The organism is Pseudomonas sp. NY15181 (genome assembly GCF_048068055.1).
Taxonomy (GTDB): Bacteria; Pseudomonadota; Gammaproteobacteria; order Pseudomonadales; family Pseudomonadaceae; genus Pseudomonas.
Window position 1 is genome coordinate 491700 of record NZ_JBLUPT010000003.1, and the last position, 55686, is coordinate 547385.

Annotated in this window: 58 protein-coding genes (2 of these 58 running past the window's edge); 38 read left to right on the forward strand and 20 right to left on the reverse strand. The window is 64.2% G+C overall.

Annotation, left to right across the window (positions count from 1 at the left end):
* The 3 genes from ACNFBT_RS10995 to ACNFBT_RS11005 all read right to left on the reverse strand — a co-directional run.
* On the reverse strand, window positions 1-103 hold the 5' end (the start) of the coding sequence (locus ACNFBT_RS10995) for a hypothetical protein (RefSeq protein WP_416749170.1). 158 nt of this gene lie to the left of the window's left edge; 103 of the gene's 261 nt are visible here — the first part of the coding sequence; it begins with the start codon at window positions 101-103; the stop codon falls past the left edge of the window.
* Window positions 104-118: 15 nt separating this feature from the next.
* Entirely contained in the window at window positions 119-298 is a 180-nt protein-coding gene (locus ACNFBT_RS11000) for a hypothetical protein (RefSeq protein WP_416749172.1), read from the reverse strand.
* Window positions 299-1057: 759 nt separating this feature from the next.
* Complete coding sequence (locus tag ACNFBT_RS11005; protein WP_416749174.1) at window positions 1058-1321, reverse strand: HGGxSTG domain-containing protein; 264 nt, start codon at window positions 1319-1321, stop codon at window positions 1058-1060.
* Window positions 1322-1484: 163 nt separating this feature from the next.
* Here ACNFBT_RS11005 and ACNFBT_RS11010 point away from each other — a divergent pair, with 163 nt between their 5' ends.
* Complete coding sequence (locus tag ACNFBT_RS11010) at window positions 1485-1937, forward strand: hypothetical protein (protein WP_416749176.1); 453 nt, start codon at window positions 1485-1487, stop codon at window positions 1935-1937.
* Window positions 1938-1950: 13 nt separating this feature from the next.
* On the opposite strand, the gene ACNFBT_RS11015 is transcribed toward ACNFBT_RS11010, so the two are convergent.
* The 7 genes from ACNFBT_RS11015 to ACNFBT_RS11045 all read right to left on the reverse strand — a co-directional run bounded on the left by ACNFBT_RS11015 (window position 1951) and on the right by ACNFBT_RS11045 (window position 4289).
* Window positions 1951-2211, reverse strand: coding sequence for a hypothetical protein (locus ACNFBT_RS11015; protein ID WP_416749178.1), 261 nt, complete (start codon window positions 2209-2211; stop codon window positions 1951-1953).
* Window positions 2212-2571: 360 nt separating this feature from the next.
* The gene (locus tag ACNFBT_RS11020) at window positions 2572-2964 is read right to left on the reverse strand and encodes a hypothetical protein (RefSeq protein WP_416749180.1); all 393 of its coding nucleotides are present in this window, start codon (window positions 2962-2964) and stop codon (window positions 2572-2574) included.
* A gap of 53 nt (window positions 2965-3017) precedes the next feature.
* Window positions 3018-3218 (reverse strand): helix-turn-helix domain-containing protein, encoded by a 201-nt coding sequence (locus ACNFBT_RS11025; protein WP_416749181.1) that lies wholly within the window; start codon window positions 3216-3218, stop codon window positions 3018-3020.
* A 126-nt stretch (window positions 3219-3344) separates the two neighbouring features.
* Window positions 3345-3650 carry a hypothetical protein gene (locus ACNFBT_RS11030; protein ID WP_416749183.1) on the reverse strand — a complete coding sequence of 102 codons (306 nt, stop codon included), beginning with the start codon at window positions 3648-3650 and terminating at the stop codon, window positions 3345-3347.
* Window positions 3647-3952: a hypothetical protein gene (locus ACNFBT_RS11035; RefSeq protein WP_416749185.1), complete on the reverse strand. Its 306-nt coding sequence runs from the start codon at window positions 3950-3952 to the stop codon at window positions 3647-3649. Before ACNFBT_RS11035 ends, ACNFBT_RS11030 begins: the two co-directional genes overlap by 4 nt.
* Window positions 3949-4092, reverse strand: a complete 144-nt coding sequence (locus ACNFBT_RS11040; RefSeq protein ID WP_416749187.1) for a hypothetical protein — start codon at window positions 4090-4092, stop codon at window positions 3949-3951. The genes ACNFBT_RS11035 and ACNFBT_RS11040 overlap by 4 nt, the downstream gene beginning before the upstream one ends.
* Window positions 4089-4289, reverse strand: coding sequence for a helix-turn-helix domain-containing protein (locus ACNFBT_RS11045; RefSeq protein WP_416749189.1), 201 nt, complete (start codon window positions 4287-4289; stop codon window positions 4089-4091). Before ACNFBT_RS11045 ends, ACNFBT_RS11040 begins: the two co-directional genes overlap by 4 nt.
* 128 nt (window positions 4290-4417) lie before the next feature.
* Between ACNFBT_RS11045 and ACNFBT_RS11050 the strand changes: the two genes are divergently transcribed.
* On the forward strand, window positions 4418-4945 hold the full coding sequence (locus ACNFBT_RS11050) for a hypothetical protein (protein WP_416749191.1): 528 nt from the start codon (window positions 4418-4420) through the stop codon (window positions 4943-4945).
* Here the strand turns inward: ACNFBT_RS11050 and ACNFBT_RS11055 are convergent.
* Window positions 4938-6149 carry a tyrosine-type recombinase/integrase gene (locus tag ACNFBT_RS11055; RefSeq protein ID WP_416749193.1) on the reverse strand — a complete coding sequence of 404 codons (1212 nt, stop codon included), beginning with the start codon at window positions 6147-6149 and terminating at the stop codon, window positions 4938-4940. The genes ACNFBT_RS11050 and ACNFBT_RS11055 overlap by 8 nt on opposite strands.
* Before the next feature lie 333 nt (window positions 6150-6482).
* On the opposite strand from ACNFBT_RS11055, the gene ACNFBT_RS11060 reads away from it, so the two are divergent.
* Window positions 6483-6704, forward strand: coding sequence for a YceK/YidQ family lipoprotein (locus tag ACNFBT_RS11060; RefSeq protein WP_416749195.1), 222 nt, complete (start codon window positions 6483-6485; stop codon window positions 6702-6704).
* A 67-nt stretch (window positions 6705-6771) separates the two neighbouring features.
* On the opposite strand, the gene ACNFBT_RS11065 is transcribed toward ACNFBT_RS11060, so the two are convergent.
* On the reverse strand, window positions 6772-7839 hold the full coding sequence (locus ACNFBT_RS11065) for a diguanylate cyclase (RefSeq protein WP_416749197.1): 1068 nt from the start codon (window positions 7837-7839) through the stop codon (window positions 6772-6774).
* A 381-nt stretch (window positions 7840-8220) separates the two neighbouring features.
* Here ACNFBT_RS11065 and ACNFBT_RS11070 point away from each other — a divergent pair, with 381 nt between their 5' ends.
* From ACNFBT_RS11070 to ACNFBT_RS11105, 8 genes are all read left to right on the forward strand, one after another.
* The gene (locus ACNFBT_RS11070) at window positions 8221-9072 is read left to right on the forward strand and encodes a LysR family transcriptional regulator (protein WP_416749199.1); all 852 of its coding nucleotides are present in this window, start codon (window positions 8221-8223) and stop codon (window positions 9070-9072) included.
* 709 nt (window positions 9073-9781) lie between these two features.
* On the forward strand, window positions 9782-10837 hold the full coding sequence (locus ACNFBT_RS11075) for a putative 2-aminoethylphosphonate ABC transporter ATP-binding protein (RefSeq protein ID WP_416749201.1): 1056 nt from the start codon (window positions 9782-9784) through the stop codon (window positions 10835-10837).
* Between the two features lies 1 nt (window position 10838).
* Window positions 10839-12542 carry a putative 2-aminoethylphosphonate ABC transporter permease subunit gene (locus tag ACNFBT_RS11080; RefSeq protein WP_416749203.1) on the forward strand — a complete coding sequence of 568 codons (1704 nt, stop codon included), beginning with the start codon at window positions 10839-10841 and terminating at the stop codon, window positions 12540-12542.
* A 123-nt stretch (window positions 12543-12665) separates the two neighbouring features.
* Window positions 12666-13691 carry a putative 2-aminoethylphosphonate ABC transporter substrate-binding protein gene (locus tag ACNFBT_RS11085; RefSeq protein WP_024764395.1) on the forward strand — a complete coding sequence of 342 codons (1026 nt, stop codon included), beginning with the start codon at window positions 12666-12668 and terminating at the stop codon, window positions 13689-13691.
* Window positions 13692-13812: 121 nt separating this feature from the next.
* Window positions 13813-14943, forward strand: a complete 1131-nt coding sequence (locus ACNFBT_RS11090) for a TIGR03364 family FAD-dependent oxidoreductase (protein ID WP_416749205.1) — start codon at window positions 13813-13815, stop codon at window positions 14941-14943.
* Between the two features lie 168 nt (window positions 14944-15111).
* On the forward strand, window positions 15112-16134 hold the full coding sequence (locus tag ACNFBT_RS11095; RefSeq protein ID WP_416749207.1) for a transporter: 1023 nt from the start codon (window positions 15112-15114) through the stop codon (window positions 16132-16134).
* 519 nt (window positions 16135-16653) lie between these two features.
* Window positions 16654-17892, forward strand: coding sequence for a glutamine synthetase family protein (locus ACNFBT_RS11100; protein WP_416749462.1), 1239 nt, complete (start codon window positions 16654-16656; stop codon window positions 17890-17892).
* Window positions 17893-18144: 252 nt separating this feature from the next.
* Window positions 18145-19479 carry an MFS transporter gene (locus ACNFBT_RS11105; protein WP_416749209.1) on the forward strand — a complete coding sequence of 445 codons (1335 nt, stop codon included), beginning with the start codon at window positions 18145-18147 and terminating at the stop codon, window positions 19477-19479.
* 42 nt (window positions 19480-19521) lie between these two features.
* Here the strand turns inward: ACNFBT_RS11105 and ACNFBT_RS11110 are convergent, their stop codons facing one another.
* The 4 genes from ACNFBT_RS11110 to flgA form a co-directional block, all read right to left on the reverse strand.
* On the reverse strand, window positions 19522-20271 hold the full coding sequence (locus ACNFBT_RS11110) for a flagellar brake protein (protein WP_416749211.1): 750 nt from the start codon (window positions 20269-20271) through the stop codon (window positions 19522-19524).
* 98 nt (window positions 20272-20369) lie between these two features.
* Entirely contained in the window at window positions 20370-20831 is a 462-nt protein-coding gene (locus tag ACNFBT_RS11115) for a flagella synthesis protein FlgN (protein WP_416749213.1), read from the reverse strand.
* A 57-nt stretch (window positions 20832-20888) separates the two neighbouring features.
* Complete coding sequence (gene flgM / locus ACNFBT_RS11120; protein WP_416749215.1) at window positions 20889-21203, reverse strand: flagellar biosynthesis anti-sigma factor FlgM; 315 nt, start codon at window positions 21201-21203, stop codon at window positions 20889-20891.
* Between the two features lie 132 nt (window positions 21204-21335).
* Window positions 21336-22043 carry a flagellar basal body P-ring formation chaperone FlgA gene (flgA, locus tag ACNFBT_RS11125; RefSeq protein WP_416749217.1) on the reverse strand — a complete coding sequence of 236 codons (708 nt, stop codon included), beginning with the start codon at window positions 22041-22043 and terminating at the stop codon, window positions 21336-21338.
* 117 nt (window positions 22044-22160) lie between these two features.
* Here flgA and ACNFBT_RS11130 point away from each other — a divergent pair, with 117 nt between their 5' ends.
* The 6 genes from ACNFBT_RS11130 to flgE all read left to right on the forward strand — a co-directional run bounded on the left by ACNFBT_RS11130 (window position 22161) and on the right by flgE (window position 27759).
* On the forward strand, window positions 22161-23099 hold the full coding sequence (locus tag ACNFBT_RS11130) for a chemotaxis protein CheV (RefSeq protein ID WP_416749219.1): 939 nt from the start codon (window positions 22161-22163) through the stop codon (window positions 23097-23099).
* A gap of 128 nt (window positions 23100-23227) precedes the next feature.
* Window positions 23228-24049: a protein-glutamate O-methyltransferase CheR gene (cheR, locus tag ACNFBT_RS11135; RefSeq protein WP_416749221.1), complete on the forward strand. Its 822-nt coding sequence runs from the start codon at window positions 23228-23230 to the stop codon at window positions 24047-24049.
* A gap of 564 nt (window positions 24050-24613) precedes the next feature.
* Window positions 24614-25021 (forward strand): flagellar basal body rod protein FlgB, encoded by a 408-nt coding sequence (gene flgB, locus ACNFBT_RS11140; protein WP_416749223.1) that lies wholly within the window; start codon window positions 24614-24616, stop codon window positions 25019-25021.
* A 5-nt stretch (window positions 25022-25026) separates the two neighbouring features.
* Window positions 25027-25470: a flagellar basal body rod protein FlgC gene (gene flgC, locus ACNFBT_RS11145; RefSeq protein WP_416749225.1), complete on the forward strand. Its 444-nt coding sequence runs from the start codon at window positions 25027-25029 to the stop codon at window positions 25468-25470.
* 16 nt (window positions 25471-25486) lie between these two features.
* Window positions 25487-26185 (forward strand): flagellar hook assembly protein FlgD, encoded by a 699-nt coding sequence (flgD, locus tag ACNFBT_RS11150; protein ID WP_416749227.1) that lies wholly within the window; start codon window positions 25487-25489, stop codon window positions 26183-26185.
* A gap of 68 nt (window positions 26186-26253) precedes the next feature.
* On the forward strand, window positions 26254-27759 hold the full coding sequence (gene flgE, locus ACNFBT_RS11155) for a flagellar hook protein FlgE (RefSeq protein ID WP_416749229.1): 1506 nt from the start codon (window positions 26254-26256) through the stop codon (window positions 27757-27759).
* Between the two features lie 64 nt (window positions 27760-27823).
* Here flgE and ACNFBT_RS11160 read toward each other — a convergent pair whose 3' ends face one another.
* The 4 genes from ACNFBT_RS11160 to ACNFBT_RS11175 all read right to left on the reverse strand — a co-directional run bounded on the left by ACNFBT_RS11160 (window position 27824) and on the right by ACNFBT_RS11175 (window position 32239).
* A complete protein-coding gene (locus ACNFBT_RS11160; protein WP_416749231.1) occupies window positions 27824-29542 on the reverse strand; it encodes a thiamine pyrophosphate-dependent enzyme in 1719 nt (572 codons plus the stop codon).
* A 99-nt stretch (window positions 29543-29641) separates the two neighbouring features.
* Window positions 29642-30151, reverse strand: a complete 510-nt coding sequence (locus ACNFBT_RS11165; RefSeq protein ID WP_416749233.1) for a RidA family protein — start codon at window positions 30149-30151, stop codon at window positions 29642-29644.
* A gap of 40 nt (window positions 30152-30191) precedes the next feature.
* Entirely contained in the window at window positions 30192-30632 is a 441-nt protein-coding gene (locus ACNFBT_RS11170; RefSeq protein WP_416749235.1) for a c-type cytochrome, read from the reverse strand.
* A 20-nt stretch (window positions 30633-30652) separates the two neighbouring features.
* Window positions 30653-32239 (reverse strand): flavin monoamine oxidase family protein, encoded by a 1587-nt coding sequence (locus tag ACNFBT_RS11175; protein WP_416749237.1) that lies wholly within the window; start codon window positions 32237-32239, stop codon window positions 30653-30655.
* 416 nt (window positions 32240-32655) lie between these two features.
* On the opposite strand from ACNFBT_RS11175, the gene ACNFBT_RS11180 reads away from it, so the two are divergent.
* From ACNFBT_RS11180 to fliI, 21 genes are all read left to right on the forward strand, one after another.
* Window positions 32656-33405: a flagellar basal body rod protein FlgF gene (locus ACNFBT_RS11180; RefSeq protein ID WP_416749239.1), complete on the forward strand. Its 750-nt coding sequence runs from the start codon at window positions 32656-32658 to the stop codon at window positions 33403-33405.
* Between the two features lie 46 nt (window positions 33406-33451).
* A complete protein-coding gene (flgG, locus tag ACNFBT_RS11185) occupies window positions 33452-34237 on the forward strand; it encodes a flagellar basal-body rod protein FlgG (RefSeq protein WP_416749241.1) in 786 nt (261 codons plus the stop codon).
* 63 nt (window positions 34238-34300) lie between these two features.
* Complete coding sequence (gene flgH, locus ACNFBT_RS11190; protein WP_416749243.1) at window positions 34301-34993, forward strand: flagellar basal body L-ring protein FlgH; 693 nt, start codon at window positions 34301-34303, stop codon at window positions 34991-34993.
* A 110-nt stretch (window positions 34994-35103) separates the two neighbouring features.
* A complete protein-coding gene (locus ACNFBT_RS11195; protein ID WP_416749464.1) occupies window positions 35104-36192 on the forward strand; it encodes a flagellar basal body P-ring protein FlgI in 1089 nt (362 codons plus the stop codon).
* A 10-nt stretch (window positions 36193-36202) separates the two neighbouring features.
* Window positions 36203-37402, forward strand: a complete 1200-nt coding sequence (gene flgJ, locus ACNFBT_RS11200; protein ID WP_416749245.1) for a flagellar assembly peptidoglycan hydrolase FlgJ — start codon at window positions 36203-36205, stop codon at window positions 37400-37402.
* A 12-nt stretch (window positions 37403-37414) separates the two neighbouring features.
* Window positions 37415-39442, forward strand: a complete 2028-nt coding sequence (gene flgK / locus ACNFBT_RS11205; protein ID WP_416749247.1) for a flagellar hook-associated protein FlgK — start codon at window positions 37415-37417, stop codon at window positions 39440-39442.
* A gap of 15 nt (window positions 39443-39457) precedes the next feature.
* Window positions 39458-40729, forward strand: a complete 1272-nt coding sequence (gene flgL, locus ACNFBT_RS11210) for a flagellar hook-associated protein FlgL (protein WP_416749250.1) — start codon at window positions 39458-39460, stop codon at window positions 40727-40729.
* Window positions 40730-41122: 393 nt separating this feature from the next.
* Window positions 41123-42604, forward strand: coding sequence for a flagellin (locus ACNFBT_RS11215; protein WP_416749252.1), 1482 nt, complete (start codon window positions 41123-41125; stop codon window positions 42602-42604).
* Between the two features lie 78 nt (window positions 42605-42682).
* Window positions 42683-43024, forward strand: a complete 342-nt coding sequence (locus ACNFBT_RS11220) for a flagellar protein FlaG (protein WP_416749254.1) — start codon at window positions 42683-42685, stop codon at window positions 43022-43024.
* Window positions 43025-43109: 85 nt separating this feature from the next.
* Window positions 43110-44561, forward strand: coding sequence for a flagellar filament capping protein FliD (gene fliD, locus ACNFBT_RS11225; RefSeq protein WP_416749256.1), 1452 nt, complete (start codon window positions 43110-43112; stop codon window positions 44559-44561).
* 127 nt (window positions 44562-44688) lie between these two features.
* The gene (fliS, locus tag ACNFBT_RS11230) at window positions 44689-45069 is read left to right on the forward strand and encodes a flagellar export chaperone FliS (RefSeq protein ID WP_416749258.1); all 381 of its coding nucleotides are present in this window, start codon (window positions 44689-44691) and stop codon (window positions 45067-45069) included.
* A 14-nt stretch (window positions 45070-45083) separates the two neighbouring features.
* Window positions 45084-45380: a flagellar protein FliT gene (locus tag ACNFBT_RS11235; RefSeq protein ID WP_416749260.1), complete on the forward strand. Its 297-nt coding sequence runs from the start codon at window positions 45084-45086 to the stop codon at window positions 45378-45380.
* Between the two features lie 257 nt (window positions 45381-45637).
* The gene (locus ACNFBT_RS11240) at window positions 45638-47113 is read left to right on the forward strand and encodes a sigma-54 dependent transcriptional regulator (protein ID WP_416749262.1); all 1476 of its coding nucleotides are present in this window, start codon (window positions 45638-45640) and stop codon (window positions 47111-47113) included.
* A 120-nt stretch (window positions 47114-47233) separates the two neighbouring features.
* Window positions 47234-48478: a sensor histidine kinase gene (locus ACNFBT_RS11245; protein ID WP_416749264.1), complete on the forward strand. Its 1245-nt coding sequence runs from the start codon at window positions 47234-47236 to the stop codon at window positions 48476-48478.
* 5 nt (window positions 48479-48483) lie between these two features.
* Window positions 48484-49899 (forward strand): sigma-54-dependent response regulator transcription factor FleR, encoded by a 1416-nt coding sequence (fleR, locus tag ACNFBT_RS11250; protein ID WP_416749266.1) that lies wholly within the window; start codon window positions 48484-48486, stop codon window positions 49897-49899.
* A gap of 152 nt (window positions 49900-50051) precedes the next feature.
* A complete protein-coding gene (locus ACNFBT_RS11255) occupies window positions 50052-50390 on the forward strand; it encodes an endonuclease domain-containing protein (RefSeq protein ID WP_416749268.1) in 339 nt (112 codons plus the stop codon).
* A 413-nt stretch (window positions 50391-50803) separates the two neighbouring features.
* Window positions 50804-51136 (forward strand): flagellar hook-basal body complex protein FliE, encoded by a 333-nt coding sequence (gene fliE, locus ACNFBT_RS11260; RefSeq protein ID WP_331317235.1) that lies wholly within the window; start codon window positions 50804-50806, stop codon window positions 51134-51136.
* A gap of 11 nt (window positions 51137-51147) precedes the next feature.
* A complete protein-coding gene (gene fliF, locus ACNFBT_RS11265; RefSeq protein WP_416749271.1) occupies window positions 51148-52938 on the forward strand; it encodes a flagellar basal-body MS-ring/collar protein FliF in 1791 nt (596 codons plus the stop codon).
* A gap of 6 nt (window positions 52939-52944) precedes the next feature.
* Window positions 52945-53961 (forward strand): flagellar motor switch protein FliG, encoded by a 1017-nt coding sequence (gene fliG / locus ACNFBT_RS11270; protein ID WP_416749273.1) that lies wholly within the window; start codon window positions 52945-52947, stop codon window positions 53959-53961.
* Window positions 53962-54744 (forward strand): flagellar assembly protein FliH, encoded by a 783-nt coding sequence (gene fliH / locus ACNFBT_RS11275; RefSeq protein WP_416749275.1) that lies wholly within the window; start codon window positions 53962-53964, stop codon window positions 54742-54744.
* Window positions 54734-55686, forward strand: the 5' portion of a protein-coding gene (fliI, locus tag ACNFBT_RS11280) for a flagellar protein export ATPase FliI (protein ID WP_416749277.1). Its footprint extends 403 nt past the window's final position; the window shows 953 of its 1356 coding nt (coding positions 1-953); the start codon lies at window positions 54734-54736; its stop codon lies beyond the right edge, outside the window. The genes fliH and fliI overlap by 11 nt, the downstream gene beginning before the upstream one ends.

Genomic DNA, 55686 nt, shown 5'->3' on the forward strand with positions numbered 1-55686 from the left:
TGCCAGTGATTTGCCCAATGCCGTGGCGGGCAGTCTCGACCTGTTGGCCACTGAGCAGCTTTACGACGGTGCCGGAGTCGCTGCGTTCGATTTCAAAGCTCATGCTGGCCTCTCTGGTTTACCGGCTTGCGCCAAGCGCTTCAGGAAGCTGGAGAAAGGGTTTGTTCTCGGTCAGCGCTACCAGGAGGGCGGCTGCCTGTAGGTCGCCAGTGTCGGCGGCGGAGCGGATGCGCTCCCATGCTGTAGTGACTTCTGCCTTGGTGGGTCGGACCTGATGACCTCGGGTCTTGGTGTTCATCGTGATTCCCCTCTGAGTTATGAGATAGCGTCACACCTCAAGGGCAAATTAGACCTAATCTGGCTGTATATCCAGTTGTTTTATGGTGTACCCCAGGTGATACACGGTATGGGACGGAATGGGACGCTGGAGCCCAGAAAAATCGGATGGAAGGTAAGCCGATTTGTTGCACAAATTGGGTGACGCTCATAGTGATACAGGGCGTGCGCGCTGCGTACCCGTCGCCCAAGTTGAATGCTTTGCTGAAGCAATCAAGGCTGTTTGCGGTAAACCAACAAGCCTGCTTGTGGAAAACCAGCAAACTGGAATGTGCAAAACCAGCAAGCTGCTGACTCAATGCCAGGTTTCCACAGGCCCTTCATGAGATTGTTCCGCGAATCAAGGGCACGGCCCTTTAGGGACTCAAGAAACCCCTCGCGTACGCGTGCGTACTTGTCTCAAAACCATCCACGCTCAGCCTGGTTACCACTTCGGAGTGGTCACCTTTCGTGGTCACCGATCTGGTCACTCCGCGCATTTGGGCTGCGTGAAGATCGTGCGTGAAAGTGCTGCGTGACATTGCGTGACGCCTGAGACGAGATCTCTTTAGGGACTAAAGAAACCCTCGCACGCGCGTGCGCGCGTACTGGTCGCAAAACCCCCTTTAGGGACTCCGAAAACTCGATTGCATGGGGTTTGTTTCGCAAATGAGGGGCGGGGCGGTTTCGTCCAGAACTGTCCAGAACGCGATAGCCTGGAAAGTGTAGTTTTCTTAACCTCTCATGGGGTTCGCGTTTTCCTAGGTCCAGTGGACAGGCCGCCATGGAGTTTGCAGCGGCCAGAGGCGTACAGATCGCGGCGCTTGCATGGAGTCCCGGCCCTGGTCTTCGCACCGCAGCAAAGGCCCCTCAGCTCTTCAGGAAAGGGCGGTCTCGGTGGAGGCTCGCCAGTATATCCCTGTGCCGCCCACGCCTCGCTCCAGCGCTCGGAGGCCTTGCAGTATCGTTTCCAGAGCTTGCGCAGCTCAGCCTGGTGGTCAGTCATGTGTTGGTACTCCAGGGAGTCCCGACTTGGTTCGCAGTTCGTGCGTTGAAGGGTGCGAACTTTTCGTGCGAACCAGCTGCGAACCTGTCACCCATGGTCGACACTGCTGGGACTGACAGGTATATCCGAGTCGGACCTAGTGATCTGTTTCCAAGGAGGGGATATGTCCTTGTTGAGCCGAATCCGATCGATCTTCGTCGGCACCAAGGCTGGCGAGAAGCAGCTACTGCCAATCACTGAGGTTCTCGGCATACAAGCGAAGGTTGGCGACACTCCCACGCACGAATTGGCCAGCAGCTCACACCAGGATCTGCAGGTGATGCTCAAGTGCTGTGAGGCAGAGGAGACTAACTATTGGAAGCAGCCGGCCGGGCGGCGCGCTTGCGCTGCTCCGTTCTACTTCGAGCGCGTGGCAATCCTCAGCCGCAAGGCCAAGGACTATGCCACTGAGGTGTCCATCTGCGAGCGCTGGAAGGCCATTGCTGACGACTATGCCGGGCAGTCCATTGTGCGGGATGGGATGGCGGCCTTGGTTCACCAGGGGCCGCGGTCGGTCGCCATTCTTGGCAGGATGGATAAGGCCAGGGATCTGCTGGCGCGTAGCCCGGGCAGGTAGGCGGTCCGACGGCTTATACGACCGTGTGCTCCCACTTGTAGCTTGAGTACAGGAATGGGCGCCCACCTTCCTTGTCAGTTTTGACCACTCTCAGCCGGACCTTGGTGCCCAAAGGGTACTCCCGGATTTTGCGTGCGCATTCGATCTTCATGTCTTGAGAGAAGAGCTCGCCAGCTACAGGCCTTACTCCATTCTTGCGTCGCTCGGGGTCGTAGAAGACTTCCGCGATGATCTCAACGTACTCATCTGGGTGATGCTGATAGTCCCAAGCCATGATCGTTCCCTCGTTCTGCCTGGTTAGACGGTGGCAGGTTATCGCGAGAGTGGCGTTTCCACCACGATGTGGCGTGCAGTGCCACGTCCAGCCGACGCTCAACTCGCTTCAGCGTCGGGCGGGCAAAAATCCGCGGTCGGAAACTTCGTGCCGTGGGGCCGCGCGCACTTCTGAGCCCATTTTCGAGCCCTGGAAGCAGGGGAGAAGAAGGGTAGGAGGTGGTTAAGTAGGAGTGGTCCATATTTGATACCTGTGGCCACTGAAAACAGGCTCCACAGGTACCAAAAATGACACCTGTGGAGCCTGAAAAACACCTCAATGGTCCATATTTGATACCTGTGGCCTGGGCTTGGGTATCGTTTATGGACCGGTAGAAATCGAAACTCGACGATCCTCCCAATCGTTTGTGGGCCCCCGGTTCCTCCAGCACGGGAGCCACGTCAGGCGCCAGGTCCTGGTCTTCGATTGCGTTCGACTGCAGAACAGGCTGTCGTCCACCAGCACAATGAAGCCGGCTTCTTCCAGCTCTTTGAATGCCCTCATCGCCAAGGTGCGCGAGCACGGGATTTCCTCCTCGGCCTGGCGTACGCCGAACCCGACAGGGCCGGCAGGACTCCAGTGGCGTTGCAGAAGGGTGAGCAGCACCTTCGCCTGGGCGGTGAGAGCCAAGTACTCTGGCGATGACAGCAAGCGGCGCTGTATCGCAACAACGCCGCCGCGCTTGTCAAAAGGAAGATTGCTCTTCTTAGCCATTCGTCAGCTCGCAGGCAGGAACCGGCGGGCCGAAGCCCGCCAGTCGAACACTATTAGGACGCTTCGCGCAGCAGGACATACTTGGCGACACGGTGGGGCGCGCGCCCGTCATTGGTGGCCTGGTAGGTCCAGTGCGTGATGATCTCGTGTCCTTTGTTGCGCAGGCGGCGGATCGTGTTCGGCGGGTGAACAATGTCCAATTCGTTCGCTGCTTCCAGGGTAGTAATGGGGCCTTTGCGCAGCGCCTCCATCATCTTGCGGTCTTGCTGAGTGGACGAGTGTGATGCCATAGTCTCAACCTCACTTGGTGCTAGCCAATGTGTACTGCCCGGACGGAGTTGCCGCTCCGTTCTGGGCAACCTCTCTAATGCCTTCCTGGTTCATTCGCTTCTCTCGCTTCCCTTACCTACAGTTTCGTGCCCGTGCTGGACGAGCTTCCTCACCATCTCGATTTCGCCTTGAACGGCCCATAGGACGCTGCTGATGACAGAGCTATGCAGCTCGCAGCTTTCCTCGTCCGTGAACTGGCAGCTCAGCATCAGCAGCATTGAGTCGGCGCGCATTAAGGCGCAGTTGATAGCGTCGACGTGATATCCAGGCCGCGCTTCAGGGTCGATTACGGCTGCTTCTTCCGGAGTGCACGCATAGAACTTGGTGGGGCTCGGCGGTTGCACAAAAGCGTTCATTTGGAATCCTCCTCCGGCTCGCTGATTTCCCACAGTTGGCAGCCAAACTCCTTCAGCAGCTCACCAATGGCATCCACTGCGCAGGCAGCGCCATACTTCAGGTCTGCGGTCATATGGTGCTCAGAGGCATCGGCGCCCAGCAGGTTTGCCAGAGCGCAAAGCCCGTTACCTGCTGCGTTGATGGTCTCGGACCGGCGATTGACCACCCGGCGCAGTGAGCTCAGTTCATGCAGGGCCGATTCGGCGAGTTGTGCGGCATTGACTGCTTCGTCCATGGCAGCTTTCGAAGTGCGAGCGTTCATACGATCACCTCCACCCGGGCAGCACCCAGGCTACGTAGTTGCTGAAGATCGACCACGCGGGCCGACGCCGGCAGGCTGAGCCAGCCAAATGCCAAACCGGAATGATCGATCAGCCTGATTTTGAGCTTTGCGGCGCTCAACGTGCGTTCTCCTTCGCCAAGCGGTTCAGCCAGGCCTCCAACTGCTTGATGAGGATCAGTCGGCGCTTTCCGGACTTGAAGCTCGGCAAGTCGCCGCTGGCTATGGCTTCGTAGATTGCGGAGCGGGTGTGGCCGCTGATCCGGCCGGCATCTTCGGGGCCGACGGCGAGCGGGACGATGGGGGCTGCCTGTGACATAGGGCTTTCCTCTATTGCTGAATCGGTATACTGGGACGATACTGGATTGCGTAAGCATCCTAAAGTGTAAGTAACACAATTTGCAAGCATTGAGTTTGTAAGCTCAGCGCTGTGAGGAAGGAGGGGAAGTGGCAAACCGTTCGAAGAAGGTGGTTCTGTCGGCCAGGGTGGAGCCGTATCTAAAGGCGGCTCTAGAGCTCTATGCGACCTCCACGAATGAGAAGATCGTGAAGGTTCTGGAGCGATTCATTGAAACCTGCCTGTCGGATGCGCAAATTGAGAACCCTTTAAATGGCTACAAAAAGGGCTATTTCATGACCATCTTCACGGCGATTTGGTCTGAGGATGAAGTCATTTTCAACCTGCGCGCAGGCCTGATGGGGTCGAAGTTCTCGAGCGACAGATTGTTCCACCTCGCCATGACCGTCGTGGGTGACCATAGATTCAAAGGTGACTTCGATCTGTTCGGCGACCTGAACGGAATGGCTGAGCGATTTGAGTTCGTTCAACCCTATGAGGCCAAAATTGATTTAGGGCTCGTGAGAAGTGAATGGGATGTGCTTGTCGCCTACGTCGATTTCCTAGAAAACAACAAGCCTTTCTGCCCGACTTATGATGACTACAAGAGGATGCGCGAGCAGTCAGAATCTAAATAAGCTCCACCGCCGCCGCCTTGCTGTCCGGTGCCAGGTGGGCATAGCGCAGCGTCATCTTGATGTCGGTGTGCCCCAGCAGATCCCGTACCGTATTGAGCGGCACTCCTGCCATCACCAAGCGTGAAGCGAAGTCGTGACGCATATCGTGCCAGCGGAAATCCGTCACGCTGGCATTCTTCAGCAGCTCCAGCCAGGCCGTTTTCACATCTGTCATGCGCTCGCCTTCTTGGCCGGGGAACACGTAGCAACCCGGTGGACATTGCTCCTTCCAGGACTTCAGGGTGCCCAAAGCCTCTGCGTTCAGAGGGATGTGGCGTGTCTCTTTGGTCTTGGTGCCTTCGCCGACGACAGTGATGGTCTTCGCCTGCAGGTTCACGTCAGGCCAGCGCAGATTGAACAGTTCGCCGCGGCGCAGGCCGGTATTCAGGGTGAGCAGCACCATAGGCTTCAGGTGATCGGTAAAGGTGACCGCGCGAAGGTCCACCAGCAGCTCTTGGTTACGCTCTGTGCGCCATTGGTTGGCACTGTCACGCTCAGCCCGGATTCGCTCCTGTCGCGCGTCTAGAGCCTCACGGAGGGCCTTGGATTCGTCTTTCGATAGATAGCGGATACGCCCCTTTGCGTCGACCTTCAGCGCCTTCACCTTGTCGAGTGGCGAGGATTCCAGGTAGCCCCAGTCCACAGCCCGACTGAAGACGCCGCTGATGGAGCCCATCTTGCGGTTGGCGGTGGATGGCTTGTTGCCGCCGTTGAGCCAGGCAGTCCGGATCTGTTCTAGGTCACGGCCAGCGACCTCCACCAGGCGTAGGCTCATGATCGGCTCGAAGCAGGTGGACAGGGTGTGCTCGGTTTTCTCATGGCCGCGGTGGTGGGCCTTGAACCAGGGTAGGTAGGTATCGTCAATGAAGCTGCGCAGGGTAGGGGACGTGGCTGCGGTGCGGCCCTCGATTACTGCCAGTGGCTCGCCGTGCTCGTAGGCGTCTGCAAGGTAGCGGGCGGCCTCAGTTCGAGCCTGGGCCAGGGTAAGCTTTCCGACGCGGCCAAGGGACTTCTCACGGTTGCGTCCCCACGTCACCATATAGGCGACGTGCCCGGTCGGCTGGACGCGTAGGAACAGGCCTGGCTGTTCCGTATCGTGGATACGGTATGGTTTGTCTTGAGGGGTGAGGCTGCCAAGCAGCTTCTGAGTGATCTTGGTCTTCATCCTTTCCTACCAGCAGCGTACCAGCAGAAAAGACTATATAGTTTCGTCCGGCTACATTCAAAGGGCCGTAATATAGGGCTTGTGGAGTGGTCTTCGAGTGCTGTTAGGGGCTAAATGCCCCTCCTAAGGGGAAGGTTGGAGGTTCGACCCCTCTCCGGGACACCAGCATGCCAAGGCCCGCACTCGCGGGCCTTTTGTTTTTTCAGGGCCGACGGGAATGTCGGCCGTCATCGCAGTGCGACAGGGAGTTCGTCGATGCGCCACGGTTTCAAGGCTCTGCTGCTTTGCCTCGCCCTCGTTCCGCTAGCGGGATGCGGAACTCTGGTCGCGCGCATGGACGACAAGGTCCACTGGACTGACGACGACTACTTCAAGAGTACCCAGGGCAACGTCAAGCTGCTGACCGGCGAGGTGGACACCGGTTATTTTCCCGCCACCGCGTTCTGCTGGATGAGCATTGCCTGCCCGATCGTTTCCATCCTGACGCTGCCGGCGGACGCGGTCGTGGACGTGGTGGCGTTGCCCCACGATTACTACGCCGCCCAACGGCAGTGAGGCCTCTGGGCACGGCATTGCCGGGGGCGGCGGGGCGTAGGACACCCCCAGGCGTCGTCGGCCTCCCTCAGGGGCTGTAGGTCATCCGGTTGCGGCCATTGTGCTTGGCATCGTAGAGCGCTTGGTCGGCCTTGATCAGTGCCTGGCTCAGGCTGCCATCCAGGGTGAGGCGGGCGAGGCCGAGGCTGACGGTGACCGATGGGTTGCCGGGCTGCTCGGCGATGGCCTGGCGCAGCCGGTCCATGTGCCGGCCGGCTTCCTCGGCGCTGATACCCCAGAGATACAGGCCGAACTCCTCGCCGCCCAGGCGGGCGAACTCGAAGTCCTTCATTTCGCTCTTGATGGCCTGCGCCACGCGGGTCAGCACTTCGTCGCCGACGTCGTGACCATAGGTGTCGTTGACCCGCTTGAAGTGATCGATGTCGACCATCGCCAGGTAGCGCTGCTCGCCATCGTCCGCCAGCCGTTTGCCGACGCGGGCCATGAACGAGCGGCGGTTGGGGATGCTGGTCAGGGTGTCGAGGTAGGCCTGGTCGAGCAGCAGCCGGGCCATCGCATAGTTGTACAGCTTGGCCTGGCTCAGCCGGTTGAAGATGTAGATCGACAGTGCGCAGATGAACACTGGATAACAGATCAGCATGCTGCGGCGCTCGTCGAATTCGGGAACGTCGCCCAGGAAAGGGTTGAGCAGTGTCCAGCTCACCACCAATACGCCGAAGAAGGCCGGACGGTTCAATGGCATCGCGGTGGCGCTGTAGAGCACGGTGGATGCGGAGATCACGAGCCAGGTCTGACGGACGTCACTGGGGATACCCTCGATCACCATCCGCGCACCCAGCGCGAAGGTCAGGACGAACGCCAGGTTGAGCACGTAGAAGTGCGTCGCCTTGCGGGTCAGGGCGGCAAGTGCGGTGATGATGAAGAACACGGCCAGGAAGGCTACCGAGAGGAAACTGAAGCCCTGGTTTGCCTGGAAGCTGACGATCAGATCGAAGAGAAACCACATGCCGATGCTGACGCAGAACACCAGCAGGCAGAATCCATGGAGTCGTTCGAAATCGTGCTGGAAAAACTCGGCCCTGAGCTCGGGCGAAATGGCTTGCTTGAGTACTTCGGATTCGATGGTCTTGAACATGACGCGCCCTGTACGCGTGTGGAATCGCTCGCGCGAGCATAGTTGAACTCACGGCACCCCGCGCAGCATGAAAGGGCTCGCGAGCAAGGATGATTCCGGGCGGCTCAGGGGCGGGCGCAAAAGCGGCAAGTCGGCGACGAGGCTCTTGCGATTCATGTGGGGGCGCCTGTCCGCGGCACGCTGGCGAGCGCCGCAATGAAGAGGCGCGTGGCTGCTCCCCGGCCAGGGCGGGTGGTCGTTGTCGGGGACCGTTGTCTGTAGCGCCAGGTCTTCGTCGCCCTTCCGTTCGAAGGATTCCAGCACTTGCTGTAGCATCGCGCGGTGCTGGCCGGCAGCGCCTGAAAGATGTTGATGAATTTTACGAACGAGCGGGTCTAGCGGATGTTGAGTGCAGAACTGAAGGCGTTCTATCGGGTGGCGAAGCTGGGCAGCATCACCCAGGCGGCGAAGAAGCTCGGCCTGAGCCAGCCCACCGTCACCACCCAGATCCGCAACCTGGAAAGCCAGTACGCGGTGGAGCTGTTCTATCGCGGCGGCCGCCGCCTGACCCTGAGCGACGAGGGCGCGCGCCTGTTGCCGATGGTCGAGGCCCTGCTGCAGCAGGAAGCCGACATCGAGTTCTACCTGCGCAATTGCGGGCAGATGCAGGGCGCGCTGCGCATCGGCGCGACCTCTCCTTACTACGTGCTTGGCCTGATCAAGACCTTCCGCGAGCGTTATCCGCAGATCGAGGTGTCGGTGGAGATCGGCAACTCCCAGCAGGTGCTCGAAGCGCTGGTGGAATGCCGGGTCGACCTGGCGGCGTCCTCGCAGCAGGTGGACGATGCGCGCCTGACCCGTGTGGTGCTCGGCAGCGATCCGCTGGTGCTGGCGGTGCATCGCAGCCATCCATTGGCGATGCAGCCGTCGGTGGCGTTGGGCGATCTGCGCAGTCACTGTCTGCTGATGCGCGAGGCGGGTTCCACCACCCGCCAGCTCACCGAAGCGATGCTGGAGAGCGCCGGCGTGATGCCGGCCTCGATGCTGGAGATCGGCAGCCGCGAGTCGATCCGCGAAGCGGTGATCCGCAACCTGGGGGTGAGCATCATCGCCCGGCAGGAAGTGCCGGATAACCCGCAGTTGTGCGTGCTGGAGATCAACGGGGCGAGTCGGATCGACGAGTACCTGTATTGCCTGAAGGATCGGCGGCAGGCGCGGTTGCCGAGTGCGTTTCTGGGGTTGGCGCAGGGGTAAGGTCAAGGGCACGAGTTTTCGAAATCGGAGTTTCTGCGCCGCTTCGGTGTGCGCTGGGACTTCTTGTTTCGCCCCCTCGGGCGACCCACTTTGGCAAACGACCCAAAGTGGGCAAAGGTCTTGCCCCTGTCATCCGGTTTTTCGCTTAGGCGAAAAATTCCCTCGTTGAAGCGAAGTTTCAGGGGCACGCCACGACGGGCCATCCCTGGCCCATCGTGGCTCTCGCGACATCCATGTCGCTCAACCCCTGAAACTCCGATTCAACGAGGCCTCCTGAAAGGGGCCGTTCGGAGCGTTCGGATGTTGCTCTGGAAATCTCTAGAGCCAGAGCCAGAGCCAGAGCCAGAGCCAGAGCCAGAGCCAGAGCCAGAGCCAGAGCCAGAGCGCGGCGCTCTAGCCCCCGTAGGAGCGGACCTTGTCCGCGAGATGCATCGCGGATGAATCCGCACCTACCGGGAAATACCTTGGTCTTGCGCCTGCGCAGGAGCGGACTCCCTCCGCGATCCGCCTGCCAACGATGCCGCAGACCCAACCGCTCAACCCCACCCCTTCGCAAAATTTTTCATTCCCATACCAAAATTTGCCTATGGATCTATCGGTGCACTTTTCGTCATCGCAATAGAGCCGTCGCATTCGCTCCCTAGCATGAGCCTCGTCAAGTCACGTCGCTGCCCACGGCGGCGTGAGCCACAGAACACGAGGTACCGCCATGCACACGACTATCGCCGGCACGCCGCTCAGCGTGCGCCATATCCGTAAACGCTTCGGCCAGTTCGTCGCCCTCGACGGCGTGTCGCTGGACGTCAAGGCGGGCGAGTTAGTCTGTCTGCTCGGCCCCTCCGGTTGCGGCAAAACCACCCTGCTGCGCTGCATCGCAGGCCTTGAGCGCCACGACGACGGTACCCTGCACCTGGGCCAGCGTGACGTGTCGAACCTGCCGCCGCAGGCGCGCGACTACGGCATCCTGTTCCAGTCCTACGCGCTGTTTCCCAACCTGACCGTCGAGCAGAACATCGCCTACGGCCTGGCCAACGCCAGCAAGGAAGAAGCCCGCCGTCGTGTCGCCGAGATGCTCCAACTGGTCGGCCTTTCCGGCAGCGAGAAGAAGTACCCCGGCCAGCTCTCCGGCGGCCAGCAGCAGCGCGTGGCCATGGCCCGCGCGCTGGCGCCGAGCCCGTCGCTGCTGCTGCTCGACGAACCCATGTCGGCGCTGGACGCCCGCGTGCGCGAGCACCTGTGCGGCGAGCTGCGCCAACTGCAGAAGAGCCTGGGCATCACCACCGTGATGGTCACCCACAACCAGGACGAAGCCATGCTGATGGCCGACCGCATCGCGGTGATGAACCACGGGCGCATCGAGCAGTACGGCACCGCCCAGGAGATCTACAGCACCCCGGCCACGCCCTTCGTCGCCGAGTTCGTCGGCCAGGGCAACTGGCTGCCGTTCGAGCGCGGCAGCGACGGCCATGCCCGCGTGGGCAGCCTCAACCTGCGCCTGCAGAACCAGGCCGCGAGTGCCTCGGGCCGGCTGTTCTGCCGTCCGGAAGCGATCAGCGTGAACCCGGCCGTGCACCAGGAGAACCTGTTCCGCGCGCAGGTCCGCGAGATCACCTTCCTCGGCAACCGCTGCCGCATGAGTTTCGAGCTGGAGCAACTGCCGGGCCAGCCGCTGCTGGCCGAGCTTGCGCCGGAAGACATGCCGCGCCTGGGCACCCCGGATATCTGGGTGTCCCTGCCGCCCCGCAGCCTGCAGGTGTTCGCCTGAGATGGATGCCGTGGTGAATCGCCCCCCGGCGTTGTCCGCCGGCAAGCTCCGTGGCGATCTGGGTGATCGCCTGTTCGTGCGCGGCGGCAAGGTCCTGCTGCTGGCCCTGCTCACCGCCGCGGTCCTGCTGCCGCTGCTGGCCATCTTCTGGCGCGGCTTCAGCAGTGCGGCGGGGCAGGGCGGTGGTCTCGCCGCCATGGGCGAGCTGCTGCGCAGCGACAACTTCCACTGGCTGCTGGGCAACAGCCTGAAGGTCTCGCTGAGCGTCGCCGCCATCGTGGTGCCGCTGGCCTATGCGTTCGCCTATGCCCTGCAGCGCACGCTGATTCCGGCCAAGGGCCTGTGGAGGGGGATTTCCCTGCTGCCGCTGCTGGCGCCGTCGATGCTGCCGGGCATCGCGCTGATCTACCTGTTCGGCAACCAGGGCCTGCTGCGCGGCTGGGTGCCGGACAACATATACGGCTTCTGGGGCATCGTCCTGGGCGAGGCCATCTACACCTTCCCCCACGCGCTGATGATCCTGCTGTCCGCGCTGTCGATGGCCGATGCGCGCCTGTTCGACGCCGCCTCCAGCATGGGCGCGAGCCCCTGGAAAGCCTTCCGAAGCATCACTTGGCCGGCTTCGCGCCAGGGCGTGTTCGCCGCCTTCTGCCTGGTATTCACCCTGACCATCACCGACTTCGGCGTGCCGGTCGTGGTGGGCGGCGACTACCAGGTGTTGGCGCTGGAAGCCTACAAGGCGGTGGTTGGCCAGCAGCAGTTCGGCCGTGGCGCGCAGATCGGCATGATCCTGCTGTTACCGGCGCTGCTCAGCTTCGCCGTGGACACCTGGCTGCGTCTGCGCCAGCGCGAGGCCATGAGCGGCCGCGCGCAGGTCTACCATCCCAAGCCGTCGCGCCGCCGTGATGCCGCCTTCCTCGCCATCGTGCTGCTGATCTGCGCGGTGCTGCTGGGCGTGCTGGGCATGGCCGTGTACTCCTCGCTGGTGAAGTTCTGGCCGTACAACCTGTCGCTGTCGCTGCATCACTACGACTTCGACACTACCGCCGGCGGCGGCTGGCTGGCCTATCGCAACAGCCTGACCATGGCCGCCTGCACGGCCGTCATCGGCAGCGCGGTGATCTTCACTGGCGCCTACCTGATGGAGAAGACCCGCGAGCAGCAATGGCTGAACCAGCTGCTGCGCATGCTCTGTTTCGTGCCGATGGCCGTCCCCGGGCTGGTGCTGGGCCTGGGCTACGTCTTCTTCTTCAACCTGCCGAGCAACCCGCTGCACGTGTTCTACGGCAGCATGGCGCTGCTGGTGGTGTGCACCATCGCTCACTACCTGACCACCGCGCAGATGACCGCCACCGCCGCGCTGCGCCAGCTCGACGGCGAGTTCGAGGCCGCTGCGCTGTCGCTGAAGATGCCGCTGTGGCGCCATTACCTACGCGTCACCGTGCCGATCTGCCTGCCGGCGCTGCTGGACATCATCCGCTACCTGTTCGTCTCGGCGATGACCACGGTGTCGGCGGCGATCTTCCTCTACAACCCGGACACCATCCTCGCCGCCGTCGCCGTGCTGAACATGGACGACTCCGGCAACGTCGGCGGCGCCGCCGCTATGTCGACCCTGATCCTGATCACGTCCGCCGCCGTGTCGCTGCTGCTGGCTGGCGCCTCGCGCGGCCTGCTGCGCTGTTCCCAGGCCTGGAGAAAGTGATCGCCCAGCGGTTCCTACGTTGCACTTGAGAGCGCTTCACCTGCCGCACTGAACATCAACCGTCGCACTGATCGTCATCCCCGCGAACGCGGGGATCCAACAAACACTGCCAAGGAGCTCCCCATGTTCAAACGTCTTGCCCTCGCCGCCGCTGTGGTTGCCGGTTTCGCCGCACAGGTCCACGCCGCCGATACCGAGCTGACCGTCTACACCGCCCTGGAACCGGAACAGCTGACCGCCTATAAACAGGCCTTCGAAGCCGAGAACCCGGACATCAAGATCAAGTGGGTGCGTGATTCCACCGGCATCGTCACCGCCAAGCTGCTGGCTGAGAAGGACCGTCCGCAGGCCGACGCCGTGTGGGGCCTGGCCGCTTCCAGCCTGGCCATCCTCGATGCACAGGGCATGCTGGAGAAGTACGCGCCCAAGCACCTGGACGCCATCGGCAAGAACTACCGCGACCCGGCCAACCCGCCGGCGTGGGTCGGCATGGACGTCTGGGCCGCGACCATCTGTTTCAACACCGTCGAGGCCGAGAAGCTGGGCCTGGAGAAGCCGGTAAGCTGGCAGGATCTGACCAAGCCGGAATACAAGGGCAAGATCGTCATGCCGAACCCGGCGTCCTCCGGCACCGGCTTCCTCGACGTCTCCGCCTGGCTGCAGACCTTCGGCGAGAAGCAGGGCTGGGCCTACATGGACGCCCTGCACGAGAACATCGGCCAGTACGTCCACTCCGGTTCCAAGCCGTGCAAGCTGGCCGCCGCCGGCGAATTCCCGATCGGCATCTCCTTCGAATACCCGGCCGTGCAGCTCAAGCGCCAGGGCGCGCCGCTGGACATCGTCCTGCCGAAGGAAGGCCTGGGCTGGGAAATCGAAGCCACCGGTATCGTCAAAGGCACCCAGCACGAAGCCGCCGCGAAGAAACTCGCCGACTTCTCCGCCAGCCCCAAGGCCATGGAGCTGTACAAGGAAAACTTCGCTGTGCTGGCCCAGCCGGGCATCGCCAAGCCGCAGACCGAACTGCCGGCCGACTACGAGCAGCGCCTGATCAAGAACGACTTCGCCTGGGCCTCGAAGAACCGCGACGAGATCCTCGCCGAGTGGCGCAAGCGCTACGACGGCAAGTCCGAGAAGGTTGCGCAGAAGTAAGCGCGTGAGCCCTCTTTCCAGCGGGAAGAGGGCGCCGCCCCGCAGTCGGGGCGGCCACATCGTTCAACCCGCGCGCCGGCCGTGCCCGGCGCGAAGGGCATCTCGCAAGAAGGACTCCCCCATGACCCAGACCCACTGCGACGTCGCCATCGTCGGCGCCGGCATCCTCGGCCTTTCCCACGCCTACGCCGCCGCCCGCCGCGGACTGTCCGTACGCGTCTTCGAGCGGACCGCCACGCCCCTGGGCGCCTCGGTGCGCAACTTCGGCCAGGCCCTGGTCACCGGCCAGCCGCCGGGCGTGATGTCGGACCTGGCACGGGCCAGCCGGTCGATCTGGGCGGATTGGGCGCAGCAGGCCGGGTTCTCCCTGCGTCGCAATGGCTCGCTGCTGTTCGCCCGCACCGAGGCGGAAGAGGCACTGCTGGAAGCCTTCTGCGTCGGCCGCGCGAAGGAGCAGGAGTACAAGGTCGAGCTGCTGCGTGGCAGCGCGCTGAGCGACCTCTACGAAGGCCGCTTCGGCCATCACCGCGCGGCGCTGCATGGCCTCGACGACCAGCAGCTGTATTCGCGCGAGGCACTGCCGACGCTGATCGACTACCTGCACCGCGAGCTGCACGTGCAGTTCCATTTCTCCACCCTGGTCCGCGACGTCGACACCGGCGTACTTCGCACCACGGCGGGCACCTTCACCGCCGGACAGGTGATCGTCTGTTCCGGTCATGACTACCAGACCCTGCTGGCCGAGGCCATCGCCCCGCTGGAGCCGCAGGTGTGCCGCCTGCAGATGCTGCGGGCGCGTCCGCAGGTCAACTTCGGCCTCGGCCATGCCGTGCTCACGGGCCTGAGCTGCGTGCACTACGGCGCCTTCGCCGACCTGCCGGAAGCCGCGGCTATCCGGGCGCAGATCTACCGTGAGACGCCGGAACTGGAAGCCCAGGGCATCCACCTGCTGATCAGTCCGACGCCTTACGGCGAGCTGATCATCGGCGACTCGCACCACTACGGCAGCGATGCCGCGCCGTTCAACGCCGAGTTCGTCGACCGGCTGATGCTGGAGCTGGCCGAGGACACCCTGGGCATGCGTGTCGAGGTGATCGAGCGCTGGCAGGGCGTCTACGGCTCGCGCGGGCCGGGGCCGTTCTCGGTGCTGCAGGCGGCGGACGGCGTCACCGCCGTGCTGATGCATACCGGCGTGGGCATGAGCGTCGGCCCGGAACTGGGCGAGCGCACCGTCGCGGCCCTGTTCGGCTGACACGTAGCTGTCACCTGAGGTTCATGGGGCTCTGTTAACACCAGGGAGCGGGTGTGATTTGCTCTTCGTAGGAGCGAGCTTGCTCGCGAACAGTCCGTGCCGTGCGGGTTCGCGAGCAAGCTCGCTCCTACAGGGCCTGGGCCGCGCCAACGTCCGTAGCGGAACTCCATGAACCACAGCATCGTCCAGAGCCACCAGGATTCCGATCTGTTCGGCCTGCTCTATGGCTTCAGCTTCCGTCCCGGCCAGCCCGGCCTGGAAATCGACTCGTCCACCGCACTGCAGCGCCTGCGGGAGCCGCGCACGGAGGATGAGTTCCTCTGGCTGCACCTGAACCTCGCGCACGCGGCCTGCGAGCGCTGGATGAAGTCGCACCTGGAGTTGCCGGACTACTTCTTCGAGACCCTGCGCGAAGGCTCGCGCTCCACCCGCATCGAGCATGTCGACGGCGCGTTGCTGGCGGTGGTCAACGACGTGGTGTTCGACTTCGGCAGCCGCATGTCCTCGGACGTCTCCACTCTGTGGGTCTGTGCCCGTGGCCGGCTGCTGGTGACCGCCCGCGCTCAGCCGTTGCGCTCGGTCGATACCCTGCGCTCTTCGGTCAAGCACGGCGAGCGCTTCCGCTCGCCACTGGAGCTGCTGGTGCACCTGTTGCGCGACCAGGGCGACATTCTTACCCGCATCCTGCGCGAGACCAGCATCAGCGTGGACCGCATCGAGGACCAGCTGCTGTCCGCGCGCCTCGCCGATAACCGCGCCGACCTGGGCGCCATGCGCCGCGTGCTGGTGCGCCTGCAACGCCTGCTGGCGCTGGAACCGGGCTCGCTGATGCGCCTGCTCAACCGCCCGCCGGTGTGGCTGAAGGAGGACGACGTGCGCGTGCTGCGCGAGGCCACCGAGGAATTCTCCCTGGTGATCAACGACCTCACCGCCCTGGGCGAGCGCATCAAGCTGCTGCAGGAAGAGATCGCCGCCAAGCTCAACGAGCAGAGCAACCGCACCCTGTTCACCCTCACCGTGGTCACGGTGCTGGCGCTTCCGATCAACATCATCGCCGGTTTCTTCGGCATGAACGTCGGCGGCATTCCGTTCTCCAGCGATCCGGAAGGGTTCTGGATTCTTGTCGTGCTGGTGGCCAGCTTCACCGGGCTGGCCGGGCGCTGGGCGTTTCGCAAGCGGGATGATTACTGAGTGGTGGCTGCCCCACGGCGCGGTTGGCATGTCCTTCCCTGAAGGAGCAGCTGTCTTGCCCCCGGACAATTCCGTGTCTGCGTCTTCCCCCTCACCCCATCCCTCTCCCTCAGGGAGAGGGGGCAGATCGTGCCGGCTGACGCCAAGGTTTCCTTCTGCACCGAACGGTCCCCTCTCCCCCTGGGAGAGGGTTAGGGTGAGGGCCGATCCGAGCACAGAGCTGTGCGGTAGGAGCGGACCTTGTCCGCGATGCGCTTCTATCGATCTGTCAGCCTGATCGCGGACGCAGTCCGTTCCTACGGAAATTCCCTTCTCCGTACCGCTTGAAATATCGAACGCGTGGTGCGTATTTTGTACAGGCAGCGCACTCTGCGCGGCCTCCTGTGACAAAGACAAGAAGTACAAGGATAAGAAGTCATGAGTAGCGATCTACGCAGCCCGCTCGCCGAGCGTCTGGCTGGAGTCGAAGAGATCGAGTGTGTCACCCCCGACCTCAACGGGGTGCCGCGTGGCAAGGTGATGACCGGGGAAGGCTTCCTCACCGGCCGCCGCCTGCAGCTGGCGCGCGGCGTCCTGCTGCAGTGCATCATGGGTGGCTACCCGCCCGCGAGGTTCTACGGCAGCGACGACGGCGACCTCGCCCTGGTCGCCGAGCCGACCCAGATCCACCGCCTGCCCTGGAGCGACGAGCCCCGCGCCTTCGCCATCTGCGACGCGGTGGAGCTCGACGGCCAGCCCTCCGGCCTGTCCACCCGCGGACTGCTCAAGCGGGTGCTGGCGCGCTACGCCGAACGCGGCTGGAGCCCGGTGGTGGCCACCGAGCTTGAGTTCTTCGTCTTCGCTCCCAACCCCGACGCCAACGAACCCTTCCAGGCCCCGCTCGGCCCGGACGGTCGCCGCGAGATCGGCCACTCGGCCTTCAGCGTGTCCTCCAATAACGGCCTGCGTCCGTTCTTCCAGGACGTCTACCGCTGCATGGCGGCGGTGGGGCTGGAGCGCGACACCTTCATGCACGAGATGGGCACCAGCCAGTTCGAGATCAACTTCCTGCACGGCGACCCGGTGCTGCTGGCCGACCAGACCTTCCTGTTCAAGCACCTTCTCAAGGAAGTCGCGCTCAAGCACGGGCTGATCGTGGTATGCATGGCCAAGCCGCTGGCGAAGACGCCGGGTAGCTCGATGCACATCCACCAGAGCATCGTCGACGGCGAAGGCCGCAACATCTTCACTGACGCCAACGGCGACGCCACGCCGGCCTTCCGCCACTTCATCGGCGGCCAGCAGGCGTGCCTGGCGGACTTCACCCTGCTGTTCGCACCGAACGTGAACTCCTTCCAGCGCCTGTGCCACCCCTACGCCTCGCCGAACAACGCCTGCTGGTCCTACGACAACCGCGCCGCCGGCCTGCGCATTCCGGCCAGCGCGCCGGTGGCCCGTCGCGTGGAGAACCGCCTGCCGGGCGCCGACGCCAACCCGTACCTGGCGATCGCCGCGAGCCTGGCCGCCGGCCTGCACGGCATCGAGCGCGAGCTGGAGCCGACCGAGGCGATCCAGGGGGAGTTCGAGGTGCCCGAAGCGCTGCTGCTGCCGTGCACCATGTACGACGCGCTGCAGCGCCTCAAGCGCAGCCAGCTGGCGCGCGAGGTATTCGGCAACGAGTTCATTGATGGCTACACCGCGACCAAGTCGATGGAACTGAGCAGCTTCTTCGACGAAATCACCCCGTGGGAGCGCCGCGTGCTGGCCGCCCAGGCCTGATCGCTGCGCGGGCACGCCGAGACAGTCGCGCCGAAACACCGGCGCGGCTGCGATCGGCGGGCATTTCTCCGGCATCCTCGTTCATCCCGCCGTCATCCTTCAGGATGCCTGGCGGCACGCTCCGCGACCCGCTCTGTTCCAGGCCCGGCAGGCCTCTCGACGCGCCGTCTGGCAGGCTCTAAGGTGTCACGGCAAGTCCCGCTTTCCGTCGCCCGGGTGCCGTCCCGGGGTTGTCTTGGGCCAGGAGGTCCGATGCTCCGGATCGTCACCGCTTTTCGCGCTCTGTACTTCGCCGCTGTCATGCTCCTGACCGGTTCCGGTCTGCTCAGTACCTACCTCGCCCTGCGTCTGGGCGCGGAGAAGGTCGATGGGCTGTGGATCGGCGCCATGATGGCGGCCTACTACCTCGGCCTGGTGCTGGGCGGCAAGATCGGCCACCGGCTGATCGCCCGCGTCGGCCACATCCGCGCCTATGTCGCCTGCGGCGGCCTGGTGACGGCGGCGGTGCTGGGCATCGGCCTGTTGCCCTGGCTGGGCTTCTGGCTGGTGCTGCGTACCGCCATCGGCCTGGGCATGATGTGCCAGTACATGGTCATCGAGAGCTGGCTGAACGAGCAGGCCGATGCGCGCCAGCGCGGCCTGGTGTTCGCCGGCTACATGGTGTCGTCCTACCTTGGCCTGGTGCTCGGCCAACTGGTGCTGGTGGTGCATCCGGGGTTGGGGCCGGAACTGCCGATGATGATCGCGCTGTGTTTCGCCCTGTCGCTGATTCCGGTGGCGATCACCCACAAGGTCCACCCCGCGCCCTTGCGCCCGGCGCCGCTGGAGCCGCGCTTCTTCCTCCAGCGGGTGCCGCAGTCGCTGACCACCGTGCTGGTGTCGGGCCTGGTGATCGGCGCGTTCTACGGCCTGGCGCCGCTCTACGCCTCACAGCAAGGATTGACCACCGAGCAGATCGGCCTGTTCATGGGCGGCTGCATCTTCGCAGGCCTCCTGGTGCAGTGGCCGCTTGGTTGGCTGTCGGACCGCTACGACCGCGCCGTGCTGATCCGCAACGCGGCGATCCTGCTGCTGCTCTTCGCCTTGCCGCTGGCGCTGCTGCCGATGTTGCCGCTGCCGGATATGTCGCTGTCCCTGGTGTTGCTGTTGCCGGCGGGCTTCCTGGTCTGCCTGGTGCAGTTCACCCTCTATCCGCTGGCGGTGGCGTTCTCCAACGACCACGTCGAAGGTGACCGCCGCGTGTCGCTGACGGCGATGCTGCTGGTGACCTTCGGCGTCGGTGCCTGCATCGGGCCGCTGGCGGCCGGCGCGCTGATGAAGCTGTTCGGCCCGAACATGCTCTACGCCTTCGTCTGCGCCTGCTCGCTGATCCTGATCTGGCGCGTGCAGCCGGAGAAGGTCAGCGGCATGCACCGGGTCGACGAGGCGCCGGTCAAGCACGTGGCCACGCCTGACAGCCTGGCCTCGTCGCCGCTGTCGGCAGCGCTCGACCCGCGGGTCGATGACCGCGCGGTGGCGACGCAGATGAAGGGTACCGACAGCTCGGTGGCGGCGCCGGAAGCGGAAGAGGAAAGCCGGCCCGCATAAGGCCGCAAGGGAAGGGCGGCAAGCGCTTGCCGCCCGGACGGACTAGAACAGCTCGTCTTTCTCGAAGCGCCGGGCTTCACGCTGCAACTGGTAGACGAAGCGCTCGATGTTGCGCTGGACCAGGCCGGTGACCTGCTGGAAACGCAGGCCGGCGAAGCTGACGCCGACCTTTTCCTCGAAGTGCACGTGGCGCAGTTCGACTTCCAGCGTGATGGCGCCGAAGGGCAGGCGGGCGGTGAAGCGCTCGTAGACCTGGCCCGGTTGCAGGCGGTCGCTGACGTTGCCCTCCAGGCGAACCTTGCAGCCCGTGGCGGAGATATCGATCAGGCTACCCTTGAGCGGCGCCTTGAGCTTGTCGCCGGCGATTTCCACCGCCACCGGCTGGCTCTGGCTGACGCTGGCGCGGTAGGCGTTGCGGCGCTGGTGGTAGAGCACTTCGTCCGGCACCGGCAGCCAGTAGCAGCGGGCACCGTCGATCTCGGCGAAATAGGCGTTCTGCCTGGATTCCCAGGCGATGCGCACGCCCTCGTGGAAGGCCTCGATGCGCAGCGGCTCGCCGTTCTGCAGGAAGCGTTCGCCGTCGTTGGGGATCAGTTCGTCCAGGGCGATCAGGTTGCGCTCGCGGTTGACCTCGACGACGAAGCTCTGGAAGCGCTGGTTGCGGCCTTCGAAAGTGACTACCAGGGGATCGTGGCTGTCCATGAGCGTCCGCAGACTGGCATGGATCTCCACCGGAGCCTTGAGTACCTTCGGTGGTTGAGGGCCGTTTTCCTCGACAAACAGGTTGGCCACGGTCCGCGGATCTCCATCTAGATTGTGTTTGTTATGGGTATGGCACGGGGCAATGCGATGCTGGCATTGTGCCCAAAGGCGGGCCGTCAGGCCAGTGCTCAGGCCTGGCTGAGCGGACGCTGGCGGCTGCTCTGGGTCGAGCTGCCGCGGCGGTCATAGAGATTGGGGGTGTCCTGCCCGCGCAGGATATCGAGCAGGCGCCCGGTGCTGGCCTGGCCGGCGCGGATGATCCGGCCGTTGCGCTGGTTGGCGTCCTGGCACTGGTCGAGCAGTGCGCCCAGTTCGTCGCCGCGCACCAGCAGCTCGCCGTTGCCACTGCGTTGGGCGAATTGCTCAAGACCCTGGCGATCCACGCTGACACCTGCCTGCTGCAGTGCGGCGGCGCGCTCGCGGCCGTTGCGTTCGAGCTGCTGCATCAACGGTACCTTGTGCTCCAGCAGCTGTTGCAGCTGTGCCAGATCGCGCGCTTGCAGCGCCTGGTATTCGTCGTCGATCAGTTGCAGCAGCTGACGGGCTGCGTCGATGTCACCGTTGATCAGGGAAAGCAGGGCATCGGACATCTTGGGCTCGGCACTTTTGCTGGCAGGGGCTGGCGGTTCCCCGGCGCGACGCGTAGGTCAGCGCTGGGATTCGAAATCGAGCAGCTTGCTGGCGACTTTCTGACTGTCGACCTGATAGCTGCCGTCGGCGATCGCCTGCTTGATGCGGGCCACTTTTTCCTTGTCGACCACGGGCTGGTCCTTCAGTTGATCGCTGACTTTCTGCAACTGCTGGGCGGTATCGCTGAGCTGCACCGATTCGCCGCTCTTGGCCGGGGCGTTGGTGGTGGCAGACTCGGCCGGGGCTTCGCTGCGACCGTTCTGCGCAGCCCCGCTACGGCCAGTGGTAGCTGGCGTAGAGGCCGGGTTCAGCCGGTTGAAGTCGATAACCATGTTGAAAACCTCTGGAGGTATTTGGACGCTTGCCAAGCTTTTCGGCCGGCCGGCGGAAAACTTTAGGCCGATTTTTTGCGCACCCGAGCACAGTTTAGTGAAGGCTGCGCCCATCATGCCAGCTTCGGCGTTCTACAGGCTGACTTCGACGGCTCCGGGCTCCACCACACGTGCCTTGACGATACGCTGCGAACGCAGGTTGCGCACGCGGATCTGTTGTCCGGGCACGCCGTCGGACAGTGCCTCGCCGGGCATCACCACGTTGATGGCGCTGGTGCGCGCGCGGATCACCACCTGGTCGCCCTTGCGGATCGCTTCGGCCTGTTCGAGGAAGACCGGCGCGAGCACCTGATCGTTCACCGTGGCGCGCTTGAGCTTGAGGCCGATCACCCGCTGCGGGTCGGTCAGGTAGCCCTGGGTCAGCGGACCGACGTCGCGCTCCACCACCGAAATGTCGGCGGCGTCGATGACGTGGTCGCGCTTGAGCGGTTGGGTGGTGACGACGACCTGGCGGAACAGCTTTACCGTGGCCGGCACGAACACCGTCCAGGGCGAGCTGCCGTCGCAGCGCACCCGCACGGTGACGCGCCCGACCGGCTGCGCCGGGCTTTCCAGGGCCTGCGTCAAGTCCTTGTCGCACTGCACCAGGCGCAGGCGGGGATCGATGCGCGCCACTTCGATTTCATAGCGTGCTTCAATTCCGCTGCTCTGCAGATAATCTTCCACTTTGAACTCAAGAAAGCCCTGGGTGGAGCCGATAAGGATTTCAGGCGCGGTAAAGGCGTCGGCCCGCGTGGGGCCGGCGGCCAGCGCAGCGCACACACCGAGTAGGGCGGCCATGAGGTCGCGCGCGCTTCGGAGCTGTCGGAAAAATGTCGTTGCCTGTTTCATGCAACGGGTTAAGCAATGGTCGTGCCGCCTGACGGGTCAGGCGGCGTTGCGTGCAGGGGAGGCTCAATGGCCGGAGTCATGGATTCAGTCAACCAGCGTACGCAGCTGGTCGGTCAGAATCGTCTCGAGCTGCTGCTGTTCCGGCTGAACGGCAGCCAGTTGTACGGGATCAACGTGTTCAAGGTGAAAGAGGTACTGCAGTGCCCGCGCCTGACCGTGATGCCCAAGTCCAGCCAGGTGGTGCGCGGGGTGGCGAACATCCGCGGCGGCACCATCCCGATCCTCGATCTGGCGCTGGCCACGGGGCGTCACGCCCTGCGGGACATCAGCAACAGTTTCGTGATCATCACCGAGTACAACACCAAGGTGCAGGGCTTCCTGGTGCATTCGGTTGAGCGCATCGTGAACATGAACTGGGAGTCGATCCATCCGCCACCCAAGGGCACCGGCCGCGACCACTACCTGACGGCGGTCACCCGGGTCGACAAGCAGTTGGTGGAAATCATCGACGTGGAGAAGATCCTCGCCGAAGTGGCGCCGACTCCGGAGGACATCTCCGAGGGCGTGCTGGATGCCGAAACCCAGGCCCGCGCGGTGAGCAAGCGCGTGCTGGTGGTGGACGACTCCTCGGTGGCGCGCAAGCAGCTGGTGCGTTGCCTGGAAACCGTCGGCGTCGAGGTGCTGGCGCTGGGCGACGGCCGCCAGGCGCTGGACTACCTGCGGCAGATGGTGGAGGCGGGCGGGCATCCGGGCAGCGAGTTGCTGATGGTGATCTCGGACATCGAGATGCCGGAAATGGACGGCTACACCCTGACCGCGGAGATCCGTCATGACCCGCGCATGCAGGATGTGCACATTCTCCTGCATACTTCGCTGTCCGGGGTGTTCAACCAGGCCATGGTGAAGAAGGTCGGCGCTGACGACTTCCTCGCCAAATTCCGTCCCGATGACCTGGCCGCCCGCGTGGCGGATCGGATCAGGGCCGTGGATGGCACGGCGGCCTGAGTCCGCGAGGTAGATCGAGCGGCACCGGTGCCGCTCGGGGCCAAGTATTCGGCTATGGTTTTTTGAACACCGGTCAGGCGCCTGCCGCCGCGTCGGCGGCAAGCGTCCACGAGTAAAGAGGTCTATCTGTGACATCCACCAATACTGAATTCGAGCTGTTCCGGGATTTCCTGGAGAAGACCTGTGGCATCCTCCTGGGCGCCAACAAGCAGTACCTGGTCTCCAGCCGCTTGAACAAGTTGATGGAGCAGCAGGGCATCAAGTCCCTGGGCGAACTGGTACAGAAGATCCAGATGCGCAGCCAGCTGCGCGAACAGGTGGTCGACGCGATGACCACCAACGAAACCCTCTGGTTTCGCGATACCTATCCCTTCGAGGTGCTGAAGAACCGGGTGCTGCCGGAGATGATCAAGGCGTCGCCGGGCCAGCGCCTGCGCATCTGGTCGGCGGCCTGCTCCTCGGGGCAGGAGCCCTATTCGCTGTCGATGTCCATTGACGAGTTCGAGCGCACCAACCTCGGCCAGCTCAAGGCCGGTGTGCAGATCGTCGCCACGGATTTGTCCGGCTCCATGCTCACCGCATGCAAGGCCGGCGAGTACGACAGCCTGGCGATCGGCCGTGGCCTGTCGCAGGAGCGCCTGGTCCGCTACTTCGACCAGAAGACGCCGGGGCGCTGGACGGTCAAGCCGGCGGTGAAGAGCCGCGTGGAGTTCCGTGCGCTGAACCTGCTGGACAGCTACGCCACCCTCGGCAAGTTCGACATGGTGTTCTGTCGCAACGTGCTGATCTATTTCTCCGCCGAGGTGAAGCGCGACATTCTGATGCGCATCCATGCCACCTTGAAGCCGGGCGGCTATCTGTTCCTCGGCGCCTCCGAGGCGCTCAACGCACTGCCGGACCACTACCAGATGGTCCAGTGCAGTCCGGGGATCATCTACAAGGCCAAGTGATTGGCCGTTGCCCCGCCTGTTCGGGCGGGGTTCTTGTTGCTGGAATTCATGAGGTTGCGGGCATGGCCTGCACCGTTTGCCTGAGTCCTGCTCGGCTCTCGTAGGAGCGGAGCTTCTCCGCGATCCGCCTGCAAGGCCGGCCGGCGCCGGATGGCGGCACCGGTTGGTGCCTCTCCTGTGACACGAATTCCGCATGATGGATTTCGCGGACAAGGTCCGCTCCTACGGGAGTAGCGGTGCGGCCGGAACGTAGGACCGCAAATGCCGTTCTTCCTAGTAGGAGCGAGCTTGCTCGCGAACCGCTTGACTCCGTTGCCGCCGGCAAATCCCTTCGCGAGCAAGCTCGCTCCTACAAAAAGAGCCGCATGCGGCCAAGCGGAGGAGGGCGGCAAGCTTGCCGCTTTATCCCCGGCGGCAAGGGAAAGCGGTTGCCGCTTGCCGCTGTTTGCCGCCTATTGCCGCTCTCGAAATATGCTCAAGTCATTGATTTTAAATGATGTATAAATCTGGCACGCACCTTGCTGAAGTGTTGGCAAGCCCACACCGGCAAACAGGTTCGCGACCATGAGCATCAGCTTCGACAAAGCCCTAGGCATCCACCAGCAAGCACTGAGCTTCCGCTCCCAGCGCGCTGAAGTCCTGGCCAACAACCTGGCCAACGCCGATACGCCGAACTACAAGGCGCGCGACCTGGATTTCGCTTCGGTGCTGGCTGCCCAGTCCGACAAGATGAAAAGCGGCACCTTCAACGCGGCCCGTACCAACGAGCGCCACATCGCCGCCGAAGGCTTCGGCATGGGTGAGGACGCCCTCAAGTACCGCACGCCCTTCCAGCCCTCGATGGACCAGAACACCGTCGATGAGCAGATCGAGCAGTCCAACTACGCGGAGAACTCCGTGCAGTTCCAGGCCTCGTTCACCTTCCTCAACAACAAGTTCAAAGGGCTGATGAACGCCCTGCGCGGGGAGTAATCGCCATGTCGCTCGCCAGTGTCTTCAACATCGCCGGTACCGGCATGAGTGCCCAGACCACCCGTCTGAACACCACCGCCTCGAACATCGCCAACGCCGAGACCGTTTCCTCCAGCGTCGACCAGACCTACCGCGCCCGCCACCCAGTGTTCTCCACCATGTTCCAGCAGGCCCAGGGCGGCGACCAGGGTTCGCTGTTCGGCGACACCGACCAGGCCGGCTCCGGCGTGCAGGTGCTGGGTGTGATCGAGGACAAGAGCTCGCTGATCCCGCGTTACGAGCCCAACCACCCGGCCGCCGACAAGGATGGCTACGTGTACTACCCGAACGTCAACGTGGTGGAGGAGATGGCCGACATGATCTCCGCCAGCCGCGCGTTCCAGACCAACGCGGAAATGATGAACACCGCCAAGCAGATGATGCAGAAGGTCCTGACCCTGGGTCAGTAAGCGCTGAGGAAGCACGATGAGCATCGACAACAGCAGCATCAAGGGCTCCAGCTCGGTTCTGGACCAATATGCGATCAACAAGGACAGCAGCACCAGCGGCACGAACGGCAACAGCAAGCTCGGCAAGGACGAGTTCCTCAAGCTGCTGGTGGCGCAGATGAACAACCAGGACCCGATGTCGCCGCAGCAGAACGGCGAGTTCATCGCCCAGCTGGCGCAGTTCAGTACCGTGGAAGGCATCCAGTCGCTGAACACCAGCATGGACAGCATGCTCTCCAACTACCAGTCGTCCCAGGCCCTGCAGGCCTCCTCGCTGGTGGGGCGCAAGGTCATCGTGCCGACCGACAAGTCGATGGTCGATACCTCCGAGACCTTCAAGGGCACCTATACGATGCCGATCTCCACTGCCAACAGCTGGGTCAACGTCTACGACGACAAGGGCACCCTGGTGAACCGCGTCGAGATGGGCCAGCAGGCCGCCGGCAACGTCAGCTTCATGTGGGACGGCAAGGATTCCAGCGGCAATCTCGCGCCGCCGGGACGCTACAAGTTCGAGGCGCAGACCAACTACGAAGGCAAGACCTATGGCCTGACCACCTTCCTGCCGGCCAACGTCGACAGCGTGACCCTCGGGCAGAACGGCGGCGAGCTGACGCTGAACCTCGCCGGGCTGGGCAGCATCGGCCTGTCCAAAGTGCAGATCATCGGCCAGTAAGGCGCCGCTGGCGGGCTTGGGCCCGACTGAACAGATTCGAGTCGGCGAAACCGACAAGGAGATAAGAGATGTCTTTCAATATCGGGCTCAGCGGTATCAAGGCCGCCTCCAGTGACCTGAATACCACCGGCAACAACATCGCCAACGCCAGCACCGTCGGCTTCAAGCAGTCGCGCTCGGAGTTCTCCGATGTGTATGCCGCCTCGGTGCTGGGTTCCGGCAGCAACCCGGTCGGCAGCGGCGTGTTGCTGTCCAACGTCTCGCAGCTGTTCAACCAGGGCACCATCGATGCCACGCAGAACGCGCTGGACATGGCCATCAACGGCAACGGCTTCTTCGTCACCAGCAACAACGGTGCGGTCAGCTACACCCGCGCCGGCTATTTCGGCACCGACAAGAACGGCTACGTGGTCGACAACAACGGCTACCGCCTGCAGGGCTACGCGGTGAATGCCCAGGGCCAGCTGCAGAACGGCGTGGTCGGCGACCTGCACATCGAAACCGGCAACCAGGCGCCGAAGGCCACCAGCCAGATCGCCCAGACCTTCAACCTGAACTCCACCAACACCACGCCGACGGTCACCCCGTTCAACTCCAGCGACCCGACCACCTACAACTCCTCGACCTCGGTGAACATCTACGACAGCCAGGGCAACGCCCACGTGCTGACCCAGTACTTCACCAAGACCGGGCCCAACGACTGGACCATGAACGTGTTGGTCGACGGTCGCAACCCGGCCAATCCGACCGATGACGCCACGGCCATCGGTGCTGCGACCACCGCGGCCGGTACTGCCGGCGCCACCCCGGCGAGCGTTGCCGCCGCCGTTGCCGGTTCCGGCGCAACACCTGCCGCCATTGCCGCCGCCAACGCCGCCGCCGCGGCCAGCGGCGCGACCCCGGCCAGCGTACTGGCTGCCGTCAGTGGCATGGGCAACAGCCCGTACCAGGTCAACCTGACCTTCAGCCCGGCCGGCCAACTGCTGACCCAGACCCCGGTGAACAACGGTACCGGCAATGCCTTCTCGGTGAACCCCGCCGACGGCACCCTGGTCATGGGCGACTGGGTGCCGGCAATCTCCGACGGCAAGACCCCGCCGACCTGGAGCGCCAACGGTGCCACCCCGAACGCGAGCGGCATCACCGTGGACATCCGCAAGTCCACCCAGTACGCCACCGCCTTCGCGGTGAACAGCGTCAACCAGGACGGCTACACCACCGGCCAGCTCTCGGGCCTGGAAATCGACGACCAGGGCAACATCTTCGCCCGCTACACCAACGGACAGTCCAAGGTGCAGGGGCAGGTGGTGCTGGCGAACTTCGCCAACGTCCAGGGCCTGACCCCGATCGGCAAGACTTCCTGGGTGCAGTCCTCGGAGTCCGGCGAGCCGGTGATCGGCACCCCGCGCTCGGGCACCCTCGGCGCGCTGCAGTCCGGCTCGCTGGAGGCTTCCAACGTCGACCTGTCCAGCGAACTGGTGGACCTGATCGTCGCCCAGCGCAACTACCAGGCCAACGCCAAGACCATCCAGACCGAGGATGCGGTTACCCAGACCATCATCAACCTGCGGTAAGGCGTCGTCATGAGAAAGGCCCCATCGGCAGCGCCGTTGGGGCCTTTTCGCGTGTGCCCCGGCGTCAGCGGGCGAGGTGGTTCTCGATCATCTTCAGCACGTCATCGGCGTGCCCACTGATGACCGCCTTGGCGGCATACAGAGCCATCCCCTTGACTGCCTCCGGAGCGACCTTGGGCGGCATCACCAGCTCCTGGTTGACCACCACGTCGAGCAATGCCGGGCCGGGCTGCGCCAGCCATTCGACGATGGCGGCCTCCAGTTCCTCGCACTGCGTCACTTTACGCCCCCACAGTCCGATGGACTCCGCCACGCGGCCAAAGTCCGGGTTCTGCAGGTTGGTGAAGGCATCGAGCATGCCCTCCACCCGTTGCTCCAGTTCGACGAAGAACAGTGCGCTGTTGTTGAACACCACCAGCTTCAGCGGAATCTTCTCCTGGACCAGCGTCAGCAGGTCACCCAGCAGCATCGACAAGCCGCCATCGCCGCACAGTGCGATGACCTGGCGCTGCGGGAAGGCGACCTTCAGGCCCATGGCGTGGGGCATGGCGTTGGCCATGGTGCCGTGGACCAGGCTGCTCAGCGTGCGTCGTCCAGGCATTGCGGTGATGTAGCGCAGAATCCAGATCATCGGCGAGCCGCCATCGGCGGTGAACATCGCATCCGCCGGGGCATGGCGGTCGATCAGGCTGGTCAGGTATTGCGGACGGATCAACCCGCTGCGGGTCGGCTGGGCATGTTCGCGCAGGTCATCCAATGCCTTGCGGTGACGCTCCAGGCAGTGTTCGAGGAAACTGCGCTCCTGACGCGGCGTGATCAGGGGTAGCAGCGCTTCCACGGTGCTGCGCACATCGCCCACAGCACCTAGGCTGATCGGATGCCGGCGACCGAGGTGACTGGCGTCGAGGTCGATCTGGATGATGGTCGCGTGCGCCGGGTAGAACTGCCGCCAGGCGAAGCCCGAGCCGAGGATCAGCAGCGTATCGCACTGGCTGACGGCGTAGCAGCCGGACTCGTGCCCCATCATGCCGATCATACCGACGTTGTAGGGGTTATTCGGCTCGAGGAAGTCCTTGGCGCGAGAGCTGTGGGCGATGGGGGCCTGGAGAGCTTCGGCCAGTTTCTGCACCACCTCCTGTGCGCCAGCACAGCCGATGCCGCCGTAGATGGCGATGGATTTGCCGGCATTGAGCAGCGCGGCGATCTGCTGCAGTTCGTCGTCAGCCGGGTGCACCTTGGGTTGCGGTCTGATCGGTGGCAGCGCCTTGGCGTCGGTCGGCGCGGGCATGCTGGCAATGTTGGCTGGCAACACCAGTACCGCAACGCCGCGCTTGTTCAGGGCTTCCTGCACGGCCTGCTGGGTCTTGCGCACGGCCTGTTGCGGGCTGTGGATTTCCTCGCAGTAGACGCTGCAGCGGCTGTAGACCTGAAGGAAGTCGACCTCCTGGGGGAAATCGAATCCCTGTTCGTCGCTGAGGATCTGGCTGGCGATCAGCACCACCGGCGCACCGTTGCGGTGGGCGTCGAACAGGCCGTTGATGAAGTGCAGGCTGCCCGGTCCGCAACTGCCGGCGCACAGGGTCAGGGTGTCGCTGATCAGCGCCTCGGCGCCGGCGGCAAAGGCGCCAGCTTCTTCGTGACGCACATGCACCCAACGGATGCCACCCTGGCGACGCAGGGCATCGGTGAAGTGGTTGAGAGTGTCGCCGGGAATGCCCCAGCAGTGTCTGGCACCTGCGCCGTGCAGGATGTCGACCATGAGTTCTGCCACTGTCTGGCTCATAACAGGTTCCTTGAATCAACGGGAGAGGGGCGGGGTGCACCCGCGTGCGGATCATGTGAGGCCCGCGCCGCGGCGGGCACCGGCAGTGTGAGGGGGGATTCAGGGCTTCTTGCGAACGGCGGTGACTTCGATCTCCACCAGCCAGCCGGGGTCGAACAGCCCTGCGACCTGGATGGCGGAACGTGCGGGTACCTTGGGCTGGGCCGCGGTTCCGAAGAACTGGTTGTAGCCCTCCATGAAGCCGGCAAAGTCCATCCGGCCGTCCTTCTTCGGGTCGCCCACCAGGTAGGCCTGCATCTTCACCACGTCGCCCATCCCCAGGCTCATGGACTTGAGGGTGCTCTGGATGGATTCGAGGACGCTGATGGTCTGGGCCCTGGTGTCGCCGTACACCGCGGTCGCGCCAGTGAGGTCCTTCTGCGGCACGGCGCCGGGTGTCAGGCCGCTGATGTGGATTTCCGAGTAGCCTTCGGGCACTTCCACTGCCAGGGCGATGGGGAAATTGGAGTCCGGCAGCTTGTAGCGGATCACCTCGGCGGCGCTGGCGCACAGCGGTTCGGCCAGGATGGCGAGGGAGAGGGCCAGGGCGAAGGGGTTGAGTCGTTTCATCGGTCGGTCTTCTGCTGTGAATAGACGTTGGGCACGGGGATCAGCCTTCCTGGTAAACGATCGGCTTGGGCGGTCGCAGCTGCTTGACCTGTTGCTCGGTGAGGGTCTGGGTGCTCTTGTTGCCGAAGTGGGTGGTGACGTAGTTGGCGACGGCGGCGATCTGCGTGTCGTTCAGGTAGGCGCTGAAGCTGGGCATGCCGCGCAGGCCGTTGAGCATGATGGCGGCGGGGTAGTCGGGGGTGGTCAGGCGCGGGTTGTCGGCAAGCTTGGGGTACATCCCTGCGCCGCTATGGGCGCCCTGGCCCTCGGCCATGTGGCAGCCCTGGCAGATGGACTGGTAGAGCACCGCGCCGTCGGTGCTGGTGAAGTTGTTGTTGTCGTTCCGGAAGATCGCGTCGTCTCGGCGCATGGGGTCGGGGCCGGCCAGCGCGAGGGTCGAGGTCAGGGTCAGCAGGGCGATAAAAGGGATGTGTGATTGCATGGGGAGTGATCCTCTGATGGTCAGCCGACGATGCGCTGGTGCAGGCGCGTGACGGCGTCGCGCGCGGAGAGCGCAGCGCCTTCCTGCCAGCCGGGGATGTAGGAGGCGTGCTCGCCAGCCAGGAGGATGCGGCCGTCGATCTGGCACAGGTTGTCGTAGTGCTCCTTGCGCGTTTCCTCGGTCCACAGGCCATAGCAGCCGTTGGTCCAGGGCACTCGGTGCCAGGCGACGCTGATGCCGTTGTCGAATTCGCCGTGGTACTGCGGGTGAATCTGCGCGCCGTACTCGATGACTTTCTTCAGGCGCTCGTCGGGCGTCATCGCGCTGAACTTGAAGGAGTCGGCGCCGAAGGTGTACGCCGCCAACAGCACGCCCTTGCCCGGCTGGTTGATGCCGGCCATGGGGTAGCTGATACGGTTGATCGGCAGATTGGTGCGGGTGATGCCGCCGTAGATGCGCTCGTCCTCCTCCCAGAAGCGCCGCTTGAACTGGATGCCGGCCTTGAAGGCGGTGTCATAGGGTACCGAGGCAATGGCAGCCTTCATCTTGTCGCTGACGTCGATGTCGAGTTGGCTGAGGATCGATAGGGGAAGGGTGCAGATGCACCAGTCGGCGCTGGCGTGCTCGGTCTTGCCGGTCTTCAGGTCGGTGTAGGTGGCGGTGACGCCCTTGTCGGTCTGCTCGATCTTGCTGACCTTGGCGTTGAATTGCAGGGCGGACTTCAGCTCGCGCTCGAAGGCCCTGGGCAGCATGTCCATGCCGCCGGTGGGCTGGAACAGGGCGGTCTGGAATTCGTACAGCTGCCCCTGGGAGATCGCTTCCCACAGGCCGGACTTGAGCACGTCGCCCAATTGATTTGGCTCGGAATACTGCGCCACTGGCATCAGGCCGCCGCCGGGATCGATGTCGTAACCGCGCCTTGCGCTGGAAGCCAGGCTTTTGGTGTACCGGTAGTTGCTGTCCAGCGCGCCGAAGTCCTTGAGCGATTCCAGCAGCTTTTCCTGGTCTTCCTTGGTCAATGGCGAGTCCAGCTTGCCCTGGCCCACCATCTTCGCCAGCAGCTCGGAGACGCCGCCCTGATAGTCGCACTGCACGTGGCGCAGGCGTTGCGGTTTGCCGCCGAAGGCGTCGGAGGCATGGACATAGGCGTTGTAGTTGACCTGGAAGAACGGGTCGAGTCCGACGCCCAGCTCCTTGTAGTAATCGAGCATGGCGTAGTGGTTGTAGGGGATGCGCCAAGGGCCCGGGTTCATGTACTGCCCTTCATCGAACCGGCAGACCTGCTTGATGCCACTCAACTCGGTGAATTCGTCACCGCCACGAAGGGTCCAGGCGCGGCCGCCGGCCTTGGCGTTGTATTCGAGGACCTGCACCTTGTAGCCGGCCTTGCGCAGCTCGTAGGCCGCCACCAGGCCGGCAATGCCGGCGCCGAGGATCAGCACACTGGCGCCCTTCGGGTCGCCCTGTAGCTTCATCGGGCCCTTGTACGGCGGTACGGCGGCATAACCCAGGCTGGTCATGGCTTGGTACAGGACGGCGCCGCCGGCGGCCATGCCGATCATGGAGAGGAGATTGCGTCGTGTCAGGGAAGAGAGGGAGTCACTCATTGGCAAGTACTCGCTTTCGGGGTGGGTGTCGTGGGTCCTGAAGGGACTGAGCAGCTTTAACACCCTGTCTGGCAGTTGAAGACGAGTTAGGGGGAGCATCAGACGATTCATTGAGGATTTGCAGAACGGTCGGACGGCTGAGCTTCCGGTCTGGCGTACCTGGAGGTCGTAGAGGTCGGTGCGTGGGGGGGATGGGAAAAAGCTGGCGGAGCATCGGAAGGAGGGGCTTGGTGTCGGTGGGAGGCCTTGCCGCTAGCGGCAGAGCATCGCCGCTTTGGCACCGGAAACTGGTGGGTCTTTTATTTTTTTCCTTATAAATCATATAGATGGTTATATTTTGGGGGGTTGGCACGCCCCTTGCTGAATAGCCTCCAAGACACCCGTGACCGGCAATCGCCGCGGGCCTGGAGGATTCGATGGACAAGATGCTGTACGTCTCGATGAGCGGAGCGAGCCAGAACACCCTGGCGATGCGCGCTCACGCCAACAACCTGGCGAACATCTCCACCAACGGCTTCCGCCGTGATTTCGAGCAGGCGCGCTCGATGCAGGTGTTCGGCGACAGTTTCCCGGCGCGGGTCTACGCCATGAGCGAGCGTCCGGCCACCGACTTCACCGCCGGCAGCCTGCAGGAAACCGGCCGCGACCTCGACATCGCCGCCAAGGGCGATGCCTGGATTGCCGTGCAGGCGCCCGATGGCGGCGAAGCCTATGTCCGCACCGGCAGCCTGGAAATCGACGCCCTCGGCCAACTGCGCACCGGCGATGGTTTGCCGGTGATCGGCAATGGCGGGCCGATTGCCGTGCCGCCGCAGGAAAAGATCGACATCGGCGAAGACGGCACCATCAGCATCCGCGGCCTGGGCGACAACCCCAGCGTGGTGGCCGAGGTGGACCGCATCAAGCTGGTCACCCCGGACCCCAAGAAACTGGAGAAGGGCCTCGACGGCCTGGTGCGCATCAAGCAGGCGCCGGGACAGCCGGCACCGCAGGCCGATGCCAACGCCAAGGTCGAGTCGGGCTTCCTCGAAGCGAGCAACGTCAACGCGGTGGAGGAGATGACCTCGATCCTCTCGCTGTCCCGCCAGTTCGAGCTCCACGTAAAGATGATGCGCACCGCCGAGGACGATTCGGCGGCCATGGCGCGGGTTTTGCAATTCAGCTAATCACTTGATCGAGGCGCCATGAATCCGGCGCCCGAGGAGAACGACGATGCTTCCGGCACTGTGGGTCAGCAAGACGGGTCTTTCGGCCCAGGACATGAACCTGACCACCATTTCCAACAACCTGGCGAACGTTTCGACCACGGGCTTCAAGCGCGACCGCGCGGAGTTCCAGGATCTGCTGTACCAGATCAAACGTCAGCCCGGCGCCAACTCCACCCAGGACAGCCAGCTGCCCTCCGGCCTGCAGCTGGGCACCGGTGTGCGCATCGTCGGCACCCAGAAGAATTTCAGCGAAGGCAGCCTGCAGACCACCGACCAGCCGCTGGACATGGCGGTCAACGGTCGCGGCTTCTTCCAGGTACTGATGCCCGACGGCACCGTCGGCTACACCCGTGACGGCAGCTTCCACCTGAACTCCGACGGCCAGATCGTCACCTCCAACGGTTACGCGCTGGAACCGGCCGTGGTCGTGCCGAACGAGACCCAGACCTTCACCGTCGGCCAGGACGGCACCGTCTCGGTGACCACCCCGGGCAACCCGCAACCGCAGATCATCGGCAACATCCAGACCGCCGACTTCGTCAACCCGGCCGGCCTGCAGGCGATCGGCGGCAACCTGTTCCTGGAAACCGGCTCCAGCGGCGCGCCGCAAGTCGGCACGCCGGGCCTGAACGGCCTGGGCACCGTGCAGCAGAACACCCTGGAAAACTCCAACGTCAACGTGGTCGAGGAGCTGGTGAACATGATCACCACCCAGCGCGCCTACGAGATGAACTCCAAGGTCATCTCCACCGCCGACCAGATGCTGTCGTTCGTAACTCAGAATCTTTAGTGAATGACGGAGCCTCCGGGCTCTGGTGAAACCGTAGTCGCTCTCCCCGAGAGGTAGCTGTAAATGAACCGTTCCCACCTTCTTCCGCTGCTGGCCATCGCCGCGCTGGCCGGGTGCGTCGGTCCTGCGCCGAAGCCGGACGACCCCTATTACGCCCCGGTCATGCCGCGCACTCCGATGCCCGCCGCGCAGAACAACGGTTCGATCTACCAGAGCGGTTTCGACAACAACCTCTATGGCGACCGCAAGGCCTTCCGCGTGGGTGACATCATCACCATCACCCTCAACGAGAAGACCCAGGCCAGCAAGAAGGCCAACTCGGACATCTCCAAGGACAGCAAGACCAAGCTCGGCCTGACCTCGATGTTCGGCGGCGGCCTGACCACCGACAACCCCGTCGGCAGTGGCGACCTCAGCCTGAGCGCCGAGTATGGCGGCTCCCGCGAAGCCAAGGGCGACAGCCAGGCGGGGCAGAGCAACAGCCTGAGCGGTTCGGTGACCGTCACCGTGGCCGAGGTCATGCCCAACGGCATCCTCTCCGTGCGTGGCGAGAAGTGGATGACCCTCAATACCGGCAACGAGCTGGTGCGCATCGCCGGCCTGATCCGCGCTGACGACATCGCCACCGACAACACCGTGCCGTCCACCCGCGTGGCCGACGCGCGCATCACCTACTCGGGCACCGGTGCGTTCGCCGATGCGAGCCAGCCGGGCTGGTTCGATCGCTTCTTCCTCAGCCCGCTGTTCCCGTTCTGAGGGTGATGACGATGACTGCCCGTGCCGGTGTTGTTGTAGGAGCGGACCTTGTCCGCGAAGGCTCTCGTAGCGTCCTGGCCAGGATCGCGGACAAGGTCCGCTCCTGCGCCATGGTCGTGCTCTGCGCGCTGCTGGCCATGCCGGCCGCCCACGCCGAACGGCTGAAGGACATCGCCACCATCCAGGGCGTGCGCAGCAACCAGCTGATCGGCTACGGCCTGGTCGTGGGCCTCGACGGCAGCGGCGACCAGACCACCCAGACGCCTTTCACCCTGCAGACCTTCAACAACATGCTGGCGCAGTTCGGCATCAAGGTGCCGGCCAACGTCGGCAACGTGCAGCTCAAGAACGTCGCCGCGGTGTCCGTGCACGCCGACCTGCCGGCCTTCGCCAAGCCCGGCCAGACCATCGACATCACCGTGTCCTCCATCGGCAACGCCAAGAGCCTGCGCGGCGGCAGCCTGCTGATGACCCAGCTCAAGGGCATCGACGGCCAGACCTACGCCGTGGCCCAGGGCAACCTGGTGGTCGGCGGCTTCGACGCCGAAGGTCGTGATGGCTCGAAGATCACCGTCAACGTCCCGTCGGCCGGCCGCATCCCGGCGGGCGCCACCGTGGAGCGCGCGGTGCCGAGCGGTTTCGACCAGGGCAACAGCCTGACCCTGAACCTCAACCGCCCGGACTTCACCACCGCCAAGCACATCGTCGACCGCATCAACGAACTGCTCGGCCCGGGCGTCGCCCAGGCCATCGACGGCGGCTCGGTACGGGTCAGCGCGCCGCTGGACCCGAACCAGCGCGTGGACTACATGTCGGTGCTGGAAAACCTCGACGTACAGGCCGGCGAAGCCGTGGCCAAGGTCATCATCAACTCGCGCACCGGCACCATCGTGATCGGCCAGAACGTGCGCGTGTCGCCGGCCGCCGTGACCCACGGCAGCCTCACCGTGACCATCACCGAAGACCCGATCGTCAGCCAGCCCGGCCCGTTCTCCAACGGCCAGACCGCCGTGGTCCCGCGCTCGCGGGTGAACGCCGACCAGGAAGCCAAGCCGATGTTCAAGTTCGGCCCAGGCACCACGCTGGATGAAATCGTCCGCGCCGTTAACCAGGTGGGCGCCGCGCCCAGCGACCTGATGGCGATCCTCGAAGCCCTGAAACAGGCCGGCGCGCTGCAGGCCGACCTGATCGTGATCTGAGGACGCCGCCGTGGATGCCAAACTGCTTTCCGCCGGTGCGTCCGGTACCAACTCCGGGGCCTACACCGACCTCAACCGCCTGGCGCAGCTGAAGAACGGCGCCGGGCGCGACAGCGAAGGCAACATCCGCAAGGTTGCCCAGGAATTCGAATCGCTGTTCATGAACGAAATGCTCAAGTCGATGCGCTCGGCCAACGACGTGCTCGCCGAAGGCAACTTCATGAACACCGCGACCACCAAGCAGTACCAGGAAATGTACGACCAGCAATTGGCCGTCAGCCTGTCCACCAAGGGCCACGGTATCGGCCTGTCGGACGTGCTGACCCGCCAGCTGTCGCACATGAACAGCGGCAAGCGCACGGGCGCTGCGAACCCCTTCGCCAAGGTCGCCCAGGCCTCCGCCTGGCCGTCCAGCACGGGCGTCAACGCCAGCGGCAAGCCTTTGCCGCAACCTGCGGAAGGCCGTGACGACTCGAAGATGCTCAATGCCCGTCGCCTGTCCCTGCCGGGCAAGCTGGCCGACCGCGTGATGGCCGGCATCGTGCCGGGGGCCGCCACTTCGGAAGCGCAGGGCAAGCCGCTGGCCGGCAACGACTGGCAGACCGCCAAGTCCTACGCCAATGCCGTGGACGCCATCGACTCCGCTGCCGGCGCCCAGGACGTCAGCGGCCGCCGCTACGCCCAGCCGCCGCTGGCGCCGGGCAAGTCGGCCTTCGGCTCGGCGGACGAGTTCGTCGCCACCATGCTGCCCATGGCGCAGAAAGCGGCCCAGCGCATCGGCGTCGATCCGCGCTACCTGGTGGCCCAGGCCGCGCTGGAAACCGGCTGGGGCAAATCCATCATTCGCGACCAGGACGGCTCCAGCAGCCACAACCTGTTCGGCATCAAGTCCGGTTCCAGCTGGGACGGCGACTCCGCGCGGGCGGTGACCAGCGAATACGTGAACGGCACGAAAGTGAAGGAAGTCGCGGCGTTCCGCTCCTACGACTCCTTCGAGCAGAGCTTCAACGACTACGTGAGCTTCCTGCAGAACAACGACCGCTATTCGGATGCGCTGGATTCCACCGGACGCCCCGAACAGTTCATGAAGGAGCTGCAGCGCGCCGGCTATGCCACCGATCCGAACTACGCCCGCAAGGTCGCGCAGATCGCCAAGCAGATGCAGGTGTACCAGGCGGTTGCCGCGGCGGACACCCCGCCCCTGGGATAAGGAAAACAAGCAATGAGCGATCTACTGTCCATCGGCCTGTCTGGCCTGCGTTCGAGCCAGACCTCGTTGACGGTGACCGGCCACAACATCACCAACGTCAACACCCCCGGCTATTCCCGCCAGCAATCGGTGCAGCAGACCGGCATCCCGCAGTACAGCGGCGCCGGCTACATCGGTTCGGGCAGCCAGGTGGTCGACGTGCGCCGGCTGGCCAGCGACTTCCTGTATTCCCAGGTACGCAGCGCCACCAGCCAGACCAATGAACTGAGCGCCTTCCAGGGGCAGATCGAACAGCTCGACGCCTTGCTGTCGGACACCACCACCGGCATAAGCCCGGCGCTGCAGAAGTTCTTCGCCGCGCTGCAGACCGCCGCCGCCAACCCATCCGCCACCGAGGGCCGCGAGGCGCTGCTGGCGGAGGCGCAGGGCGTGTCAAAGTCCTTCAACACCCTGTACGACCAGCTCGACAAGCAGAACAGCCTGATCAACCAGCAGCTCGGTTCGCTGGCCAACCAGGTCAATTCCCTGGCGACCAGCGTCGCCAGCTACAACGACGCCATCGCCAAGGCCAAGGCCGCCGGCGGCCAGCCCAACGACCTGATCGACGCGCGCGAGGAGACCATCCGCAAGCTCTCCGAACTGATCGGCGTGCAGGCCGTGCCCCAGGACGACAGCAGCGTCAACCTGTTCATCGGCACCGGCCAGCCGCTGGTGGTGGGCACCACCACCTCGGCACTGCAGGTGGTGCCGGGCAAGGACGACCCGACTCGCTTCCAGGTGCAACTGGTCAGCGGCAGCGCCGTGCAGACCATTACCAACCAGGTTTCCGGCGGCCAGATGGGCGGCCTGCTGGCCTACCGCGATACCGCGCTGGATGCCTCGTACAACAAGCTCGGGCAGATCGCCGTCACCTTCGCTGATGCCGTCAACAAGCAGCTCGGCCAGGGCCTGGACCTGTCCGGCAATGCCGGCAGCCGGCTGTTCGGCGACATCAACGACCCGACCATCACCGCGCTGCGGGTCATCGCCCAGTCGGGCAACACCGGCACCGTCAGCCCCAGCCTGAACATCACCGACACCAGCAAGCTCGGCGCCAGCGACTACCGCCTGGAATACGACGGCAGCAACTTCACCGCGCGGCGTCTTTCCGACAACGCGCCGATCAACGTCACCGTGACCGGCGCCGGCCCCTACACCCTGAGCTTCGCCGACGGCAGCGGTGGCGACCAGGGCTTCCAGGTGACCATGAACAGCCTGCCGCCGGCCGGCGACGGCTTCACCCTGCAGCCCACCCGCCGTGGCGCCTCGGACATCGAGACGGTACTGACCAAGGCCGATCAGTTGGCCTTCGCCGGCACTGCGCGCAGCGGGGCCACCACCAACAACCGGGGCACCGGCGCCATCGGCCAGCCCAAGCTCACCAGCGGCCCCTCGCCAGTGGTGACCGGCGACCTGCAGAACCTGTTCGGCGCCAGTGGCCTGACCCTGAGCTTCGACGCCACCACCAATACCCTGACCGGCGCGCTGCCGCCGGGCGCCACGCTGAACTACGTATCGCCCTCGACCAGCGGCCTGACCTCCGGGCAGACCAACACCCTGCGCCTGGACTACACCGACCCGGGCACCGGCAATCAATACAGCTACGAGTTCACCCTGAGTGGCGTACCCCAGGCCGGCGACAGCTTCACCCTGGGCATGAACACCAAGGGCATCTCCGACAACAGCAACGCCCTGGCGCTCTCCGGCCTGCAGAGCAAACCCACGGTGGGCGGCACCGGCAGCACCGGCACCAGCTTCAACGACTCCTACGGCGGCCTGGTGGAACGCATCGGCACCCTGACCGCGCAGGTGCGCAACAATGCCGACGCCAGCGCCACCGTGCTCAAGCAGGCGCAGGACAACCGCGACTCGCTGTCGGGGGTGAACCTCGACGAAGAGGCGGCAAACCTCATCCAGTTCCAGCAGTACTACAGTGCCTCGGCCCAGGTGATCCAGGTTGCCCGTTCGCTGTTCGACACGTTGATCGGCGCGTTCCGCTGATAGAGGAAGTTGACCATGCGCATCTCCACCATCCAGGCATACAACAACTCGGTAGGCGGCCTGCAGAAGAACTACGGCAACGTCACCCGCACCCAGGAGCAGATCAGCACCGGCAAGCGCATCCTCACCCCGGCGGACGACCCGGTGGCCTCGGTGCGCCTGCTGCAGCTGAGCCAGGAGCAATCGCTCAACGACCAGCACAAGAGCAACATCACGGCGGCGAAGAACAGCCTGAACTCGGAAGAGTCAATCCTGCAGTCGGTGGGCAATGTTATCCAGCGCATTCGTGAGATTGCGGTGCAGGCTGGCGATGGCGCTCAGGACAGCAGTGACAAAGGGGCACTGGCCACCGAGCTCAAACAGCGCGAAGACGAACTGCTCAGTCTGCTCAACAGCAAGGATGCCAGCGGTAAATACCTGTTCTCCGGCAGTCAGGGCGACAAGCAACCCTTCGTGCGTAACCCTGACGGCACCTATACCTACCAGGGTGACGAAAGCCAGCGTCAGGTGCCGATTGCAAGCAGCACCCTGCTTAACATCAGCGACAGCGGCAAGGCTTTGTTCGACGATGTCATCAACAGCAATCGCGTGACCACCGCTGTGGCTGTTGCAAACACCGGCAGCGGGCGCGTTTCACTGGGTAGCGTTGTCGACAAGCTGGACTATGACGGAACTTTCCCATCGAGTACGCCGCCTTCGGCCAATGATGGTGTTGGCATCCGCTTTCTCGATGACGTCAACTACGAGATCTATGACCTCAACGATCCGGCTCTGCCTGGCGGCTACTCGGCGCTGGCGACAGGGGCCATAGATCGTGACGACAAGACTCAGGATAAGATCGTCTATGGCGGTGTCAGTGTAATCATTGACGGCCACCCGGCGGCGGGTGACGACTTCAGCATCAAGCGTGACCCTTCCAGTGAAAAGAAGGGCTTGCTGAATGTGGTATCCGATTTGCGCAAGGCGCTGGAAGGCGCGACCAATGACCAGGCCGGTAGCTATGCGATCCGTGACGCCACTGCGGTGGCCCTGACCAACCTGGATGCGGCCAGTGCCCAGGTACTCACAGGGCGCGGGCAGATCGGTGCGCGCCTGAATACCATCGAATCCACCGAAACCTTCATCGATGACGTGAAGCTGGTGAATACCGGCGTCATCTCCGACCTGCAGGACCTGGACTATGCCGAGGCGCTGTCGCGTCTATCGATGCAGTCCACCATCCTCCAGGCCGCGCAGCAGAGTTACGTGAAGATCAGCGGACTGAACCTGTTCAACTTCCTCAACTGATCCTGCCGAGAAAATGAAGAAAGCCCACACGCCTGAAGCCGTGGGCTTTTTTGTGTGTAGGGGCGAGCTTCCTGGCGTGGGCGGTTCGCGAGCAAGCTCGCTCCTACAGGGATGGGCTGTGGCGCTTTTCGTAGGAGCGGACCTTGTCCGCGAATCCACAACACGGCATCACGGCTGCGAGGACGCATCCGACTACAACGTTTCACTGATTTTTTGTTGGCAATAACCTGCAAGTGATTGATTCAAAAGCTGAAAAAATCTCTTGAATTTTTTCCTAAAGCTCACCGGATCAACGCCGATACATAAGTCGAATGCGAATTCTTGGTGTCCCTGAGCAAGCAGGCCGAGATATCGCACGCTCAGGAACGAACAGGACCTCTGAAGGAGACCATCATGGCCCTTACCGTCAATACCAACATTGCTTCCCTGAACACCCAGCGTAACCTGAACAGTTCTTCTGGCTCGCTGAGCACCTCGCTGCAGCGTCTGTCCACCGGCTTCCGCATCAACAGCGCCAAGGACGACGCCGCCGGCCTGCAGATCTCCAACCGCCTGTCCAGCCAGATCAGCGGCCTGAACGTTGCCGTACGCAATGCCAACGACGGCATCTCCCTGGCGCAGACCGCTGAAGGCGCCCTGCAGCAGTCCACCAACATCCTGCAGCGTATGCGTGACCTGTCCCTGCAGTCTGCCAACGGCAGCAACGACTCCACCGACCGCGCCGCCCTGCAGAAAGAAGTGGGTGCTCTGCAAAGCGAACTGAACCGTATCGCCGAAACCACCACCTTCGGTGGCCGTAAGTTGCTCGACGGTTCCTTCGGCTCCACCGCCTTCCAGGTCGGTGCCAATGCCAACGAGACTATCGATGTCGCCATCGGTGATGCCAGCGCCACCAAGATCGGTGCCTACACTTCCGACAAGGCCGGTTCCGCCATGGGTATTGCCAGCACTGCAGCAGCAGATGCCAACGGCACTCTGACCATCTCCGCCAACGGCAAGCAATACAAGCCCCAGGATATCCTGGCTACTGATACAGCTTCCGAAGCTGTCAAGAAGATCAATTCGGCAGGTTCGCCGGTCAAGGCTTCGGCCCGTACCGACGCTGTCCTCACCAAGACCGCTGCCGCCGTGAGCTTCGATCTGAAAATCGAAGTTTCCAAGTCTGACAACACTAAAGTCGACTCCACCATCGACCTGAAGGGCCTGAACTCATTCGAGCAGGTGGTGAGCGCTGTCAACTCCTCCGGTGCTGGCATCTCCGCGAAGGTGAATGGTGACGGTACTCTGGAGGTTAGTTCCGCTGACGGCTCCGCCATCAAGTTCACTGGTGCTGCCTACGACGTGGCTGGTGCAGCGGTAGCAACCGCCAACACCTTGTCGGTCAAGGCGCGTTCGGCAGAGGACTCCAACAATGACAACGCAGGCGATTTGAGCGCTGCTGCTGATATCACCGGTGCTTCAGCGTTCGCCAACGGTGCTATCAAGCTGAGCTCCTCGGCGGCCTATTCCTTGACTGGCACTGCCGCAACCAAGCTGACCGGCGAAGTCGCCGGTACTCTGGAGAAGGTAAGCGACGTTGACGTCAGCACTGCCTACGGCGCGCAGAACGCCGTTGACGTGATCGACGCGGCCATCGCCTACATCGACTCCCAGCGTTCCGACCTGGGTGCCGTGCAGAACCGCTTCGACAACACCATTTCCAACCTGCAGAGCATTGCCGAGAACGCCGACAACGCCCGCAGCCGCATCAAGGACACCGACTTCGCCGCCGAAACTGCGAACCTGTCCAAGAACCAAGTGCTGCAACAGGCTGGTACTGCGATCCTGGCCCAGGCCAACCAGCTGCCGCAGTCGGTACTCAGCCTGCTGCGTTGATCGACGGCAGCGAGTTGAGGTGAGCACAGGAGGAAGGGGCGACCCTTCCTCCTTTTCGGCTTTTACGAGGATCGGAAGATGGATGTGAGCAACGTGACTTCCATTGCCGGGATGGGGCCGGTGGAGCGAACATCAACTGTTCGTCCGCAAGGTAATGCGCCCACGACCGACCAGGCAGCGGCCGATCAGCAACAGGATTCGCAGACGCTGGACTCAGCGGTGTCCGACATTCAGTCGTTCGTGCAGGGCATCCGGCGCAACCTGAACTTCAGCATCGACGACGCCACCGGCGAAGTGGTGGTGAAAGTGATCGATGCCGAGTCCGGCAAGGTCGTGCGGCAAATGCCTTCCGAAGAAGTGCTGAAACTTGCCGCCCGGCTCGACGATATTCGCAGCCTGATGTTCGAAACCCGCGCCTGAGGCGAGGTGCGTAACACTGGCACGAAGCCTGCAAGTCTGCGCGGCGACCGGTGGAACCGGAGCAGGATTTTGACGGAGGTGTGAAATGGGGATGACCATCACGGGTACGGGCACTGGCCTGAACATCGATAATATCGTTCAGACCATGGTGGCTGCCGAAAAGGCACCCAAGCAGAACCAGCTCGATACCCTGGAAAAAACCACCACCACCAAGATCACCGGAATCGGCTCGCTCAAGAGTGCCTTGAGCACGTTCCAGACGGCGCTGGAAGCGCTGAACAAGACCGCCAATTTCCAGGCCCGCTCGGCCACTTCTTCCAAGAATGACCTGATCGGCGTCACCGCCACCGACAAGGCCGGCATCGGCAGCTATCAGATCGAAGTCAAGCAGTTGGCCACTGCCAGCAAGGTCGCGCTCGCCGCGATTCCTGCCAACGGTGACAAGGCTGCAACCTTTGGCCAGGGCACCTTGAGCATCAAGCTCGGCGACACCGCGCTGCCGGACATCAAGATCGACAGCAGCAACAACACCCTGGCGGGTGTGCGTGACGCCATCAATACCGCCGGCAAGGATGCGGGAGTCTCCGCCACCATCATCACCGACGAGCATGGCTCTCGCCTGGTGCTGAGCAGTTCCAAGACCGGCGCCGGCAAGGATATTTCCGTAGCGGTCAGCGGTGATGACGGTAGCGGCAGCGCCAAGCTGACCGACCTGGCCTTCACTCCGCCGGCGGTTCCCTCCGACCCGACCATCCAGGATCCGCCCGCCGTCAGCGATCCCTCCGGCGCGCGCATGCTGGTGCGCTCCAAGAGTGCCGAGCTGACCGTCGATGGCCTGAAGATCACCAGCGAATCCAACACCGTCACCGACGCCCTCGAAGGCGTGACCCTGAATCTCAAGGGCGTGACCGAAGCCAACACCCCAGCGACAGTGGGTGTGACCCTGGACCAGTCGGGAGTCAAGAAGAACATCCAGTCCTTCGTCGACGCTTACAACGCACTGGTCAGCACCATCAATTCGCAGACCAAGGTCACCAAGGTTGGCGACGACAAGGCGCCGGTGACAGGGGCGCTGGTCGGTGACGCGACGGCGCGCGCTATCTCCGCATCCCTCCATCAGGAGCTGGTGAATGTCCAGGGTGACGGCAAGATCCGTGCGTTGGCGGATCTTGGCATTACCACCCAGACCGACGGCACACTGGCCATCGACAGCACCAAGCTGGACAAGGCAGTGACCGGCAACTTCGATGAAATCACTGCGTTGTTCACGGGGGACAACGGCCTGGCTGCTCGCCTGACCGATCGGGTGAAGCCCTACACCATCACTAACGGCATCCTCGATCAGCGCAACAGTTCGTTGCAGGCTACGCTCAAGAGCGTGGACAAGCAGCAGGTGACGCTGGACGCTCGCATGACTGCCTTGCAGGAGCGCCTGTACAAGCAGTTCAACGCGATGGATGCTCTTGTCAGCCAACTCACCCAGACCACCAACAGCCTGACCAGCCAGCTGGCCAGCCTGCCATTCGCCAAGGGCTGATCCGGTAACTGCCATAGCGCGCCCGGCCTTGCGCCGGGCGTGACAAAAAAATCTCAAGAAGCCTTCAAGCTCCTGCTTCACTGGCCGATACCTTGGTCAGTAGATGAATTCCTAGCAGGAGCCTGCCATGTACGCCATGAGAGCCATGAAGCAATACCAGCAAGTCAGCCTGGAAGCGCGCGTCGCCGAAGCGTCGCCGCACAGTCTGATCCAGATGCTGATGCAGGGCGGCCTGGAGCGCATGGCGCAGGCCCGTGGCGCCATCGAGCGCGGCCAGTTGGCCGAGCGCGGTGAGCTGATCAGCAAGGCCATCGGTATCGTCGGCGGTCTGCGCGAGGCGCTGAACCTGGAGCAGGGCGGCGAGCTGGCAATCAACCTCGATAGTCTCTACGGTTACATGACCGAGCGCCTGCTGGAGGCGAACCGCAGTGGCAATGCCGCGATCCTCGACGAGGTTTCCGGGCTGCTGCGTGAAGTGAAATCGGGCTGGGACGCGATCGCCGCCTGAAGGAAGGACGAGTCATGAATCAGGCCATGCAACAACTCAACGAAACCCGCGCCGCGCTTTCCGCCGCGATGCACAGCAAGGACTGGGACGCCATCGGCGAACTGGACCGGATGTGCCGTGAGCAGGTGGACGTGGCCATGCAGGACGCCGAGCGCGACGAGCAGGCCCTGCGCGACACCATGGAGCAGTTGCTGGCGCTCTACGCGGAGCTGGTCAAGGTCTGCGCCGCCCAGCGCACAGCCATTGGTGAGGAACTGACCGCCGTGCGCCGTTCCAGCCAGGGCGCCAAGGTCTACCAGATGTTCGGCTGATCCGTCGGATCGGTCTTCCCCGGCGGCCCACGGGCCGCCGCCGCGTTTGTGCGAACTGGTCCCAGTTCGAATGCCATGATGCGGATCAATGCCCTTCGTCGGGCAGCATCAAAAAAAACACGCCATAAATTTGACTCTTGCCACATTTTTGACTTTACTAGTGGCCAAATGCTGGCGAACACGGGGAATTGTGTCATCGCCAGTCTCGTGTCAGCAGCCGTTCGACGGCCTCAAAGCCCCGGGATGACAAGCTAAAGATGTGGCGCGAAACCAAGATCCTCCTGATCGACGATAACCAGGACCGGTGCCGTGACCTCTCGGTCATCATCGGCTTCCTTGGCGAGGACCAGATCGCCTGCGGCAGCCACGATTGGCGCCAGGCGGTCGATGCGCTGCCCAACGGCAGCCGCGACGTACTCTGCGTGTTGCTCGGCAACGTGGAAAGCAAGGGTGGGGCGCTGGAACTGCTCAAGCAGGTCGCGGCCTGGGATGAATACCTCCCCGTGCTGCTGATCGGCGAGCCGGCGCCGGCCGACTGGCCGGAAGAGCTGCGCCGCCGCGTGCTGGCCAGCCTGGAAATGCCGCCCAGCTACAACAAGCTGCTCGACTCCCTGCACCGCGCCCAGGTCTACCGCGAGATGTACGACCAGGCCCGCGAACGCGGCCGCCAGCGCGAGCCCAACCTGTTCCGCAGCCTGGTCGGCACCAGCCGTGCCATCCAGCAGGTGCGGCAGATGATGCAGCAGGTCGCCGACACCGACGCCAGCGTGCTGATCCTCGGCGAGTCCGGCACCGGCAAGGAAGTGGTGGCGCGCAACCTTCACTACCATTCCAAGCGTCGCGACGCGCCATTCGTGCCGGTCAACTGCGGCGCGATTCCGGCGGAGCTACTGGAAAGCGAACTCTTCGGCCACGAGAAGGGCGCCTTCACCGGGGCCATCACCAGCCGCGCCGGCCGCTTCGAGCTGGCCAACGGCGGCACCCTGTTCCTCGACGAGATCGGCGACATGCCGCTGCCGATGCAGGTCAAGCTGCTGCGCGTGCTGCAGGAGCGCACCTTCGAGCGCGTGGGCAGCAACAAGACGCAGAACGTGGACGTGCGCATCATTGCCGCGACCCACAAGAACCTCGAGAAGATGATCGAGGACGGCAGCTTCCGCGAGGACCTGTACTACCGCCTCAACGTCTTCCCCATCGAGATGGCCCCGCTGCGCGAGCGCGTGGAGGACATCCCGCTGCTGATGAACGAGCTGATCTCGCGCATGGAGCACGAGAAGCGCGGTTCGATCCGCTTCAACTCCGCCGCCATCATGTCGCTCTGCCGCCACGACTGGCCGGGCAACGTGCGCGAGTTGGCCAACCTCGTCGAGCGCCTGGCGATCATGCACCCCTATGGGGTGATCGGCGTGGGCGAGCTGCCGAAGAAATTCCGTCACGTCGACGACGAGGACGAGCAACTGGCGAGCAGCCTGCGCGAGGAACTGGAAGAGCGCGCGGCGATCACCGCCGGCCTGCCGGGCCTCGACTCGCCCGCCATGCTGCCGGCCGAAGGCATCGACCTGAAGGATTACCTCGCCAACCTCGAACAGGGCCTGATCCAGCAGGCACTGGACGATGCCGCCGGCGTCGTCGCCCGGGCCGCCGAGCGCCTGCGCATCCGCCGCACCACCCTGGTGGAGAAGATGCGCAAGTACGGCATGAGCCGTCGCGAGGAGGAGATGGCGGAGGATTGACGCCTCCGTCACGTTCGTTTCTCTAGCTCGTTGAAAATTAACGAGTAAATTTTAGGCACGCGGTTTGCTAAGACTCATCCGACCGACAGTTCTACGACGTCGGACGGATGAGAGAACCGCATGATGCCAGTCGCCCAACGCCAGTCCGAAACCACCGCCCTCGCTTCTGTTGAAGCCCTCGCGCCCGTCGAAGAAAGCCGACCGGTGGAGGAGAGCGGCCGCGCCAATCTGGAACAGGCTTTCGCCCTGTTCAACCAGATGTCCAACCAGCTCAGCGAGTCCTACAGCCTGCTGGAGGCGCGCGTCACCGAGCTCAAGGGCCAACTGGCCCTGGTCAGTGCCCAACGCATGCAGGAACTGGCCGAGAAGGAGCGCCTGGCCAATCGCCTGCAAAGCCTGCTCGACGTGCTGCCCGGCGGCGTCATCGTCCTTGATGCCCAGGGGGTGGTGCGCGACGCCAACCCGGTGGCCTGTGCGCTGCTCGGCAAGCCGCTGGTGGGGATGCTCTGGCGCGAGGTGATCGCCCGCAGCTTCGCCCCGCGCGCCGACGACGGCCATGAAGTTTCCCTGCGCGACGGCCGTCGCGTGTCCATCGCCATCCGCTCGCTGAACGGCGAACCCGGCCAGCTCATCCTGCTCAACGACCTGACGGAAACCCGTCGCCTGCAGGACCAGCTGGCGCGCCACGAACGCCTGTCCGCGCTGGGCCGCATGGTCGCCTCGCTGGCCCACCAGATCCGCACGCCGCTGTCCGCCGCCATGCTTTACGCCAGCCACCTGAGCGAGCAGGAGCTGCCGCTGGAACAGCAGCAGCGTTTCGCCGGGCGCATCAAGGAGCGCCTGCACGAGTTGGAGAACCAGGTGCGCGACATGCTGGTGTTCGCCCGGGGCGAACTGCCGCTGCCGGACCGCCTGGCGCCGTCGCAGCTGTTCACCAGCCTGCGGGCCGCCGCCGAATCCCATGTGGCCGGCCTGAACGTCCGTTGGCAGTGCGACGCCCGCGCGGGTGAGCTGCTGTGCAACCGCGACACCCTGGTCGGTACGCTGCTCAACCTGGTGGAAAACGCCATCCAGGCCGCCGGCCGTGACGTGCGCCTGAAGGTGCACCTGTATGCGCGCGGCGACAGCCTGCGCCTGTCCATCAGCGATGACGGTCCGGGCATGAACGCCGAAACCCTGGCGCGCCTGGGCGAACCCTTCTTCACCACCAAGACCACCGGCACAGGCCTCGGCCTGGCCGTGGTCAAGGCGGTTGCCAAGGCCCACCAGGGCGAGCTGCGCTTGCGCTCGCGCGCCGGCTTTGGCACCTGCGCCACCCTGATCCTGCCGCTGATCAACGCCCACTCCATCGCTCACAAGGAATGAACACCATGGCCGCCAAAGTCCTGCTGGTCGAAGACGACCGCGCCCTGCGTGAAGCCCTCTCCGACACCCTGATGCTCGGTGGGCACGACTTCGTCGCCGTCGACTGCGCCGAGGCCGCGCTGCCGGCCCTGGAGAAAGACGCCTTCAGCCTGGTGATCAGCGATGTGAACATGCCGGGCATGGACGGGCACCAGTTGCTCGGCCTGATCCGTGCACGTTATCCACAGCTGCCGGTGCTGCTGATGACCGCCTACGGCGCGGTGGATCGCGCGGTGGAAGCCATGCGCCAGGGGGCGGCGGATTACCTGGTGAAGCCCTTCGAGCCCAAGGCTCTGCTGGAGCTGGTGGCGCGCCATGCGCTGGGTACGGTCACCCGTGTCGAAGGCGACGGTCCGGTGGCGCTGGAACCGGCCAGCCGGCAACTGCTGGAGCTGGCCGCCCGTGTAGCCCGTAGCGACTCCACCGTGCTGATCTCCGGCGAGTCCGGCACCGGTAAGGAAGTGCTGGCGCAGTACATCCACCAGCAGTCGCCGCGTGCCGGCAAACCCTTCGTTGCGATCAACTGCGCGGCGATCCCGGACAACATGCTCGAGGCCACCCTGTTCGGTCACGAGAAGGGGGCGTTCACCGGCGCCATCGCCGCCCAGCCGGGCAAGTTCGAACTGGCCGACGGCGGCACCATCCTGCTCGACGAAATCTCCGAGATGCCGCTGGGCCTGCAGGCCAAGCTGCTGCGCGTACTGCAGGAGCGCGAGGTGGAGCGCGTCGGCGCGCGCAAGCCGATCAGCCTGGACATCCGCGTGCTCGCCACCACCAACCGCGACCTGCTCGGTGAAGTGGCGGCGGGGCGCTTCCGTGAGGACCTGTACTACCGCCTCTCGGTGTTCCCCCTGGCCTGGCGCCCGCTGCGCGAGCGTCCGGCGGACATCCTGCCGCTGGCCGAGCGCCTGCTGGCCAAGTACACCCGCAAGATGAACCTCGCGCCGGTCAGCCTCTGTGCCGACGCCCGCGCCGCCTTGCTGGCGCATCCGTGGCCGGGCAACGTGCGCGAACTGGACAACGCCATCCAGCGCTCGCTGATCCTGCAGCAGGGCGGCCAGGTGCAGGCCGCCGACCTGTGCCTGACCGCGCCCATCGGCCATGCGCCGCGTCCGGTGTTGGCCGCCGTTTCGGCGCCGGCGGTACCGCAAGGTCCGGCCAGCGTCGAAATTCCGTCACCTGCTGTGCAGGATGCGGGGGCTCTGGGAGAGGACCTCAAGCGCCGTGAGTTCCAGATGATCATCGATACCCTGCGCAGTGAACGCGGCCGCCGCAAGGAGGCTGCCGAGCGCCTGGGCATCAGCCCGCGTACCTTGCGCTACAAACTCGCGCAGATGCGGGATGCGGGGATGGATGTGGAGGCGTATCTGTACGCCAGTTGAAGAGTTGACGCGTTCCCCTCTTGGCCCGCCGTTGTGCGGGCTTTTTCTTGGTGAGGCGAGGGTGTTTCTCCGCATTGAAAGCGCATTTGGCCGGCAGAAACCGAGAGCTGCTTCGTTGACTGTGTACTGAGCCTTTCAGTGGGAGCTCAGTCATGGACGAGGTGGAATTTGCACGGCAGTTGCGGCGACGGCAAACCGACGCGGAGCGGCGATTGTGGGGCTGCTTGCGGGACCGGAGGTTTCTCGGATTGAAGTTCCGCAGGCAGGTGCCTTGTGGGGCGTACGTTCTGGATTTCTATTGCCATGAGTTGAGGTTGGCGGTGGAGCTGGATGGTGGGCAGCATCTGGGGTCTGTCTACGACTCTGAGCGAGATGCTTGGTTGGCGGGGCAGGGGATTCGGGTGGTTCGGTTCTGGAATCATGATGTTCTGGTGCGGACTGATGCCGTGCTGGAGGCTATTCGATTGGTGGTCGAGTCCGGAGCGGGATGATTGCCCTCACCCCAACCCTCTCCCGGAGGGAGAGGGGGCCCTCCTCTGCCCTATTGGAACATTGGCGTTCATCCTGGTAGGTGTGCAGTAACGGGGCCGTGCCGTTAGGGGGCCTGCTGAGCAGGAACGGATTTATTCTTCGCGAATCCTTGCGGAAGTATCCGGAGAAGCACCTTCCTTCTCGTCCGCGCCGATCTGCCCCCTCTCCCTCTGGGAGAGGGTTGGGGTGAGGGGCTCTTGCCCTTGTGTCAGATAGACCGTTCGGCCTTATCTGAAGGTCGACCTGAATGCCCCATTCCAGAGCTATTGGATGGGTTCGGCTGTCTTTCCTGAAACCTGGCACCCAAGTTGCAATCCCCTGTGCAAAGCGCCGCGCGGCGTCAAAAAACCGCGGCCAGTCGGAGGGGTAGGAAATGAGTCAGGGTGTTGAATTCAATCGTCTGCTGCTGGAGATGCGCTCCATGCAGATGGAGGCCATGGCCAAGTCGAAGGCGCAGGCTGCGCAACCGACCGAGCCGGGCGCGCCGAGCTTCTCGCAGATGCTCACCCAGGCCGTCGACAAGGTGAACGGCACCCAGCAGGTCGCCACCGACATGGCCACCGCCTTCGAAGTCGGCCAGAGCGGCGTCGATCTCACCGACGTGATGATCGCCTCGCAGAAAGCCAGTGTGTCCTTCCAGGCCATGACCCAGGTACGCAACAAGCTCGTCCAGGCGTACCAGGACATCATGCAGATGCCCGTCTGAGGTAGCAGGTCATGGCTGATGCCACCGTAGACAGTCAGGTTCCCGCCAAGCTCGGCGCCGACGCGCCGAAGAAGCCGCTGCTGGGCCTGACCTTCCTCGAAAACCTCGCGGACATGCCCGTGCTGCGCCAGGTAGGTCTGCTGGTCGGCCTGGCCGCGAGCATCGCCATCGGCTTCGGCATGGTGCTCTGGTCGCAGCAGCCGGACTACAAGCCGCTGTACGGCAGCCTGAACGGCGTCGATGCCAACAAGGTGGTCGAGGCGCTGAGCGCAGCCGATATCGCCTACAAGGTCGAACCCAATTCCGGCGCGCTGCTGGTGAAGGCCGACGACCTCGGCCGCGCACGCATGAAAGTCGCCAGCGCCGGCGTCGCGCCAACCGACAACAACGTCGGCTTCGAAATCCTCGACAAGGAACAGGCCCTGGGCACCAGCCAGTTCATGGAAGCGACCAATTACCGTCGCGGCCTGGAAGGCGAGCTGGCGCGCACCATTTCCAGCCTGAACAACGTCAAGGGCGCCCGCGTGCACCTGGCGATCCCGAAGAGCTCGGTGTTCGTCCGTGACGACCGCAAGCCCAGCGCCTCGGTGCTGGTCGAACTGTATCCGGGCCGCACGCTGGAGCCGAGTCAGGTGCTGGCCATCGTCAACCTGGTGGCGACCAGCGTGCCGGAACTGGACAAGTCCCAGGTCACCGTGGTCGACCAGAAAGGCACCCTGCTGTCCGACCAGCAGGAGCTCTCCGAGCTGACCATGGCCGGCAAGCAGTTCGACTACACCCGCCGCATGGAAAGCAACCTCAACCAGCGCGTGCACAGCATCCTGCAACCGGTGCTGGGCAACGGCCGCTACAAGGCCGAAGTTTCCGCCGACGTCGACTTCAGCGCGGTGGAGTCCACCTCCGAATCCTACAACCCGGACCAGCCGGCACTGCGTAGCGAGCAGAGCAACAACGAGGAACGGCAGAACAGCAATGGCCCGCAAGGCGTGCCGGGTGCGCTGTCGAACCAGCCGCCGGGGCCGTCCAGCGCGCCGCAGACCACCGCGCAGAACGCGCCGTCCGACTACGTCGCGCCGGGCCAGCCGCTGAAGGACGCCAACGGCCAGCCGATCATCGACCCGAAGACCGGCAAGCCGGAACTGGCGCCGTACCCGACCGACAAGCGCCAGCAGAACACCCGCAACTACGAGCTGGATCGCTCGGTGAGCTACACCAAGCAGCAGCAGGGCCGCCTGCGCCGGCTTTCCGTCGCGGTGGTGCTGGATGACCGAATGATCACCGACCCCAAGACCGGCGAGGTGACCCACAAGCCGTGGAGCGCCGACGAACTGTCGCGCTTCACCCGCCTGGTGCAGGACTCCGTGGGCTACGACGCCAGCCGAGGCGACAGCGTCAGCGTGATCAACGCACCGTTCGCCCCCGAGCAGGGCGAGGAGATCGTCGCCCCGCCGTTCTACTCGCAGCCCTGGTTCTGGGACGTGGTCAAGCAGGTGCTGGGCATCGTCTTCATCCTGGTGCTGGTGCTCGGCGTGCTGCGCCCGGTGCTGAACAACCTGTCGGGCAACAAGGGCAAGGCCCTGGTGGCCGGCGGCGCGGGCGGCGACGGTGGACTGGGCGAGCTGGGTGGCCTGGACGGCGAGCTGTCGGACGACCGCGTCAGCCTCGGCGGCCCCGCCAGTATTCTGCTGCCGAGCCCGTCCGAGGGTTACGATGCGCAGCTCAACGCGATCAAGAGCCTGGTCGCGCAGGACCCCGGGCGTGTGGCTCAGGTGGTGAAAGAGTGGATCAATTCCGATGAGTGACCGCACATGAGCGAACCTCGGGCGAACGCCAAACTGAGCAAGGTCGACAAGGCCGCCATCCTCCTGCTGTCCCTCGGCGAGACCGACGCGGCGCAGGTGCTGCGGCACATGGGCCCCAAGGAAGTACAGAAGGTCGGCGTGGCCATGGCGCAGATGCGCAATGTGCACCGCGAGCAGGTCGAACAGGTGATGGGCGAGTTCGTCGAGATCGTCGGCGACCAGACCAGCCTGGGCGTCGGCGCCGACAGCTACATCCGCAAGATGCTCACCCAGGCCCTGGGCGAGGACAAGGCCAACAACCTGATCGACCGCATCCTGCTCGGTGGCAACACCAGCGGCCTGGACAGCCTGAAGTGGATGGAGCCGCGCGCCGTGGCCGACGTGATCCGCTACGAGCACCCGCAGATCCAGGCCATCGTGGTCGCCTACCTCGATCCGGACCAGGCTGCCGAAGTGCTCGGCCACTTCGACCACAAGGTGCGCCTGGACATCGTCCTGCGCGTGTCCTCGCTGAACACCGTGCAGCCGTCCGCGCTGAAGGAACTGAACCTGATCCTGGAGAAGCAGTTCGCCGGCAACGCCAACTCCACCCGCACCACCATGGGCGGCGTGAAGCGCGCGGCGGACATCATGAACTTCCTCGACAGCTCCGTGGAAGGCACGCTGATGGACGCCATTCGCGAAGTGGACGAAGACCTTTCCGGGCAGATCGAAGACCTCATGTTCGTCTTCGACAACCTCGCCGACGTCGACGACCGCGGCATCCAGGCGCTGCTGCGGGAAGTGTCCTCCGACGTGCTGGTGCTGGCGCTCAAGGGCTCCGACGAGGCGATCCGCGAGAAGATCTTCCGCAATATGTCCAAGCGTGCCGCCGAACTGCTGCGCGACGACCTGGAGGCTAAGGGCCCGGTGCGCGTCAGCGAAGTGGAGGGGGCGCAGAAGGAAATCCTCACCATTGCACGGCGCATGGCCGAGTCCGGCGAGATCGTGCTCGGCGGCAAGGGCGGCGAGGAGATGATCTAAGTGGTGCCCCCGGCCAAAGACGAACAGGAACTCAGCGAGCTGATCCGCGCGCGCGATGTCTCGGGCTTCGACCGCTGGTCGCTGCCCAGCTTCGATCCGATCAAGCCGCTGCCGGAACCCGAGCCTGAACCCGAACCCGTGGCCGAGGCGCCGCAGATCGAGGAAGTGCCGGAGGAAGAGGTCAAGCCACTGACGCTGGAGGAGCTCGAGGCGATCCGCCAGGACGCCTACAACGAGGGCTTCTCCACCGGTGAGAAGGACGGCTTCCATGCCGGCCAGCTGAAGGCGCGTCAGGAAGCTGACGCGGCCCTGCAGCCGCGCCTGCAGAGCCTGGAAACCCTGATGGGGCAGCTGCTGGAGCCGATCGCCGAGCAGGACCAGATGCTCGAGGCGGGCATGCTCAACCTGGTGACCCACGTGGTGCGTCAGGTGGTGCAGCGCGAGCTGGCCACCGATTCCAGCCAGATCCGCCAGGTGCTGCGCGAGGCGCTGAAGCTGCTGCCCATGGGCGCCGGCAACATCCGCATCCAGGTCAACCCGCAGGACTTCGAGCTGGTGAAGGCCCTGCGCGACCGCCACGAGGAAAGCTGGCGGATCATCGAGGACGATGGCCTGCTGCCCGGCGGCTGCCGTATCGAAACCGAACACTCGCGCATCGACGCCAGCGTCGAGACGCGCCTGGCCCAGGCCGTGAAGCAGCTCTTCGAGCAGCAGCGCGACCAGGCGACCCACGCACTGGCGCCGGACCTGCACATCGACCTGGACGTGCCCGATGCGCCTTGAGCGGGTCAGCTTCGCCCGCCGCCTGCAAGGCTACAGCGAGGCCGTGAGCCTGCCGGCGCAGCCGGTGGTGGAGGGCCGCCTGCTGCGCATGGTCGGCTTGACCCTGGAGGCCGAAGGCCTGCAGGCCTCGGTCGGCAGCCGCTGCCAGGTGATCAACGACGGCGGCTATCACCCGGTGCAGGTGGAAGCCGAGGTAATGGGCTTCTCCGGCAGCAAGATCTACCTGATGCCGGTGGGCAGCCTCGCCGGTATCGCCCCGGGCGCCCGCGTGGTGCCGCTGCCGGATTCCGGCCGCCTGCCGATGGGCATGTCGATGCTCGGCCGCGTGCTCGACGGCGTCGGCCGTGCGCTGGACGGCAAGGGCGGCATGCGCGCCGAAGACTGGGTGCCGATGGAAGGCCCGATCATCAACCCCCTGGCGCGCGACCCGATCCACGAGCCGATGGACGTCGGCATCCGCTCGATCAACTCCCTGCTCACCGTCGGCCGTGGCCAGCGCCTGGGCCTGTTCGCCGGTACCGGCGTGGGCAAGTCGGTGCTGCTGGGCATGATGACCCGCTTCACCAAGGCCGACATCATCGTGGTCGGGCTGATCGGCGAACGGGGCCGCGAGGTGAAGGAGTTCATCGAGCACATCCTCGGCGAGGAAGGCTTGAAGCGCTCCGTGGTCGTCGCCTCGCCGGCGGACGACGCGCCGCTGATGCGCCTGCGCGCCGCGCAGTACTGCACGCGTATCGCCGAATACTTCCGCGACAAGGGCAAGAACGTCCTGCTGCTGATGGATTCCCTGACCCGCTACGCCCAGGCCCAGCGCGAGATCGCCTTGGCCATCGGCGAGCCGCCGGCGACCAAGGGCTATCCGCCGTCGGTGTTCGCCAAGCTGCCGCGCCTGGTGGAACGCGCCGGCAACGGCGAGAAGGGCGGCGGCTCGATCACCGCCTT

Coding starts and splice junctions, on each gene's coding strand:
- ACNFBT_RS11000 (WP_416749172.1), bottom strand. CDS start 298: ATGAACACCAAGACCCGAGGTCATCAGGTCCGACCCACCAAGGCAGAA.
- ACNFBT_RS11005 (WP_416749174.1), bottom strand. CDS start 1,321: ATGACTGACCACCAGGCTGAGCTGCGCAAGCTCTGGAAACGATACTGC.
- ACNFBT_RS11010 (WP_416749176.1), top strand. CDS start 1,485: ATGTCCTTGTTGAGCCGAATCCGATCGATCTTCGTCGGCACCAAGGCT.
- ACNFBT_RS11015 (WP_416749178.1), bottom strand. CDS start 2,211: ATGGCTTGGGACTATCAGCATCACCCAGATGAGTACGTTGAGATCATC.
- ACNFBT_RS11020 (WP_416749180.1), bottom strand. CDS start 2,964: ATGGCTAAGAAGAGCAATCTTCCTTTTGACAAGCGCGGCGGCGTTGTT.
- ACNFBT_RS11025 (WP_416749181.1), bottom strand. CDS start 3,218: ATGATGGAGGCGCTGCGCAAAGGCCCCATTACTACCCTGGAAGCAGCG.
- ACNFBT_RS11030 (WP_416749183.1), bottom strand. CDS start 3,650: ATGAACGCTTTTGTGCAACCGCCGAGCCCCACCAAGTTCTATGCGTGC.
- ACNFBT_RS11035 (WP_416749185.1), bottom strand. CDS start 3,952: ATGAACGCTCGCACTTCGAAAGCTGCCATGGACGAAGCAGTCAATGCC.
- ACNFBT_RS11045 (WP_416749189.1), bottom strand. CDS start 4,289: ATGTCACAGGCAGCCCCCATCGTCCCGCTCGCCGTCGGCCCCGAAGAT.
- ACNFBT_RS11055 (WP_416749193.1), bottom strand. CDS start 6,149: ATGAAGACCAAGATCACTCAGAAGCTGCTTGGCAGCCTCACCCCTCAA.
- ACNFBT_RS11060 (WP_416749195.1), top strand. CDS start 6,483: ATGGACGACAAGGTCCACTGGACTGACGACGACTACTTCAAGAGTACC.
- ACNFBT_RS11065 (WP_416749197.1), bottom strand. CDS start 7,839: ATGTTCAAGACCATCGAATCCGAAGTACTCAAGCAAGCCATTTCGCCC.
- ACNFBT_RS11070 (WP_416749199.1), top strand. CDS start 8,221: ATGTTGAGTGCAGAACTGAAGGCGTTCTATCGGGTGGCGAAGCTGGGC.
- ACNFBT_RS11075 (WP_416749201.1), top strand. CDS start 9,782: ATGCACACGACTATCGCCGGCACGCCGCTCAGCGTGCGCCATATCCGT.
- ACNFBT_RS11080 (WP_416749203.1), top strand. CDS start 10,839: ATGGATGCCGTGGTGAATCGCCCCCCGGCGTTGTCCGCCGGCAAGCTC.
- ACNFBT_RS11085 (WP_024764395.1), top strand. CDS start 12,666: ATGTTCAAACGTCTTGCCCTCGCCGCCGCTGTGGTTGCCGGTTTCGCC.
- ACNFBT_RS11090 (WP_416749205.1), top strand. CDS start 13,813: ATGACCCAGACCCACTGCGACGTCGCCATCGTCGGCGCCGGCATCCTC.
- ACNFBT_RS11095 (WP_416749207.1), top strand. CDS start 15,112: ATGAACCACAGCATCGTCCAGAGCCACCAGGATTCCGATCTGTTCGGC.
- ACNFBT_RS11100 (WP_416749462.1), top strand. CDS start 16,654: ATGACCGGGGAAGGCTTCCTCACCGGCCGCCGCCTGCAGCTGGCGCGC.
- ACNFBT_RS11105 (WP_416749209.1), top strand. CDS start 18,145: ATGCTCCGGATCGTCACCGCTTTTCGCGCTCTGTACTTCGCCGCTGTC.
- ACNFBT_RS11115 (WP_416749213.1), bottom strand. CDS start 20,831: ATGTCCGATGCCCTGCTTTCCCTGATCAACGGTGACATCGACGCAGCC.
- flgM (WP_416749215.1), bottom strand. CDS start 21,203: ATGGTTATCGACTTCAACCGGCTGAACCCGGCCTCTACGCCAGCTACC.
- flgA (WP_416749217.1), bottom strand. CDS start 22,043: ATGGCCGCCCTACTCGGTGTGTGCGCTGCGCTGGCCGCCGGCCCCACG.
- ACNFBT_RS11130 (WP_416749219.1), top strand. CDS start 22,161: ATGGCCGGAGTCATGGATTCAGTCAACCAGCGTACGCAGCTGGTCGGT.
- flgB (WP_416749223.1), top strand. CDS start 24,614: ATGAGCATCAGCTTCGACAAAGCCCTAGGCATCCACCAGCAAGCACTG.
- flgC (WP_416749225.1), top strand. CDS start 25,027: ATGTCGCTCGCCAGTGTCTTCAACATCGCCGGTACCGGCATGAGTGCC.
- flgD (WP_416749227.1), top strand. CDS start 25,487: ATGAGCATCGACAACAGCAGCATCAAGGGCTCCAGCTCGGTTCTGGAC.
- flgE (WP_416749229.1), top strand. CDS start 26,254: ATGTCTTTCAATATCGGGCTCAGCGGTATCAAGGCCGCCTCCAGTGAC.
- ACNFBT_RS11160 (WP_416749231.1), bottom strand. CDS start 29,542: ATGAGCCAGACAGTGGCAGAACTCATGGTCGACATCCTGCACGGCGCA.
- ACNFBT_RS11165 (WP_416749233.1), bottom strand. CDS start 30,151: ATGAAACGACTCAACCCCTTCGCCCTGGCCCTCTCCCTCGCCATCCTG.
- ACNFBT_RS11170 (WP_416749235.1), bottom strand. CDS start 30,632: ATGCAATCACACATCCCTTTTATCGCCCTGCTGACCCTGACCTCGACC.
- ACNFBT_RS11175 (WP_416749237.1), bottom strand. CDS start 32,239: ATGAGTGACTCCCTCTCTTCCCTGACACGACGCAATCTCCTCTCCATG.
- ACNFBT_RS11180 (WP_416749239.1), top strand. CDS start 32,656: ATGGACAAGATGCTGTACGTCTCGATGAGCGGAGCGAGCCAGAACACC.
- flgG (WP_416749241.1), top strand. CDS start 33,452: ATGCTTCCGGCACTGTGGGTCAGCAAGACGGGTCTTTCGGCCCAGGAC.
- flgH (WP_416749243.1), top strand. CDS start 34,301: ATGAACCGTTCCCACCTTCTTCCGCTGCTGGCCATCGCCGCGCTGGCC.
- ACNFBT_RS11195 (WP_416749464.1), top strand. CDS start 35,104: ATGGTCGTGCTCTGCGCGCTGCTGGCCATGCCGGCCGCCCACGCCGAA.
- flgK (WP_416749247.1), top strand. CDS start 37,415: ATGAGCGATCTACTGTCCATCGGCCTGTCTGGCCTGCGTTCGAGCCAG.
- flgL (WP_416749250.1), top strand. CDS start 39,458: ATGCGCATCTCCACCATCCAGGCATACAACAACTCGGTAGGCGGCCTG.
- ACNFBT_RS11215 (WP_416749252.1), top strand. CDS start 41,123: ATGGCCCTTACCGTCAATACCAACATTGCTTCCCTGAACACCCAGCGT.
- ACNFBT_RS11220 (WP_416749254.1), top strand. CDS start 42,683: ATGGATGTGAGCAACGTGACTTCCATTGCCGGGATGGGGCCGGTGGAG.
- fliD (WP_416749256.1), top strand. CDS start 43,110: ATGGGGATGACCATCACGGGTACGGGCACTGGCCTGAACATCGATAAT.
- fliS (WP_416749258.1), top strand. CDS start 44,689: ATGTACGCCATGAGAGCCATGAAGCAATACCAGCAAGTCAGCCTGGAA.
- ACNFBT_RS11235 (WP_416749260.1), top strand. CDS start 45,084: ATGAATCAGGCCATGCAACAACTCAACGAAACCCGCGCCGCGCTTTCC.
- ACNFBT_RS11240 (WP_416749262.1), top strand. CDS start 45,638: ATGTGGCGCGAAACCAAGATCCTCCTGATCGACGATAACCAGGACCGG.
- ACNFBT_RS11245 (WP_416749264.1), top strand. CDS start 47,234: ATGATGCCAGTCGCCCAACGCCAGTCCGAAACCACCGCCCTCGCTTCT.
- fleR (WP_416749266.1), top strand. CDS start 48,484: ATGGCCGCCAAAGTCCTGCTGGTCGAAGACGACCGCGCCCTGCGTGAA.
- ACNFBT_RS11255 (WP_416749268.1), top strand. CDS start 50,052: ATGGACGAGGTGGAATTTGCACGGCAGTTGCGGCGACGGCAAACCGAC.
- fliE (WP_331317235.1), top strand. CDS start 50,804: ATGAGTCAGGGTGTTGAATTCAATCGTCTGCTGCTGGAGATGCGCTCC.
- fliF (WP_416749271.1), top strand. CDS start 51,148: ATGGCTGATGCCACCGTAGACAGTCAGGTTCCCGCCAAGCTCGGCGCC.
- fliG (WP_416749273.1), top strand. CDS start 52,945: ATGAGCGAACCTCGGGCGAACGCCAAACTGAGCAAGGTCGACAAGGCC.